Origin of the sequence: Cryobacterium suzukii, assembly GCF_004403185.1 — a bacterium.
Lineage (GTDB): Bacteria > Actinomycetota > Actinomycetes > Actinomycetales > Microbacteriaceae > Cryobacterium > Cryobacterium suzukii.
This window is the reverse complement of sequence record NZ_SOHJ01000009.1, coordinates 1-55,632: the sequence shown is the minus strand read 5'-3', so window position 1 is coordinate 55,632 and position 55,632 is coordinate 1. Positions and strand designations below refer to the sequence as shown.

The 55,632-nt window shown below is 63.2% G+C and carries 57 protein-coding genes and 1 pseudogene; 29 read left to right on the top strand and 29 right to left on the bottom strand.

Annotated features, from left to right (window positions below; translation table 11 throughout):
* Positions 1-52 precede the first annotated feature (52 nt).
* Entirely contained in the window at positions 53-226 is a 174-nt protein-coding gene (locus E3T39_RS08960; RefSeq protein ID WP_134514551.1) for a CsbD family protein, read from the top strand.
* 205 nt (positions 227-431) lie between these two features.
* Positions 432-1,490, top strand: a complete 1,059-nt coding sequence (locus E3T39_RS08955; protein WP_134514549.1) for a YihY/virulence factor BrkB family protein — start codon at positions 432-434, stop codon at positions 1,488-1,490.
* Between the two features lie 17 nt (positions 1,491-1,507).
* Here E3T39_RS08955 and E3T39_RS08950 read toward each other — a convergent pair whose 3' ends face one another.
* The gene (locus E3T39_RS08950; protein WP_134514547.1) at positions 1,508-1,777 is read right to left on the bottom strand and encodes a hypothetical protein; all 270 of its coding nucleotides are present in this window, start codon (positions 1,775-1,777) and stop codon (positions 1,508-1,510) included.
* 308 nt (positions 1,778-2,085) lie between these two features.
* Here E3T39_RS08950 and E3T39_RS08945 point away from each other — a divergent pair, with 308 nt between their 5' ends.
* Positions 2,086-3,405 carry a hypothetical protein gene (locus E3T39_RS08945; protein WP_166784094.1) on the top strand — a complete coding sequence of 440 codons (1,320 nt, stop codon included), beginning with the start codon at positions 2,086-2,088 and terminating at the stop codon, positions 3,403-3,405.
* Between the two features lie 138 nt (positions 3,406-3,543).
* Here E3T39_RS08945 and E3T39_RS08940 read toward each other — a convergent pair whose 3' ends face one another.
* From E3T39_RS08940 to E3T39_RS08880, 13 genes are all read right to left on the bottom strand, one after another.
* Positions 3,544-4,062, bottom strand: a complete 519-nt coding sequence (locus E3T39_RS08940; RefSeq protein ID WP_134463214.1) for a CarD family transcriptional regulator — start codon at positions 4,060-4,062, stop codon at positions 3,544-3,546.
* A gap of 11 nt (positions 4,063-4,073) precedes the next feature.
* Positions 4,074-4,745 carry a TetR/AcrR family transcriptional regulator gene (locus tag E3T39_RS08935; protein WP_134514543.1) on the bottom strand — a complete coding sequence of 224 codons (672 nt, stop codon included), beginning with the start codon at positions 4,743-4,745 and terminating at the stop codon, positions 4,074-4,076.
* A gap of 101 nt (positions 4,746-4,846) precedes the next feature.
* Entirely contained in the window at positions 4,847-7,204 is a 2,358-nt protein-coding gene (locus tag E3T39_RS08930) for a trehalase-like domain-containing protein (protein ID WP_134514541.1), read from the bottom strand.
* A 234-nt stretch (positions 7,205-7,438) separates the two neighbouring features.
* Positions 7,439-7,783, bottom strand: a complete 345-nt coding sequence (locus E3T39_RS08925; RefSeq protein WP_134514539.1) for an HPF/RaiA family ribosome-associated protein — start codon at positions 7,781-7,783, stop codon at positions 7,439-7,441.
* Between the two features lie 41 nt (positions 7,784-7,824).
* Positions 7,825-8,982: a serine hydrolase domain-containing protein gene (locus tag E3T39_RS08920; RefSeq protein WP_134514537.1), complete on the bottom strand. Its 1,158-nt coding sequence runs from the start codon at positions 8,980-8,982 to the stop codon at positions 7,825-7,827.
* 2 nt (positions 8,983-8,984) lie between these two features.
* Positions 8,985-10,649 carry an ATP-binding cassette domain-containing protein gene (locus tag E3T39_RS08915; protein WP_134514535.1) on the bottom strand — a complete coding sequence of 555 codons (1,665 nt, stop codon included), beginning with the start codon at positions 10,647-10,649 and terminating at the stop codon, positions 8,985-8,987.
* Complete coding sequence (locus tag E3T39_RS08910; RefSeq protein WP_134514533.1) at positions 10,646-11,518, bottom strand: ABC transporter permease; 873 nt, start codon at positions 11,516-11,518, stop codon at positions 10,646-10,648. Before E3T39_RS08910 ends, E3T39_RS08915 begins: the two co-directional genes overlap by 4 nt.
* Positions 11,515-12,471, bottom strand: a complete 957-nt coding sequence (locus E3T39_RS08905) for an ABC transporter permease (protein WP_134514531.1) — start codon at positions 12,469-12,471, stop codon at positions 11,515-11,517. The genes E3T39_RS08910 and E3T39_RS08905 overlap by 4 nt, the downstream gene beginning before the upstream one ends.
* A complete protein-coding gene (locus E3T39_RS08900; RefSeq protein WP_338145267.1) occupies positions 12,471-14,096 on the bottom strand; it encodes an ABC transporter substrate-binding protein in 1,626 nt (541 codons plus the stop codon). Before E3T39_RS08900 ends, E3T39_RS08905 begins: the two co-directional genes overlap by 1 nt.
* Positions 14,097-14,154: 58 nt before the next feature.
* Complete coding sequence (locus E3T39_RS08895) at positions 14,155-14,610, bottom strand: thioesterase family protein (protein WP_134514529.1); 456 nt, start codon at positions 14,608-14,610, stop codon at positions 14,155-14,157.
* A complete protein-coding gene (locus tag E3T39_RS08890; protein ID WP_134514528.1) occupies positions 14,607-15,584 on the bottom strand; it encodes a 3-hydroxyacyl-CoA dehydrogenase NAD-binding domain-containing protein in 978 nt (325 codons plus the stop codon). The genes E3T39_RS08895 and E3T39_RS08890 overlap by 4 nt, the downstream gene beginning before the upstream one ends.
* A 4-nt stretch (positions 15,585-15,588) precedes the next feature.
* Positions 15,589-16,476, bottom strand: coding sequence for a beta-keto acid cleavage family enzyme (locus tag E3T39_RS08885; RefSeq protein WP_134514526.1), 888 nt, complete (start codon positions 16,474-16,476; stop codon positions 15,589-15,591).
* 40 nt (positions 16,477-16,516) lie between these two features.
* Positions 16,517-17,404, bottom strand: a complete 888-nt coding sequence (locus E3T39_RS08880) for a TetR/AcrR family transcriptional regulator (RefSeq protein ID WP_134514524.1) — start codon at positions 17,402-17,404, stop codon at positions 16,517-16,519.
* Between the two features lie 41 nt (positions 17,405-17,445).
* Here E3T39_RS08880 and E3T39_RS16555 point away from each other — a divergent pair, with 41 nt between their 5' ends.
* The gene (locus E3T39_RS16555; protein WP_255455922.1) at positions 17,446-17,580 is read left to right on the top strand and encodes a hypothetical protein; all 135 of its coding nucleotides are present in this window, start codon (positions 17,446-17,448) and stop codon (positions 17,578-17,580) included.
* Positions 17,581-17,647: 67 nt separating this feature from the next.
* Complete coding sequence (locus E3T39_RS08875; RefSeq protein WP_134514522.1) at positions 17,648-18,658, top strand: heparan-alpha-glucosaminide N-acetyltransferase domain-containing protein; 1,011 nt, start codon at positions 17,648-17,650, stop codon at positions 18,656-18,658.
* A 95-nt stretch (positions 18,659-18,753) separates the two neighbouring features.
* Here E3T39_RS08875 and E3T39_RS08870 read toward each other — a convergent pair whose 3' ends face one another.
* The gene (locus E3T39_RS08870; protein ID WP_134514520.1) at positions 18,754-19,524 is read right to left on the bottom strand and encodes a hypothetical protein; all 771 of its coding nucleotides are present in this window, start codon (positions 19,522-19,524) and stop codon (positions 18,754-18,756) included.
* A gap of 182 nt (positions 19,525-19,706) precedes the next feature.
* On the opposite strand from E3T39_RS08870, the gene E3T39_RS08865 reads away from it, so the two are divergent.
* The 4 genes from E3T39_RS08865 to E3T39_RS08850 all read left to right on the top strand — a co-directional run bounded on the left by E3T39_RS08865 (position 19,707) and on the right by E3T39_RS08850 (position 22,956).
* Positions 19,707-19,925 (top strand): hypothetical protein, encoded by a 219-nt coding sequence (locus tag E3T39_RS08865; protein WP_134514518.1) that lies wholly within the window; start codon positions 19,707-19,709, stop codon positions 19,923-19,925.
* Positions 19,926-20,312: 387 nt separating this feature from the next.
* On the top strand, positions 20,313-21,101 hold the full coding sequence (locus tag E3T39_RS08860) for an ABC transporter ATP-binding protein (protein WP_134514516.1): 789 nt from the start codon (positions 20,313-20,315) through the stop codon (positions 21,099-21,101).
* Positions 21,098-21,961 (top strand): ABC transporter permease, encoded by an 864-nt coding sequence (locus tag E3T39_RS08855; RefSeq protein WP_134514514.1) that lies wholly within the window; start codon positions 21,098-21,100, stop codon positions 21,959-21,961. Before E3T39_RS08860 ends, E3T39_RS08855 begins: the two co-directional genes overlap by 4 nt.
* Positions 21,958-22,956: an ABC transporter substrate-binding protein gene (locus E3T39_RS08850; protein WP_134514512.1), complete on the top strand. Its 999-nt coding sequence runs from the start codon at positions 21,958-21,960 to the stop codon at positions 22,954-22,956. Before E3T39_RS08855 ends, E3T39_RS08850 begins: the two co-directional genes overlap by 4 nt.
* 80 nt (positions 22,957-23,036) lie before the next feature.
* Here the strand turns inward: E3T39_RS08850 and E3T39_RS08845 are convergent, their stop codons facing one another.
* From E3T39_RS08845 to E3T39_RS08835, 3 genes and pseudogenes are all read right to left on the bottom strand, one after another.
* On the bottom strand, positions 23,037-23,756 hold the full coding sequence (locus E3T39_RS08845; RefSeq protein WP_134514510.1) for a GntR family transcriptional regulator: 720 nt from the start codon (positions 23,754-23,756) through the stop codon (positions 23,037-23,039).
* 4 nt (positions 23,757-23,760) lie between these two features.
* Positions 23,761-24,246: a PTS sugar transporter subunit IIA gene (locus tag E3T39_RS08840; RefSeq protein WP_198416114.1), complete on the bottom strand. Its 486-nt coding sequence runs from the start codon at positions 24,244-24,246 to the stop codon at positions 23,761-23,763.
* Positions 24,243-24,479: pseudogene (locus E3T39_RS08835) on the bottom strand (PTS sugar transporter subunit IIB); the annotation flags it as partial. The gene E3T39_RS08840 and the pseudogene E3T39_RS08835, both read right to left, overlap by 4 nt.
* Before the next feature lie 183 nt (positions 24,480-24,662).
* Between E3T39_RS08835 and E3T39_RS08830 the strand changes: the two are divergent.
* From E3T39_RS08830 to E3T39_RS08795, 8 genes are all read left to right on the top strand, one after another.
* The gene (locus E3T39_RS08830) at positions 24,663-25,949 is read left to right on the top strand and encodes a PTS transporter subunit EIIC (protein WP_134514506.1); all 1,287 of its coding nucleotides are present in this window, start codon (positions 24,663-24,665) and stop codon (positions 25,947-25,949) included.
* Positions 25,939-27,192, top strand: coding sequence for an N-acetylglucosamine-6-phosphate deacetylase (locus E3T39_RS08825; protein ID WP_134514504.1), 1,254 nt, complete (start codon positions 25,939-25,941; stop codon positions 27,190-27,192). Before E3T39_RS08830 ends, E3T39_RS08825 begins: the two co-directional genes overlap by 11 nt.
* On the top strand, positions 27,173-27,940 hold the full coding sequence (gene nagB, locus E3T39_RS08820; protein WP_134514502.1) for a glucosamine-6-phosphate deaminase: 768 nt from the start codon (positions 27,173-27,175) through the stop codon (positions 27,938-27,940). Before E3T39_RS08825 ends, nagB begins: the two co-directional genes overlap by 20 nt.
* Positions 27,941-28,079: 139 nt before the next feature.
* On the top strand, positions 28,080-28,811 hold the full coding sequence (locus tag E3T39_RS08815; protein ID WP_134514500.1) for a mycothiol-dependent nitroreductase Rv2466c family protein: 732 nt from the start codon (positions 28,080-28,082) through the stop codon (positions 28,809-28,811).
* 22 nt (positions 28,812-28,833) lie between these two features.
* Positions 28,834-29,337 (top strand): SRPBCC family protein, encoded by a 504-nt coding sequence (locus E3T39_RS08810; RefSeq protein ID WP_134514499.1) that lies wholly within the window; start codon positions 28,834-28,836, stop codon positions 29,335-29,337.
* 111 nt (positions 29,338-29,448) lie between these two features.
* Positions 29,449-30,777, top strand: a complete 1,329-nt coding sequence (locus tag E3T39_RS08805) for a M20 family metallopeptidase (protein WP_134514497.1) — start codon at positions 29,449-29,451, stop codon at positions 30,775-30,777.
* 56 nt (positions 30,778-30,833) lie between these two features.
* Complete coding sequence (locus E3T39_RS08800; protein WP_134514495.1) at positions 30,834-32,408, top strand: AbgT family transporter; 1,575 nt, start codon at positions 30,834-30,836, stop codon at positions 32,406-32,408.
* Positions 32,409-32,480: 72 nt separating this feature from the next.
* Positions 32,481-33,443, top strand: coding sequence for an ATP-grasp domain-containing protein (locus E3T39_RS08795; RefSeq protein ID WP_134514493.1), 963 nt, complete (start codon positions 32,481-32,483; stop codon positions 33,441-33,443).
* Positions 33,444-33,460: 17 nt separating this feature from the next.
* Here the strand turns inward: E3T39_RS08795 and E3T39_RS08790 are convergent, their stop codons facing one another.
* Positions 33,461-34,381, bottom strand: coding sequence for a DMT family transporter (locus E3T39_RS08790; RefSeq protein WP_134514491.1), 921 nt, complete (start codon positions 34,379-34,381; stop codon positions 33,461-33,463).
* Positions 34,382-34,425: 44 nt separating this feature from the next.
* Here E3T39_RS08790 and E3T39_RS08785 point away from each other — a divergent pair, with 44 nt between their 5' ends.
* The gene (locus E3T39_RS08785; protein ID WP_134514489.1) at positions 34,426-34,914 is read left to right on the top strand and encodes a MarR family winged helix-turn-helix transcriptional regulator; all 489 of its coding nucleotides are present in this window, start codon (positions 34,426-34,428) and stop codon (positions 34,912-34,914) included.
* Positions 34,915-35,161: 247 nt separating this feature from the next.
* A complete protein-coding gene (locus E3T39_RS08780; RefSeq protein WP_134514487.1) occupies positions 35,162-36,526 on the top strand; it encodes an MFS transporter in 1,365 nt (454 codons plus the stop codon).
* Positions 36,527-36,701: 175 nt separating this feature from the next.
* On the opposite strand, the gene E3T39_RS08775 is transcribed toward E3T39_RS08780, so the two are convergent.
* Positions 36,702-38,573, bottom strand: coding sequence for a helix-turn-helix domain-containing protein (locus E3T39_RS08775; RefSeq protein ID WP_134514485.1), 1,872 nt, complete (start codon positions 38,571-38,573; stop codon positions 36,702-36,704).
* 233 nt (positions 38,574-38,806) lie between these two features.
* On the opposite strand from E3T39_RS08775, the gene E3T39_RS08770 reads away from it, so the two are divergent.
* From E3T39_RS08770 to E3T39_RS08755, 4 genes are all read left to right on the top strand, one after another.
* Entirely contained in the window at positions 38,807-39,946 is a 1,140-nt protein-coding gene (locus tag E3T39_RS08770) for an alcohol dehydrogenase catalytic domain-containing protein (protein ID WP_134514790.1), read from the top strand.
* Positions 39,943-41,442 (top strand): flavin-containing monooxygenase, encoded by a 1,500-nt coding sequence (locus E3T39_RS08765; RefSeq protein WP_134514483.1) that lies wholly within the window; start codon positions 39,943-39,945, stop codon positions 41,440-41,442. Before E3T39_RS08770 ends, E3T39_RS08765 begins: the two co-directional genes overlap by 4 nt.
* Positions 41,439-42,428: an alpha/beta hydrolase gene (locus E3T39_RS08760; RefSeq protein ID WP_198416113.1), complete on the top strand. Its 990-nt coding sequence runs from the start codon at positions 41,439-41,441 to the stop codon at positions 42,426-42,428. Before E3T39_RS08765 ends, E3T39_RS08760 begins: the two co-directional genes overlap by 4 nt.
* 78 nt (positions 42,429-42,506) lie before the next feature.
* Complete coding sequence (locus E3T39_RS08755) at positions 42,507-43,496, top strand: DMT family transporter (RefSeq protein ID WP_134514481.1); 990 nt, start codon at positions 42,507-42,509, stop codon at positions 43,494-43,496.
* 311 nt (positions 43,497-43,807) lie between these two features.
* Here the strand turns inward: E3T39_RS08755 and E3T39_RS08750 are convergent, their stop codons facing one another.
* Complete coding sequence (locus tag E3T39_RS08750) at positions 43,808-44,614, bottom strand: class I SAM-dependent methyltransferase (protein ID WP_174845111.1); 807 nt, start codon at positions 44,612-44,614, stop codon at positions 43,808-43,810.
* A 124-nt stretch (positions 44,615-44,738) separates the two neighbouring features.
* Between E3T39_RS08750 and E3T39_RS08745 the strand changes: the two genes are divergently transcribed.
* Positions 44,739-45,512 carry a helix-turn-helix transcriptional regulator gene (locus E3T39_RS08745; protein WP_134514479.1) on the top strand — a complete coding sequence of 258 codons (774 nt, stop codon included), beginning with the start codon at positions 44,739-44,741 and terminating at the stop codon, positions 45,510-45,512.
* A 285-nt stretch (positions 45,513-45,797) separates the two neighbouring features.
* On the opposite strand, the gene E3T39_RS08740 is transcribed toward E3T39_RS08745, so the two are convergent.
* The 8 genes from E3T39_RS08740 to E3T39_RS08705 all read right to left on the bottom strand — a co-directional run bounded on the left by E3T39_RS08740 (position 45,798) and on the right by E3T39_RS08705 (position 51,128).
* Entirely contained in the window at positions 45,798-46,349 is a 552-nt protein-coding gene (locus tag E3T39_RS08740) for a peroxiredoxin (protein ID WP_134514477.1), read from the bottom strand.
* Positions 46,350-46,412: 63 nt separating this feature from the next.
* Complete coding sequence (locus E3T39_RS08735) at positions 46,413-46,823, bottom strand: GNAT family acetyltransferase (protein WP_134514475.1); 411 nt, start codon at positions 46,821-46,823, stop codon at positions 46,413-46,415.
* 405 nt (positions 46,824-47,228) lie between these two features.
* Positions 47,229-47,753 carry a hypothetical protein gene (locus E3T39_RS08730; protein ID WP_134514474.1) on the bottom strand — a complete coding sequence of 175 codons (525 nt, stop codon included), beginning with the start codon at positions 47,751-47,753 and terminating at the stop codon, positions 47,229-47,231.
* Between the two features lie 287 nt (positions 47,754-48,040).
* The gene (locus E3T39_RS08725) at positions 48,041-48,634 is read right to left on the bottom strand and encodes an SGNH/GDSL hydrolase family protein (protein ID WP_134514472.1); all 594 of its coding nucleotides are present in this window, start codon (positions 48,632-48,634) and stop codon (positions 48,041-48,043) included.
* Position 48,635: 1 nt separating this feature from the next.
* Complete coding sequence (locus tag E3T39_RS08720) at positions 48,636-49,037, bottom strand: gamma-glutamylcyclotransferase family protein (protein ID WP_241979622.1); 402 nt, start codon at positions 49,035-49,037, stop codon at positions 48,636-48,638.
* Positions 49,038-49,266: 229 nt separating this feature from the next.
* Positions 49,267-49,623, bottom strand: a complete 357-nt coding sequence (locus tag E3T39_RS08715; protein ID WP_241979621.1) for a GNAT family N-acetyltransferase — start codon at positions 49,621-49,623, stop codon at positions 49,267-49,269.
* A 71-nt stretch (positions 49,624-49,694) separates the two neighbouring features.
* The gene (locus E3T39_RS08710; RefSeq protein WP_134514467.1) at positions 49,695-50,474 is read right to left on the bottom strand and encodes a CPBP family intramembrane glutamic endopeptidase; all 780 of its coding nucleotides are present in this window, start codon (positions 50,472-50,474) and stop codon (positions 49,695-49,697) included.
* A gap of 243 nt (positions 50,475-50,717) precedes the next feature.
* The gene (locus E3T39_RS08705) at positions 50,718-51,128 is read right to left on the bottom strand and encodes a hypothetical protein (RefSeq protein WP_198416112.1); all 411 of its coding nucleotides are present in this window, start codon (positions 51,126-51,128) and stop codon (positions 50,718-50,720) included.
* Between the two features lie 450 nt (positions 51,129-51,578).
* Between E3T39_RS08705 and E3T39_RS08700 the strand changes: the two genes are divergently transcribed.
* The 5 genes from E3T39_RS08700 to E3T39_RS08680 all read left to right on the top strand — a co-directional run bounded on the left by E3T39_RS08700 (position 51,579) and on the right by E3T39_RS08680 (position 55,448).
* Entirely contained in the window at positions 51,579-52,397 is an 819-nt protein-coding gene (locus E3T39_RS08700) for a VanW family protein (RefSeq protein WP_241979620.1), read from the top strand.
* Between the two features lie 209 nt (positions 52,398-52,606).
* A complete protein-coding gene (locus E3T39_RS08695) occupies positions 52,607-53,053 on the top strand; it encodes a GNAT family N-acetyltransferase (RefSeq protein WP_134514465.1) in 447 nt (148 codons plus the stop codon).
* Between the two features lie 223 nt (positions 53,054-53,276).
* On the top strand, positions 53,277-54,023 hold the full coding sequence (locus E3T39_RS08690) for a tyrosine-protein phosphatase (protein WP_134514463.1): 747 nt from the start codon (positions 53,277-53,279) through the stop codon (positions 54,021-54,023).
* Between the two features lie 103 nt (positions 54,024-54,126).
* The gene (locus E3T39_RS08685; RefSeq protein WP_198416111.1) at positions 54,127-54,639 is read left to right on the top strand and encodes a GNAT family N-acetyltransferase; all 513 of its coding nucleotides are present in this window, start codon (positions 54,127-54,129) and stop codon (positions 54,637-54,639) included.
* 200 nt (positions 54,640-54,839) lie between these two features.
* Positions 54,840-55,448, top strand: a complete 609-nt coding sequence (locus E3T39_RS08680; RefSeq protein ID WP_338145271.1) for a class I SAM-dependent methyltransferase — start codon at positions 54,840-54,842, stop codon at positions 55,446-55,448.
* Positions 55,449-55,632 lie beyond the last annotated feature (184 nt).

Sequence of the window (55,632 nt, the reverse complement as noted above, 5' to 3'; positions counted from 1 at the left end):
CGCTTCCGCGCCGAACAGCCCCCCAGAAACACCTCACGAAAGAGAGAACACCATGAGTGCAGCAGACAAGATGAAAAACGCCGCGCAGGACCTCAAGGGCAAGGCCACCGAGGCCGTGGGTAAGGCCACCAACGACGACTCCAAGGTTGCCGAAGGACGCGCCGACCAGACCGCGGCGAGCGCCAAGAAGGTCGGCGAAGACGTCAAGGACGTCTTCAAGAAGTAGTTCACCCCAGTGCGCGGTCGGCACGACAGCCGGCCGCGCACCTACCTCAGGTCCTGTGGCCGATTTTCGGAGAACGGACGCTGGCGAAACCAAGCGCTCGGCGCACCCTGAAAATGGTCAGAACGCAGTAGATTTTCACCGTCCGGAATCGTGATCGCCCTATCGAGAGCGACCCCGGCTTCACACACCCGAGCAGGAGACTTTCATGGCAGACACGGGCCAAAGCCAGGAACTCACCGACGCCCCTCCCCCCGATGACGACCGCAAGCCGAATACGCCGGCCGAGGTCACGAAGACCTCCTGGAAGTACGTCTTCAAACGCACACTCAGCGAATTCGGCACCGACCAGTGCACCGACATTGCTGCGACGCTCACCTACTATGCCGTGCTGTCGCTGTTTCCAATGCTCATCGCCCTGGTCTCACTGCTCGGCGTGTTCGGGCAGGGGCGGCAGTCCGCCGAGACCCTGCTGACGATTCTCGCCTCGGTCGCTCCCGGCGACGCCCTCGATGTTATTCGGGGGCCGATCGAACAGTTCAGCACGTCGCCCTCCGCCGGGTTCGCCCTGGTGGCGGGGATCGCGGTCGCGATCTGGTCGGCATCCGGTTACGTCGGAGCGTTCAGCCGCGCCATGAACCGCATCTACGAGATCGACGAGGGCCGGTCATTTCTGAGGCTCAAGCCCACTCAGTTGCTCGTCACCGTCATCGGCATCACCCTGCTGCTCGTCGTTGTGTTGATTCTGGCCATTTCCGGTCCCATAACGGATGCCGTCGGCGCCGCCCTCGGCCTCGGCCAGACCGTGCAGCTGGCCTGGTCCATTGCCAAGTGGCCGGTGCTTGCGGCCACCGTCGTGCTGCTGATCGCGGTGCTGTACTACTTCACGCCGAACGTGCGCCAGCCAAAGTTTCGCTGGCTGAGCCTCGGGGCGCTGGTCGCCCTCGTTGCGATCGTCGTCGCGTCCCTGGGATTCGGCTTCTACGTCACGACGTTCTCGAACTACGCTAAAACCTATGGTTCACTCGCTGGAATCGTCATTTTCCTGCTGTGGCTGTGGCTGACCAACCTGGCTTTGCTGCTCGGTGCGGAGTTCGACGCCGAACTCGAACGCGGCCGCCAGCTGCAGGCGGGCATCATTGCCGAGCAGAACATTCAGCTTCCGCCTCGCGGAACCAAGAAGAGCCAGAAAGCCGCCCTGAAGGAGATGCAGACCGTCGCTGAGGGCCGGCGCATCCGCAAGGCGAACGCTGGCCCGCGCGAATAAGAGGTGCGGGCGCCCCCCTAGAGACCCGCCCGCGCCTGCGCCGGGGACTGCTCGATGACCGTCCTGGTCGTCGTTGTGTTTCCCTCCTCCGACTTCGTCTGAAACGCCGGTGTGCCCAGGGTCGAACCGAGCGCGAGTACGGTCACCAGCGCTGTGCGGCACATCACCGGGGTGGCCCGACGCAGCAAGTCGGCGTAGCGCGGGCGCTGGCCGGCGGGGCGGGAGGCTGCCGGGGAGGGACTGCGAGGTTCGCGCACGCCTATTGTCGTTGGGCAGGTCACGCTCATGTGGAACCTCTCGCAGGGAGAGCACACCGACTATGGTCGGATGCTGCTGGGGGCTTTGTGACGACGGATACCGGCGCAGAGAAGTCGTCAATGCATCTGTGTGCGCGACTGGCCAGGGCGAACAATATCGCTGGTCTGTACAGTAGCAAGCACGTGTGCCACTGGATATACCCTTGTTATGGGCAGTATATCAACCCACTTCTACCACCGTATTGCGCGGGGTTACGCGGGAGCTATGTCCCGAACTCCCGCGCAGCGTCGCAGCTCCCGCGCATCATGAATGAGTGCGGACACTGGTTGGATAGGGGATGTGTCCGACCGTAGGCACGGTCAAACAGTTGGGGGCACGAGTGAGACTGCTCTATGCGCTGCTCCTGAGCGGCATCACCCTCGCCGTTGGCCTGTCGGTCCTGCTGCCCGATGCGACGCTCGTCGCCGGCGGATTCACCATCGCTACCGCGGCGGTCGGGCTGCTGCTGGTCAACCGCACCCAGCGCATTATTGCGGCGGTGCTGATCGGTGTGGGTATCGCATCCGTTGTGCTCGGCCTGGTTCTGGGCGGGCAGATCGTGGGTCGCGATCTGTTCCTGGTCAACCAGGACCTGATCGGTATGCTCGCCGCCGTGTCGTTTCTCCGACTCGTCACACCGACATCGCAGATCACACGCACCGGGCTGCACGGCCGCCTCGCCGTGGTGCGCACCGCCCTGGCCGCGCATGCGCTCGGCGCGGTCATCAACATCGGTGCGGTCGGCATCGTCGGTGATCACCTGCGCGGCCGGTCCAGTCTGCGGCTGGCCGATGCGGCGCTGATCTCTCGGGCCTACTCGACCGCCGCGTACTGGTCGCCGTTCTGGGCGGCCGCCGCGGCCGCCGCCACTCTCGTTCCCGGCGCGAATTCTCTCGTGCTGGTGCTCGTGGGGCTGGCCCTCGCCCTCGTTACCATCGGCCTGAGCGTCTGGGATATCTTTCACCTGTGGGGCCGCGAGCTGCCTGCCTATACCGGTTACACGCTGAGTTGGGAGCTCATTCGCGTGCCGCTGGCCCTCGTTGCCCTGGTGGTACTGGCGCACCAGTTGGTTCCCACGGTTCCGGTTCCGCGTATCGTGCTGCTCGCCGGCCTCGGCGTCACCCTCATCGGCCTGCTGATCATGAACGGTCGTGGCGCCCTGCGCGCGCTGGCCCGGCATGCCCGGCACGACCTGCCGCAGCTGCGCGGTGAGGTCACGCTGTTCGCCTCCGCCGGGGTACTCGCTGTCGGCCTGCGGATGCTGTTTCCCCTGTTCGACCTGCAGCTGCCGGTGACGGGGTTCACCGTGCCCGTGGCTTGGGCCATGATGCTCGCGATGATTTTGTGCGCGCTCATCGGCGTGCACCCGGTCGTGTCGGTCGCGATCGTTGCCGCGCTCGTGCAGCCGCTATCTCCAGACCCCACCCTGTTCGTGCTCGCCGCGTGCATCGGCTGGGGAGTTTCGACCGCGGTCGGCCCGCTCACCGGCCTGACGATGCTGCTCAGTGCGCGGTATGGCATAGACAGCATCACTCTCACCCGCCGCAACCTGATCTACCTCGCCGCCGCACTCGTCGCTTCGTGGCCGGCGCTGCTGCTCTGCGCCGCACTGGTGTAAAGGCGGTGCAGGAGCCCTCAGCCGATTCGCGCTGCGCGGGAGGTGCGCCAGTGCGCGGGAGTTGCGCCTCCCGCGCAGCGGCGCACCTCCCGCGCAGCAGGAAAACGTACGCGGACCGGGCCGATCGCAGGGGTTGGGCTAGACGGTCACCTCGACCGGTTCGTCGCTGACGACGTAGTTCTGAATTTCGATGAGCAGCAGGTCGCCGGCTTCCTGGTCGGTCAGGCCCTGGGCCAGAGCGAGTTCGGAGACGAGGATCTGTCGGGCCTTTTCGAGCATCCGCTTTTCGCCGGCGGAGACGCCCTTGTCCTGGTCGCGACGCCACAGGTCGCGCACGACCTCACTGACCCGGTACACGCTGCCGCTGGCCATTTTCTCCTGGTTGGCCTTGTAGCGGCGCGACCAGTTGCCCGGTTCCTCGGTGAAGGCGTTCTGCAGAATTTCGTACACAGCACTGACACCCGCGGCGTCGATGACGTCGCGCACGCCGACGAGCTCGACGTTGTCGACCGGCAGCTGAATGGTCAACGCGCTCGTGTGCACGTTGAGGGTCATGAACTGCTTCTCGACGCCCTTGATGGTGCGGGTCGCGAGGGCCGTGATGGTGACCGCTCCGTGGTGGGGATAGACCAGGGTTTCGCCGATTTCGATCTTCATAGAATGCGCCTTCAGTTTTGTGTGGGTGATGCAACGCGAACGGGCGTTGCGCGTGAGGTAACAGGTTCGAGCAGCCAGCCCGGCAGCAGCGCCACGAGCTGGTCGACGAGTTCGTCGTCGGAGACATCGAGGTGACCGCGCATCCACGCACCGATCAGGGTGAGCGCGCCGCCGGCGACGTAGGTGGTGACCAGCTTGGCGTCCACAGCGTCGTCAAAGACGAGCACCGACTGCAGCATGCGAGTGGCGTACGCCTCGATGATCTGGTCGTGCGCGCTGCGGGTCAGCGGCAGTTCAAGCACGCTCGCGTACAGGGGAAAATTCTCAACCATATGCGCGACGAGGCGCGCATAACCGAGCCGTGAGGCATTTTCACCGGTCCTCGGCCGCGGCAGGTCCAGCCCGGCCGAGCCGATGTCGACAAACTGCGCCCGCAGCAGTTCGGCGGCAAGCACGTCAAGGCTCGCAAAGTGCGCATAGAACGAGCTGCGGCTGATGCCCGCCAGGCGCACAATCTCGGCCACCGAAACGGATGCCGCCGGCTGGGCGATCAGCGTGCGAATCGCCGTGAGAATGAGCTGTCTGGTGCGCTCAGCCCGGGGATCGTGCGTGAGCTTCGACTCAAGTTGAACGTCTGACTGCACCTGACCCGCCTGCAGGCGGGGGTCAGTCAACGAAGTCATTAGACCATACTAACACTTTTCGGACATGTGTCCGAGATGACGCAATCTTTCACGGCTGACTCGCGGAAAGGGACGCCCTTTCGCGAGTCAGCCGCACACCCCTAGCGCCCGCGGTACTCGTCGAGCAGCTGCGCGCAGCGGATGAAACCCAGGTGCGAGTAGGCCTGCGGGTGGTTGCCGAGGTGCTTCTCGGTGGCGGGGTCGTATTCCTCCGACAGCAGCCCGGTCGGACCCACGAGACTGACCAGCTGGTTGAACAGTGCCTCAGCCTCGTCGAGGCGACCGGTGAGCACGTAGGCCTCGATCAGCCAGGTCGTGCAGATGTGGAAGCCACCCTCGAGCCCGGGCAGACCGTCGTCATAGCGGTAGCGGAACACCGTCGGGCCCACGCGTAGTTCGCGCTCCACCGCGCTCACGGTCAGCTGAAAGCGCTCGTCGGTCACGTCGAGCAGGCCCGACAGACCGATGTGCAGCACGGCGGCGTCCAGGTCGGGGCTGTCGTAAGCGACGGTATACGACTGGGCTTCCTCACTCCAACCTTCGCGCAGCACCTCCTCGCGAATTGTGGCGGCGAGCTGTTCCCAGCCCTCGCCCACGTCGCGCCCATGCCGCACGGCGATGCGAATGGCCCGGTCCACGGTCACCCAGCACATGGTCTTCGTGTAGGTGTGGTGCCGCGGCGAGCGCCGGGCCTCCCAGATGCCGTGGTCGGGTTCCTGCCAGCGACTCGTGACGGCGTCGACCATCTCGGTGAGCAGGTGCCACTGAAAGTCCGAGAGCGACCCCTGCCGGGCGCTGAGCGTGTCGATGAGCTCGGCGACCGGGCCAAACACGTCGATCTGCACCTGGTTGTCGGCGGCGTTTCCGATGCGCACCGGGCGTGATCCGGCGTACCCGGGCAGCGATTCGAGGCTCGCCTCGGTCGACAGCGAAGATCCTGTGACCGAATAGAGCGGATGCAGCCACTGCGCGCCAGGACTGTCCGCCACGACCCCGGCCAACCAGTGCAGAAACGACTCCGCCTCATCGGTGGACCCGAGATCGACGAGCGCCTTGACGGTCATCGAGCCGTCGCGGAGCCAGCAGTACCGGTAGTCCCAGTTGCGCGTGCCACCGATTCCTTCGGGCAGCGACGTCGTCGAGGCAGCGAGCACTGCTCCGGTCGGTTCATAGCAGAGCGCGCGCAAGACGAGGGCCGACCGCCCAACGAGCGAGGGCTTGACGCTCGGCAATGACAATGCGTTCACCCAGGAACGCGAGTCATTCATGACCGCACCGCGCCTGGTGGCCTCACCGGCAGCATCCGGAATGTACGGCTCGGTGTCACCGCAACGCAGATTGAGCACGACAGCGCCCTGCGAGAGGTTGACGATAGCGGTGGCCGTTTCGTTGCGGCCGTCGCTGGTGACGGTGAAGTCGACGCCCGCCGCCGAGAGCACGATCGGGTCGGGGGTGCCGGTGATGGTCACCATGCCATCGGTCGCGTGCATGTTGAAATAAGCGACGGCGTAGTCGGGCCGCGGCGCAAACACGATGCGAGCCAGCCCCGTACCGGTGAGCTTGCGCACGAGGTTGGTGATGCCGAGCGGTGAGGGCTCGATGTAGTCGGTGACGGTGACGTCGGCCCAGCGAGTTTCAACGATCATGGTGTTGTCGACGTAACGCTGGCCGAGCACGCGACTCTTCTTGACCGGTTCGATCGAGAAGTGTCCGGCCTCTTCGCTGCCGAGGATGCTCGCAAACAGTGAGCCGGAATCGGGCAGCGGATGCGTCATCCAACAGATGCGCGCTTCCGGCGTCACGAGGGCCGTCGAGGTGCCGTCGCCGAGCATCGAGTGGCGTTCAATGGCCACGACGTGCTGGCCGAACAACCAATCCTTGCGCAGCTCGAACAGCAGGGCCAGAATCTGGGCGAGCTTTTCGGGGCCGGTGATGCGATGAGCGGCGACGGATTCGTCGTCGCCGATGCGAATGCCGAGGTCGGGGCCGTGCAGGGTGTTCATGGCCATCTCGTCGCTTGCGGCGTCGCCGGCGAAGAAGGCGGCGCTGACGCCGAGACGGGTGCGCAGCCGGTCGAGCGCGATGCCGGAATCTTGGGACTCATCGGAGGGCTCGTGCGCGTCAAAGAATTCCGAGTCGAATTCGGCTCCGTTCGACCCGACCAGGTGCACCTCCCGGGGCAGCCGGGAATCCGCGGCCAGGTCGCGGAGCGGGCGGCCCGACATGACGGCCGTGTGGGTGTTGGGCAGGGCAGCGAGGGCCCGCAGTGCGGTCGCAGACTCGGCCAACAACACGGACGGCACGTCCGAGGCAACGTGATGGGACAGGGTGCCGCCGTAGTTGCAGGCCACGAGCAGCGACGGGGTGCGGGCGAGCTGTTGCAGATCCTGCAGGATCTCGCTTGACAAGCCCGTCAATGTGCGTGGCAGGTTCTTGGAAAGATTCATGCGATGGGGCATATGGAGGTTCCTTGCAGAAGTGCGTCGACCGTCAAACCAGCGGCTGGACCTAGGTGACGTTACCATCCGCAGAAGGCCGGTCTGCGGGCTACCCTCCTTCTGGCGGGGTGTTGCCAGAATCAAGCGCCCGCCGACCCGATATTGGCTCGTCTCTAAGAAGTTGGCCCTGGTTTGAACCGGTGCCGACTTATTGCACACGTGCCACGAAAAAAGCACGGTAACGAGCCCGTCGAGCTAGACGACCTCGCCCATCGGAAGGTTGCCCTTGCGGGCATCCAGCTTGCCGAAGTGGGTCTCGAGCAGGCTCTTCATCTTGTGCAGGGCGCCGGTCAAGGCTTCCTCCACGGTGTTGGCGTTTTCGGTGACGACGACGGGCGTTCCACCGGCTGGACGGGCCTCGAGCGTGCATTTGATGTCGTCGGCGCTGCTGCGGCCAGCACTGCCATCGGAGAGGTGAACCTCGACCCGGGTCAGGCGTTCGCCGTAACGCGCGAGGGACTCTTCGACGATGGTTTCGAGCGCTCCGGCGACCCGCTCGGTGCCGTCGACGTTGCTGTCGGTATTGACGATGACCTGCATAATCACTCCTATAATTGCTTACAATTTCAGGTTAGCCCTCACTAATCCAAACCCCCTGCGAGGACCAGGCCGGGAAGCACCGCCAGCAACTCTTTCACCCGGGTGTCGTGGTTCTCGGCGAGCATCTCGTTGGTCAGAAATGAAAAACCGAGTCCCTGTTCTGGCCAGGCTCCGTGCAGGCTGCCGCCCGCCCCGGAATGCCCGAAAGCCGACGCCTCCGGCCCGTAGGTACCGATCGGGTCGGCCAGTTCGAAACCGAGGCCGAAGCGCAGCTGCCGGTCGTTGATGGCATCGATGCCCTCAGACCAGGTCTGGGTCGCCGCCGCGAGCGTGCCCGACGACACGAGTGATCCCAGCCGGGAATACAGCGCGGCCATCGCGTCGGCCGTGGCAATTCCGCCGCCGGCCGCCAGCTCCCCGCGATGAAGTTCGGGGGTGTTGGCCCGCAGCGTTGTCCCCATCAACGATCTGGAATACATCCGCTCCACTATTTTGCGGCGTTCCGGGTCGGTCAGGTAGGTGCTGATCGCGTAGCCCTCGGCCCGAAACATCGGGGCGACGCGCGATTCCAACGCGTCAGGAAGCCCTAGATAAATGTCGAGTTCGAGCGGCCGCGCAACGAGCTCATCGATCAGCTGCCCGGCGCTCTGGCCGGTCACCCGCCGAAAGATCTCGCTCATCAGATAGCCGTAGGTGATCGCGTGATAAGCGACGCGGGTTCCGGGCGCCCACAGCGGTGCCTGCGCGGCGAGCGCGGCTGCGTTGGCAGCGTTGTCGAGGTCGGCCCACTCCCCCGGCGGTTCGGGGTCGACGTAGACCAGGCCGACCGTGTGACTAAGCACCTGCGCCACCGTAACGTCTGCTTTGCCGGCGGCGGCGAATTCGGGCCAGTAGTGCGCGACCGGGCGGCGCATATCAAGTAGCCCGCGGTCGACCAGCAACGCCGCCACGGCGGCCACGACGCCCTTGGTGCCCGAGAACATCACGGCCAGCGTCCGCGGGCTCCAGTCGTTGACGATCGCGTCGGTCGGTTCGGCGCGCTGTTCAACGCTGCCGCCATACAGGCGCACGAGCGGATGCCCGTTCCGATACACGCAGAACGCCATCCCGCCGCGGGACCGGTCGACCTGCTCGGTGAAGACCCGCACCAGCCGGTCAAAGCCGGGCAGATCGCCGTCGTTGTGCGCCTGAACCGACACGGTTACAGCGTTGGAACGTGGGTCAGCAGCTCCCGGGTGTAACTGTGCTGCGGGTTCTCGAGCACGTCGTCGGTCGGTCCGATGTCGACGATGCGGCCGGCGTGCAGCACTGCCAGACGCTGGGAAAGGTGGCGGGCGAGCGCAATATTGTGGGTGACGAACACCATCGCCATCCCGGTTTCCACCTGCAGGGTGCGCAGCAGGTCGATGATCGAGGCCTGCACCGATACGTCGAGCGCGCTCGTGACCTCGTCGCAGACCAGCACCGAGGGGGCATTCACCAGTGCGCGGGCGATCGCGGCGCGCTGACGTTCACCCCCGCTGAGCTGGCCCGGCCGCCGGTCGATGAATGACGCGGCGAGCTGCACTTGGTCGAGCGCCTCCAACACGAGGGCCCGACGTTCCTTGCGGCTGAAGGTTCCCGACATGTGCAGGGGCACCTCGACCGATTCGCCAATGGTGCGACGCGGGTTGAGCGAGGACATCGGCGACTGGAACACGTACTGAATACGGTGGCGTTCCTCGGCGCTGCGCTGCCGCGTTCCGGGTTGCAGGGTCGTTCCGGCGAGGCTGACCGAGCCGGTGTAGGTGTCGTTAAGCCCGGCGATGCAGCGGGCGGCCGTGGTCTTGCCCGAGCCGGATTCCCCGAGCAGCATGAGCGATTCACCCCGACCGAGCTCGAAGTCGATCCCGTTGAGAACTGCGTTCGTGCCGTAAGACAGCCGCAGGTCGGCGACCGACAGCAGGCTGGTGGGCTCAGCCACGACGGGCGTTGCGACGCGAGCGGATGCCGCCCGCTCCCGGCTGACGATCGGCATGGCCCCGGTCACCGCCTCAACCTCCCCAATGTGGTGGCGCCCGGCCAGGTCGGGCACGGCATTCAGCAGCTTGCGGGTATAGGCGTGCTGCGGATCGTGCAATACCTGGTCGCTCCGGCCCTGCTCCACGATGCGACCGGCGAGCATCACGGCGACCTCATCGGCCACTTCCGACACCACAGCGAGGTCGTGCGTGATGTAGAGCCCTGCGACGGCATGGGTCGTGACCAGCTGGTGGATCGTCTGCAGCACGAGGGCCTGCGTAGTGACGTCCAGCCCTGTCGTAGGTTCGTCCATCACCATGACTTCGGGGCGAAAGGCGAACGCCATGGCGATGCCCACGCGTTGCTGCTGCCCACCGGAGAGCTCGTGCGGCCAGCGCCGCTGGTAGGCGGCATCGTTCGGGAGTCCGACATCGGTGAGCACTTCGGCCAGCCGGTTGCGGCGGGCCTGTTCCGACGCGCCGTAGCCGTGCACGCGCAGCACCTCCATGATCTGGGTGCCGATGCGCATGGCCGGGTTCAGCGACAGGGCTGGGTCCTGCGGAACATAGGAGATGGAGCCGCCGCGCAAACCGCGCCGACCGGCATCCGTCAGCGCCAAGAGGTCGGTGCCATCGGAGAGTTCAACGGTGCCGCCGACGTGTTTGAGTCCGGTGCGAAAGTAGCCGAGGCAGGCAAGCCCGGCCGTGGTCTTGCCGGAGCCGGATTCGCCGACGAGGGCGAGCATCCGTCCCCGCTGCAGCGTGAAGGAGACGCCGTGCAGAATCTCCTTGCCGAGCGCGGTGGCCACGCGCAGGTCGGTGGCCTGCAATGCCACCTCGGTCTGCTGCTCGATCAGTGTTCTCATTTGTTCTCCTCCACGGTGGCCGAGGCGCGCGCGACGGCGTCGGTGATCAGGTTGCTGCCGACGGTCAGAATGGCGATGGCGAGCACCGGCAGAATAACGCCCCACGGCTGCACGGTCAGGGCGATGCGGTTCTCGTTGATCATCAGGCCCCAGTCCGCGGTCGGTGGCTGCATGCCCAGGCCGAGAAACGACAGCGACGCGATCGCGGCGATCGAATAGGTCATGCGCAGGCCGAGCTCGACCATCAGCGGGCCGGTAATGTTGGGCAGCACGTCCTTCAGCAGAATTTTCCAGCGCGGTACCGCATACATTTCCGAGGCCCGAATAAAGTCCTCAGTGATGACAGCGGATGCCGCCGAGCGAGTCACCCGAGCAATCCGCGGCGCGTGGGTAATGCCGATGACCAGCACCACCACCCAGCCCTGCGGGCCGAGCACGGTGATGGCGAGCAGGGCGAAGACCAGCTGAGGCAGGGCCAGCAGCACATCGTTGCCGCGCATGATGATGCCATCGAGCGCCCCGCCCTGGTAGGCGGCGAGCATGCCGGCGGCGGTTCCGAGCACCATACCAAGGGCGGTCGCGAGGGCAGCGAAGACCAGCAGAGTCAGGCCGCCGCCCAGGAAGCGGCTGAGAATGTCGCGACCGAGGTTGTCGGTGCCGAAGACTCCGTCGGGCTGAAACGGGCGGCCGGCAAATTCGGTGCTGGTGTACCCGGTGAGCCAGGGCAGCAGCAACGGCCCGACGACGGCGACGAGCACGACGATTCCGGTGAGTACGAGGCCGATCTTGGCCTGGCGCTGACGGATGATGCGGCGCAGCAGCCCGGGCGGCACAGCAATCGCCTCTGTGGCGGTGTCAATCGTGGTCATCGGATTCCTCCCGTGCGCAGTTTCGGATTGGTCACAATGCCGACGATGTCGGCGAGCAGGTTGACCACGACGTAGACAGCGGCGATCAGCATGGCCAGGGCCTGCACGACCTGCACGTCCCGGTTGGTCACCGCGTCGACGAGCGCCTGCCCAACGCCGGGATAGCGGAATAGAAACTCGACCACGACGATGCCGCCGGCGAGCCAGGCGAGTTGAATGGCCACGACCTGGGCGACCGGTGCGATCGCGTGCGGCAGGGCATGGCGCACGATCACCTGGCGTTCGGGAACGCCCTTGAGCCGGGCCATTTCGACGTAGCCGGAGTCGAGCACCTCGATCATCGTGGTGCGCATCATGCGAATGATGTATGGCATGACGACGAGCACGAGGGTCAGCACCGGCAGGATCAGCTGGCTCGGGTAGTCCCAGACCTGCTCCCCGGGCGGTGCCATCGTCACAGAGGGCAACACGGTGAACACGGTGGTGGAGAACAGGGTCACGAGCGCGATGCCGATCACGAAGTCGGGCAGCGCGGCGAGCACGAGCGAGATTCCGGTGGCGGCGTGGTCGCCCGCCCGGCCGCGGCGCAGGGCGCTGTAGGTGCCGACGAGGATTCCGACCGGAATGCTGATCGCGGCGGCTAAGGCCATCAGAACGAGTGAGGCGGCGATGCGATCGCCGAGCAGTGCGGCCACCGACCCGCCGGACGCGGCCGAGACGCCGAAATCGCCGACGAACAGTCCGCCGAGCCAGTGCAGATAACGCTGCGCAAACGGATCGTTGAGGTTCATCTGCTCGCGCAGGGCCTCCAGCCGTTCAGGAGTAGCCTGCTGGCCGAGAATGGCCTGGGCCGGGTCGCCTGGCAGCAGCAGGGTCGCCACGAAGACCAGCATCGAGACGATGAGCAGAATGACCGCGCTGATCGAGAGGCGGCGAAGGATGAGACCGAGCATTAGTTCTGCCCTCCCATCCACACACGACGAAATTCGAATCCGGACAGCGGCAGGCCGGTGCCGTTGGGCACGAGACCTCCTACGTAACGCTGGTAGGCATCCGCTTGGTTGGGGTGGCCCCAGATGATGTAACCGCCTTCGTCATATTCGATGGTCTGCGCCTCGCGGATCAGCTCGTTGCGTTGGGTCGGGTCAATGGTCGATTTCGCCTGCTCGACCAGTTCGAGGAAGCGGGGGTTGGCCCAGTGCGTCTCGTTGTAGGGCGAGGTCGGCAGCGAGCCGTTGTCAACCTGTGGCAGAAAGTTTCGGGTGTACCAGAAGTCCTGCGCGAAATCCCACTGCAGGTAGTCGTCACCGAAGAAGGTGGTCGTGTCGACCCGGCGAATGGTCACGGTGATACCCGCGGCGAGGGCCTGCTGGGCAAAGACCTGCGCCGCTTCGACGGCACCGGCCTGGATCGGCGCGGTGACCAGTTCAACCTCGAGCCCGTCGGGGTAGCCGGCCTCGGCCAGCAGCTCCTTGGCGCGATCGATGTCCTGCACGCGTTGCGGCAGGTTCTCGGCGTAGCCGGGGTCGTACAGACCGTACATGTCGTTGCCAATGGTGCCGTGGCCGCTGAGCACCTGTTCGACCATTTCTTCCCGGTCGACGACCAGCCGAAAGGCCTGGCGCACTCGCACGTCGTCGAACGGAGCACGGTCGACCCGCATGGTGAACGGCAGCCACATGCCGGTTTCCGAGTTGAGAATATCCACCCGTGGGTCGGTTTCGAGCACCTCGAGCAGGGCTAGGGGAACCTGTCCGATGGCGTCGACCTGGGTGGACAACAGTGCGTTGATCAGGGCGTTGTCGTCGCTGAAGTTAAGAATGCGCAACTCGTCGAGGTGCGGCTCGTTGTCCTGCCAATAGCTGTCGTTGCGGGTGAAGGTACTTCGGCGCCCGGCGGTGAACGACTCGTATCGGAACGGTCCGGTGCCCACCGGGTTCTGCGGATCATAGTCGTCCGGCACGATGCCGAGCGAATACTGCCCGAGCGAGTCGTCGAAGGTCGCAGTGGGCGTGTTGAGCCGAAATTCGAGGAGGTAGTCATCCAGCACGACGACCTCATCGAGAATGGTCAGGCTCGAGGCCCCTGACTTCGGATTCTCCGGGTCCGTGATCCGGGCGAAAGTCGCGGCCACGTCACGGCTGGTCATCAAGTGACCGTTGTGAAAGGTGACCCCCTGGCGCAGGCGCACGGTCCAGGTCTTGGCGTCCGCCGACGGCGTGGCCGAGAGCGCGAGCAAGGGCTTGAGATCGAAGTTCTCGTCGCGGTAGAGCAGCGCCTCGTACAGGTTGACGACCCGGGCGATGTCGGTGGTAGAGACCGGAACGTGCGCGTCGAGGGTGTCCGCCGCTCCGCCGCCGACCAGGCCGACTCGCAGAATGCCGCCGCGCTGGGGTGGTCCGGTGAGCGCGGGCAGCTGGGCGACCGCCGTGCCGCCACACGCGGTCAGCAGCGCGCCCACGCCGATCGCCATGCCGCCGCCGAGAACGTGGCGACGAGAGAAGAAACGGGCGGATGCCGCGGCGAGCGCCGAGCGAGCGGTGCCCGGCGAATTCGGATCGAGCGGTGAGATAGACATGGGACTCTTTTTCGGTTGCAAAACGTGAAACGGCAGCTGACGGCTGGCTGGCCAGGGGTTAGAGCGAAACGGTGCGACCGATCCAGTCCGGCGCGGCGGCGGAGCCGGGCAGGCTGTGGTCGCTGATCACGGTCGCCACGAGCGCGGGAAACGGCGCGGTGCGGCCGGTTCCGGCATCGACGTGCAGGGCGAGCAGCTCTTCGGTGGCGATCAGGGTGCCGCCCGAGCGCATCTCGTGCGCGAGGTGCAGCTTCTTCGCTCCGGCACCGACGATGGTGCTGGTGATCGTCAGGGCGGCACCCTCGCCCGTTTCGGCCAGATAGCGCACGTGAGCCTCGACCGTATAGAGGGAACACCCGCTTACTAAACGGTAGGCCGCGTCGAGGCCGAGGCCATCCATGACCTGGTCGGTGGCGAAGCCGAAGGCGAGCACGTAATACGCCTCGGAGAGGTGGCCGTTGTAGTCGATCCAGTCCGGCTGCACGGTGCAGTGGTAGGAGTCGAGCACGCTCATGCCCGGCGTCCCTTGATCTCGTCGATCACGTTCCGCACGGCGATGATGGCGGCGTCGCGTTCAATAATAAGGTCGTTGACCGAGCGCTCTTCGGCAGCGTCGACGCCCGCGATGACGGCTTCGCGCAGCTCGTCGGTGAGTTCGGGAGCCTCGAGCCGGGTCCACGGCGATTTCAGCGACGGGCCGAAGTGTTCCAGCATGTGGCGCATGCCGCCCTGGCCGCCGGCGAGGTGGAAGGTGGTCATCGGGCCGTGGATCGGCCAGCGCAGACCGGGGCCGTCGGTGATCGAACGGTCGATCTGCTCGACGGTCGCTTCGCCGTTGTCGATCATGTGCAGGGCCTCGCGCCAGAGCGCTTCCTGCAGGCGGTTGGCGATGAAGCCGGGCACCTCACGGTCCATCTTGATCACGGATTTGCCGATGTACTCGTAAAAGTCGGCGGCCCACTGCACTGCGGCGGCACTCGTGGCCTCGCCACCGACCACCTCGACCAGTGGAATCAAATAAGGCGGGTTGAACGGATGCCCGACCACCAGCCGGCTCGGGGTTGTGGCCCGTGTGGCCATATCGGTCATGCTGTAGCCCGAGGTGGAGGAGGCGATCACGACACCGTCGGCGGTGGCCGCGTCAATATCGGCCAGAAGGTTCTGCTTGAGCTCGAGCACCTCCGGAGCACTCTCCTGCACGAATCCCACGCCGGCGACGGCTTCGGCAATGTCGGTGTGCACGGTGAAGTTGTCGGGCGACGCGCCCTCGGCGAGGCCCAGCTGGGTCAGCGCCGGCCAGGCGGCGTCGATGAGCTGGCGCACCTTGGGGGCGGCGCCCGGAGCAGGGTCCCAGACCCGCACGTAGTAGCCCTTGGCCAGAAAATACGCGGCCCAGCCGGCACCGATGGTTCCGGCGCCGATGCAGGCGATGGTGCGCACGTCGGCGACGCGGCCGCGGGCATCCGTTTCACTGGTGAAGTCGGTCATGGTGTTAGGCCTTTCGGTCGAGCTGAAGAATGTCACGGGCTTCGTCGGGAGAGGCGACGCTTTTGCCGAGGTCGTGCACAATGGCAATAGCCCGTTCGGTCAGTTGCACATTGGTGGCCTTGACCCCCTTGGCGAGGTACAGGTTGTCCTCTAGGCCGACCCGCACGTGGCCGCCGAGCAGTACCGACTGGGCGACCCAGGGCAACTGATTGCGGCCGATTCCGAACGAAGTGAAGTTCGCGCCAGCTGGCAGCATGTTGACCATGGCCTGTAGCAGGCCGGGATCGGCAGGGGCGCCGTAGGGAATGCCCATGCACAGTTGGTACAGCGGCGGCGGGCTAATCAGGCCTTCCGCTACGAGCACGTTGGCGAACCAGAGGTTGCCCGTGTCGAAGATCTCCATTTCGGGCTTGACGCCGAGCTCCTGAATGCGGGCGGCACCCTCGCGCAGCATGTCGGGGGTGGATATGTAGACGTTGCTGCCTTCACCGAAGTTGAGCGTGCCCATGTCGATCGTGCAGATCTCCGGGCGCAACTCTTCGACGTGGGCGAGCCGTTCAAGGCCGCTGACCAGGTCGGTGCCCGGCAGCTGCCGGGTCGGATTCGACGGGTCGAGCACGAGGTCGCCGCCCATGCCGGCGGTCAGGTTGATGACCGGGTCAACGTCACTCGCCTTGATCAGGCGCACGACCTCGCGGTACAAGGCCACATCTCGTGAACTCTGCTTGGTCACTACGTCGCGAACGTGAATATGCACAACGGATGCTCCGGCGCGGGCCGCCGCTACAGCATCCGCTGCAATCTCGTCGGGAGTGACCGGAACGTGTTCGCTCTTGCCCGTGGTGTCACCGGCGCCGGTGACGGCGCAGGTGACGATGACCTTCTTGTTCATGTGGAGCTCATTTCTGTGGTGCTGTACGTGGCGAGGCGGTTCAGGAAATTGGGGTCACGACCGTGCGGTCGATGAATTTTTCGATGTGCGCATACATCTGATCCGAAGTCAGCATTCCGGTAAGCACCTTGATGATCAGGCCGTCGATGATTGCGGTGAGGTGCTGGGTGAGCTCGTCGGCGTCGGCCGCGATGAAGCATCCGCCGTGCTGACCGTCGACGATGATGTCATGCACGGTTTGCGACCAGCGGCGGTAGCTCTGCGCGTGCCCCTGGCGCCCGGCCGGGTCCACAGCGGCTTCGGCCCAGGTCTGCAGCCAGATCGACATCTCGGCGTGGCCACGCTCTCCGGCAGGCAGTTGCAGAAAGGCGAGGCGCTTGAGGCGGTCGATCGGGTTCGGAAACAGGTGCAGCTCGGCGATCTGGCGGTCGAAGGCGAGCTTGACCGAGTAGCGAAGTGTTTCGGCGAAGATCTCGCGCTTGGTGCGAAAGTAGTAGTGCACGGTACTGTCGCTCGTGCCGCTGGCAGCTGCAATATCGGCGATGCGCACCGAGGAATAGCCGCGCTCGGCGAACAACCACCACGCCTTTTCGACGATGTTCCGGCGCTTCTGGGCGTGGCCACTGTCTTCGCGGTGGCGGGTTGGCAGAATTATCGCGGCCGGCACGGCCGACACTCCCACGGCGTCGTCGGTGCCCGATAATAGCCAATTAACGGTCACACCGGCGGCGGTGGCGAGCTGGGTCAGCTCGTCCGGGCGAAACCGTCGGGTGCCCTTGAGCGCTTTGGACAGCTTCGTTTCGTCGATGCCGATATGGCGGGCGACGTCGCGCTGGGCGAGGCCGGAATCACGAATGGCGGTGCGCACCCGCACCAGGAGCGCCGCTCGGTAGTCGGCCTGAACGGCGCCTTCTTCTTGCGATTGCATTTGACCGACACTAACTCAAACTTGCGATTTACGCAATTCAGGTGGGCAATCAACTCGGCCGCTTTTTGCTGCGTGGCGCCACGGTGGAACGCGCCGTGAGCACCCTCTTCAGCCGTGAGCTGTTTCGGGTGGTGCTCGCCCGGCTGCACCCGACAATCACGCTGGCCCGGAAATGATCGGCACCGTGACCGAAAGCGCGAACCCTCCCGCGTGATTTGCCGCGGAAACCCGTAGCCTGTTTTCATGCACAACAGGGCCGATGCGAGCGAGCGGGTCGTCGCCATCGACATCGCCAGGGGCGTGGCGATCATCGGCATGTTCGTCGCGCATGCCATCCCGCGCGTGGGCGATGCCGAGCTGCTCGTCGACGGGCGTTCGTCGATTTTGTTCGCGACCCTGGCCGGGGTGTCGCTCGGAATCATGACCGGGTCGCAGCATCCGCTCTTGCGCGGCCAGCGCTCCGACCGGGTACGAGGCATCGTGGTGCGCGCGCTAATCCTGTTTCTGCTCGGCGTCGTGCTGGCCAGCCTGCACAGCGGCGTTGCCGTCATTCTGCACTTCTACGCCCTTATGTTTCTGCTGCTGATTCCGATGCTGTTTTTGCGCCGCTGGATGCTCGGCCTGATCGGCGTCGTCTTCCTGTTCGGCGCTCCGTGGCTCGGCGCCGCTCAGGGTGAAGTGGATGCCGCTGCACCGCCGGTCAGCTACTTCGTCGACTACTTCTTTCTGAACGGCACCTACCCGGTGCTCATCTGGATGCCGTTCCTGATCGCGGGCCTCATCATCGCGCGCTCCGATCTGGGCCGGGCGAAAACCCAGGTGACCCTCGTCGGTGTCGGAACAGCAGCGGCCGTCGCCGGCTACGGCGCGGCCATCGTGATCCCGGGGGTTAGCTCCGCGGCCCATTCCGGATCGATCGCCGAGGTGATCGGCTCCGGCGGGGTCGCGGTCGCGATCATTGGAGCGTTGCTCTGGCTCACCGCAGTTCAGCGGCGGTCCGTGGGGCGTGCGCTGCGCGTGATCTTCTGGCAGGTCGGGGCGACCGGATCGATGGCACTGACCGTCTACACCGTGCAGATTCTCGCCCTGGCCGTTATCGCCGGCGGCGCCGAAATCAACTATCCGGGCTGGCCACTGCTGATCGGAATGCTGCTGCTCACCTTCATCGGCGCCAGCCTGTGGCGGTATTTTCTGGGCAAGGGCCCCCTTGAACGTCTGCTCGCAGCGCTGGCCAGGGCACCGAGCTCGCGCTAACGGTGCACGGCTGCGTGGGACACAGAGGCCCGCCGCCAGCCCGACCGCCAGTGCGCCAGGTCGGGAATAACCAGCCGCAAACTATCAGAGCCGGCTTAGCGAATGCCACCGAGGCGTTCCAGCGCCGCCCGCATAATCTGCGCCTCGGGTGTCGGGGCCACGTGGTGGTTCGTGTAAATGCCGACGAGCCACTCCAGAACCTCGTCTTCGCTCATAGCGACGGCCTTCCAGTCCACCCCCGGCTCGGCGGCCGTTCGCGGCTCGCCGGTCTCCAGGTCGAGCCAGGCGCGGGCGATCGGCGTGTCGGGGTCGTCGTTGTTCATATTCCACAGCAGGGCGATCGGGTGGTTGTCCCCCTCGACATGCTCGTGGTCGACGCGCCCGGAGCCGAGCCACGGCAGTGTCAGTAGCTCGCCGATTATTCCGACTTCAATCAGTTCGAGCTGGGTCGGTTCAGTCTCCGGAACGTAGAGTGTGAACCCCTGCTCGAGCCACTCGGCGGCCTCAAAGATCGAGTCGAGCAGTTCATCGAGGGCGTCGATCTCCTGCACCAGAATGAGCGCCCACTCCAGTAATTTTTCGGTCTGATCGGCCGGCCACGGGCTCTCGGACGGGTCGTTCGTGCCGTGGTAGTGAAAGCTGGGCCCGGCCTCGTCGAGCAGCACGTGCAGTTGGCCACTGTCGAAGTCGATCGACAGGTTGAGCGCTCCGCCTTCATCGTCGCGGTCGGCGAACAGGTCCGGGTGTGCCAACTCCACCGGCAGGGTGACGGCTGCGGCGAGCCGTGGGCCCAGATCGAGAACGACGCGAAACTGGATGGTCGGCAGGCGCAGGGTTTCATCCTGCGCGAAGTGCTGGTCTGACATACCCAAAGTTTATCGACCACGGAATGCTCCTCCAGCAGCGTGCGCTCGGGTCGCCCTTCCATCGACAGGAGACACGCGTCGAACAGTCCGGCGCTTGCTTGGTAACGCGCCGCTCAATACTGATGGAGCGGATGCCACGCGAGCCGTCGCGCAGCAGCGGCAGGTATGGCAGAATGCGTCCTATGAATATTGAGTTGTGGTGGCCCAAGCTGACACCGTCGACTCGCCAGTGGCTGATACAAAACAACGGCGATACCGTGCCGCCGGAGCTCGTGGGCGAAATCACGCGGGCCGGCGGAGAAGTCGCCACCGACAGAGAGAGCGAACAATCCGGCGTCTACCTGTCCGACGACGACGTCGACTGGATTGAGACGGTCGCAAACGAGGAAGAGCCCACCTAACCTCAGGAGCAGACCGATCCGAGTGGGCACGCCTGCGCCGCGCTGCTGATGACGGGCACCTCCATCGCAACCGGCCGTGTGTGCCATCGGCTCGACGCCTGTCTGCAATTTCCCAACCCGGATTTTCGCACGATCTGAGGAGTTTCGGCGAACACCGGGGGTATCTCAACGCAGAGGGCGACGCTGCAATAGGCTTTAGGCCCGAGGACGATTCCGAACGTTTCGCCGAGCGGATGTTCGCTGCCAGTGACACAGACCCGTCGCTCCTGGCTTCCGACTGGGATCGCGCCTACATCGGCGGCATTTTCAGCTCGTCCCCAACCGCACGTTTCAGCGGCCATTCTCCACGCCGTTACATCGGGATTCGCTACACAGACAGGACCAGCAATGACCGACACCGTAGGCAAAGATGCCTTTGTCGTACGCCACCTCTCCAAAGTCTTCGGTGGCATCGGGCAGGTGCATGCCCTGAGCGATATCAACCTCAACCTCAAGAAAGGCTCGTTTACCTGCATTGTCGGGCCAAGCGGATGCGGCAAGTCCACGCTGTTGCGTATTCTGGGTGACCTCGAGACACCCACGTCGGGTGACGTGCAGATCAACTTCGAGCAGACCCGGGTGCCGCGCTCCGCCTTTGTGTTTCAGGAACACGGCGTATTTCCGTGGTTCAACGTGCTCGAAAACGTGGCATTTGGTCAGAAAATGGCGTCGGTATCGAAAAAGGAACGCGAAAGCGAAGCCCGCCGCTGGATCGCCGAAGTCGGCCTGACCGGCTTCGAACGCTCCTACCCGCACCAGCTCTCCGGCGGGATGCGCCAGCGCATCGCCATCGCTCGGGCGTTCGCGACCGGTTCGCCGTCATTACTGATGGACGAACCGCTCGGCGCGCTCGATGCCCAAACCCGCATTTTGATGCAGGAGCAGCTCGTGCGGCTGTGGGAGGTCGAGCGTAAGACCGTGGTGCTGGTCACTCACTCGATTGAGGAAGCGCTGCTGCTCGGCGACCAGATCGTCGTCATGTCCGCGCGGCCGGGCAGAGTGAAGGAAATCATCGACGTGCCGTTCGGTCGCCCGCGCAGCGTCGCCATGGAAGCGAGCCGGGAGTTTTCCCGTATGAAGCAAGACATCTGGGAATCGCTGCGCGATGAGGTCCAAGCCTCGATGAGCTTCAAATGACCGTCACAGAGGGTATTTCTGGCCGCGTCACGGAACTCGACCAGGCGATCGATCAGGAATTTAAGCGGGAACAGCGGCTTCGAGCCCGCGATCTCGGGTTGGCCGTCATTACGCCGATCGTGCTGCTCGCCCTGTGGGAACTCGCCGCAGCAACGGGAGTGCTCGACGCGCGCCTGTTCAGCCCACCCAGCGCGATCGGCGAACGTGGCGCCGAGATGGTGGCGGATGGTTCCCTTGCCGTGCACATCTGGGCGACGGTCGGTCGCCTCGCCTTCGGTTTCATAGCCGGCTCGATTCTAGGCGTGTTTGCCGGGCTCATCATGGGCGTCGTGCGGCCGATTCGTGCAGCGCTCGGCCCGACCTTCACCGCTCTATACGCGCTGCCGAAGATCGCCATCCTGCCGCTGTTGCTGCTCATTTTCGGCCTCACCGAAACCCCGAAAATTCTCGCCGTAGCCATCTCGGTGTTTTTCGTGGTGCAGATCAACACCCTGGCCGGCATTATGCAGATCGACTCCCGCATTCTGGAAACGGCCCGCGCCTACAAAGCCACCGGGGTGCGCCTGTTTGTCAACGTGCTGCTGCCAGCCGCGGCACCAGCAATCATGACAGGTCTGCGCGTCGCCGCCGGCATGTCCGTGATCGTCGTCACCGCGGTGGAATTCGTCGCATCGAACAACGGTCTCGGCTACCTCATCTGGAACTCGTGGCAGCTGTTTCAGCCAGCCACGATGTTCGTCGGCCTGATCGTCGTCTCGGTGATTGGCGCGGTCGTCACCGGGCTCATTATTTTGCTGGAACGGGCGCTCCTGCCCTGGCGCAACTCGAACAGCCCCAAGAAAAAGGAAACGAAAAAGTGAAGAAACTGAAAATCGTCGCAGCAGTGTCGCTGGTCGGGTTGGTCCTGTCGGGATGCGCTGCAACGGATGCCCCGGCAGCGTCAGGTGAACTGCAAACTGTGAACGTTGGGCATGTTCAGCTGGCGATCTTCTCGCCGCTCTACGTGGCCGACGCCAAGGGGTACTTCGAAGACGAGGGAATCTCGCTCAAGCTCGAGGCGATCAAGTCGGGTCAGGACGCCGTACCGCTCGCCGCGAGCGGCAAGCTCGACGTCGTCGTCTCCGGCTTCTCAGCCGGACTGTTTAGCGCGGTCGAAACCGGTCTCAACGTCAAGGTCGTCGGCTCCATGGGAGTCTCGGCCGGAGACGAAGAAGTACCGCCTTCGGCCCTGATCGCGTCGAAGGCGCTCGTTGATGACGGGACGATCACCAACGTCGCTGATCTGGAAGGACGCAAGGTCGCCGTCGCGGGCGGCGCCGGGGGAACCGGAGCGTTCTACGTGGGGATGGCGCTCGAAGAAGCCGGACTCTCGATCACCGATGTGGAATTGGTCACACTCGGCAACCCGGACATGCCGACGGCGCTGGCCAACGGCAGCATCGACGCCGCATTCGCTTCGGCACCGTTCTGGAATATGCCCGTTGAAGACGGAACCGCGGTGAGCCTGTGGACCACGCCCACTGGGACATCCGGTACCGGGGTCGTCTACGGCGGAGACTTCGCCGCAACGGATCTCGCGCAGAAGTTCTTCACCGCGCTGACCCGCGGCGCGCAGGACCTGCAGGGCGACGACCGTTACACCGACGAGAATCTTGCCATCATTGGTGCCGCGACCGGTCAGACCGCCGAGCAGGTGGCCGCTGTGCCGCTGTACCGTTGGCTGCCCGACCTCGCGCCGCTGCCGGAACAGCTCGCCGCGATGGAACGCATGTGGATGGAACTCGGTGCGATCGTCTACGCCGACCCGATCCCAGAGGCCGACTACGTAGACGCCACGTTCGCCCAGAACTCCTGACCGGTCACACCGTCGCGGGCGCAGTACTCGTTGGTCCACAGGAACGCCGGCGCATCGACGGCTGCACGGTTATTTCCGCATTACCCCGCTCGAAGTGGCGCCTCCAACTGCATGGATATTTGATATCGGTCTGCGCGGTAGGTGGAAATTGAATATTCGATGGGCGTGCCGGGTCCAGTGAAGGAACGGCGACGGAAGAGGAGAACGGGGGCGCCTGCTTCGATGTCCAGTAGCGCAGCGATTGTTTCCGATGCTGGAGCGGCTTCGACTGTTTGTTCCACCCGTTGGACAGGGTGGCCGCTGACGGAAAGGATTCGGTATAAAGATCCGTCGAGGTTTTCCGACAGCAAATCGGGTAGGAGCCGGATGGGCAGCCACGATTCGTCCACGCTGACCGGCGCGCCATTGCCCAGGCGCAATCTGCAGATGTGGTGGGCTGTGCTTTCTGGTGTCAAACCCAGATGTTCGGCGGCTGCCTCTGGAGGGATCGCCGTGGTGGCGGAAATAACGCGGGTGCTGGGCTCAAAACCAGCGGCCCTCATATCTTCGTTGAACGAGGCGAGGTGCAAAGTGGAGCGGACCATTCCGTGGGAAACAAACGTTCCTTTTCCTCTGACTCGCACCAAAACTCCGTCGTGCACGAGGTCGGAAATTGCGCGACGTACCGTGATGCGCGAAACTCCGAATTGTTCCTCAAGTTGCCGTTCACCTACTAGAGCGTCTCCTGGTCGCAGGCCGGCCACCAATTCCTGTAGTTGCCGGCGCACCCAGACATGTTTGAGCTCGTTGTGTGTGTCCATCGATTCAACTCTCCACCAGTTCGAAGAGAAGTTCACCTGCTTCAACCCGCGAACCGATGCTGTCAGTGAGCACAGCGCCCGGCTTGGTGTCCAGGGCCACGACAGGGCAGCACGGACTGAGGTTCTTCGCGCGTATCAAAGCGACATCGACGCTCACCATGCGGTCGCCGACTTCCACCTGGGCACCCTTTTGGACGTGCACGATGAAGCCTTCGCCCTTGAGGTGCACCGTGTCGATCCCGACATGGACCAGGACAGCTGGCCCGGAGGCGTGCTGCACGATGTAGGCGTGCGGCATCACTTTGACCACCCGACCGGTCATCGGCGCGACGGCGGTGAGCATGCCGGCATCGCTGTCCGGCACGACAGCAACTCCATGGCCAACCAATCCGTTAGCGAAAACCGGGTCGGGTATGTCGGCTGCCGCGATCACCCGACCGGGCAACGGCGAGACCACGCGAATAATGCTGTTCTGTGTCGCCGAGCTCACATCAGGTCCTGAATGTCCTCAGCCAGGTTTTCGGCCTCGGGCCCGACTACTACTTGCACGATAGTGCCCACCACCATCACGCCGTGGGCGCCGGCTGCTTTCAGAGCAGCTTGATCGACCAGTGCGGCGTCCACTACTTCGGTGCGCAAACGCGTGATACACCCTTCGATTTCTTCCACGTTACCCGCGCCGCCCAGCGCTGCCAGGATGATTTCTGCTTTGGACATGTCCTGCTCCGAACTTTCGTTTGATGTGGTGTTTCACTGTGCCGCACTTCTTCTGCACGAGCTCTGGGAGCCTGTCCGGTTGACAAAAACCCCGCCTAGCCCCCACAGTGATTACAGCCACTGGTTATAACCAGCTAGTTCGACCGTACAGAGTCCGCCCGATCCACACAAGCACTGCACCTTTTCGAGATGGGAAACACCGTGTCAACGGATAACACCGCCAAGCCTCAGGATGCCGGCGTAGCAGTCGCACCCGACTCCGGCAAGGTCAAGGGCACCGGCAAAGGGCTGCAGAACCTGCAGCGTTTCGGGCGCAGTCTCATGCTGCCCATCGCCGCACTTCCGGCCGCAGCCCTTTTACTTCGGCTCGGCCAAGACGACCTGCTGGGTCGGTTTGAGTCCCTGACCACGGCTGCCCAGGTCATCGGCGCAGCGGGTGGAGCGCTATTCGAGAACCTTCCATTGCTCTTCGCCATCGGCATTGCCTTCGGGTTTGCCCGCAAGGGCGACGGCTCAACGGCGCTTGCCGCCGCCGTCGGGTATTTGGTCATGATCAACGTGTTCGAGGTCATGGCACCGCTTGTCCTCGGTGCCGCACCAGAGGGTGGCGAAGAGCCCGTCATCAACTACGGCGTCCTGGCGGGCATCATCATCGGCCTCACCACAGCGTTGTTGTGGCAGCGCTTCCACCGCACCAAACTGCCCGACTGGCTGGGCTTCTTCGCCGGCCGACGTCTGGTCCCGATTCTGACGGCCCTCGCCGGCATCGTCATCGGCGTCGTCATGGCACTGATTTACCCGGTCTTCGACCGCGGCCTGAACAGCGTGGGAAACGCCGTTGCGGAGAACACAGTGATCGGCAGCGGTGTCTACGGCACCCTCAACCGGCTACTCATCCCCCTAGGACTGCACCACATTCTTAACTCGATCGTCTGGTTCATCATCGGTGACTACGAAGGCACCAATGGAGACCTGAACCGGTTCTTCGCGGGAGATCCCTCCGCGGGCGTCTTCATGACTGGATTCTTCCCCATCATGATGTTCGCCTTGCCCGCAGCCGCCCTGGCGATCTGGCAGGAGGCAAGGCCCTCCCAGCGCAAGATCGTGGGTGGTGTCATGCTCTCTACCGGTCTGACGGCCTTCCTCACCGGTATCACCGAACCACTCGAGTTTTCCTTCATGTTCGTCGCCTGGCCGCTATACGTCGTGCACGCCATTTTGACCGGCACGTCGTTTCTGGTGGTGAACCTCCTCGGCATCCATCACGGTTTCGGCTTTTCGGCGGGAGCGATCGATTACCTGCTGAACTTCGGCATTGCCGAGAAACCGTTGTGGCTGATACCGATCGGGCTCATCTACGCGGCCATCTATTACGTACTCTTCCGCTTCGTCATCCGCCGCTGGAACCTCCGCACCCTCGGCCGCGAGGACGAGACCGAAGGAACCCCGTCCATGGCTACGCCTGATGCAAGCTGATTCCGCAGCGGGGTTCCCCGACGCACCCGTCCGCGTCTTGAGGGGCCGCCTCATCACCGGGCGGCTTGGTGAAGACGCCATCGAGGATGGCGCGGTCTGGTTAGAGGGCGGACGTATCCGCTGGTGCGGTCGGGCCGTTGACTTACCTGCCGGAATCAATAGTCCGGTCGAGCGGGTACCCCTGATCTTGCCCGGTCTGGTGGACGTACACTGCCACGGCGGAAGGGGCCACACCTTCGCCTCGGATCTTGACGGCGCATATGTTGCCGCAAATTATCATGCCGCCCACGGAACCACATCAATACTCGCCTCACTCGTCGCGGCGCCGTCACCCGTATTACTGAAACAAATTACGGTACTGCGCGCACTGGTGCAGGACGGCACCCTGGCCGGGTTGCACTTGGAGGGACCGTTCCTCGCAGAGAGCATGTGCGGTGCGCAGGACCCAGCCGCGATCATCGACGGCAACCCAGCACTGCTGGAGCAATGGCTCCAAGCCGGACAAGGCGCGGTGACATCCATCACCCTCGCCCCAGAGACCCCCCACTTCGCGGAGTTAGTGTCCCTGTGCCGAGACTACGACGTCGTTCCCTCTCTGGGGCATACTGCCGCCACAGCAGCCCAAACACGCAACGCCCTGGCAAGCATGCCTCCGGAAGACACCCGGGCTTGGTCGGCCACGCACTTGTTCAATCGCATGCCACCGCTAGGTCATCGTGTGCCCGGGCCGGTCGCGGTCCTGCTGCAGGCCGCTCAGCGCACGCCTGACCGAATGATTCTGGAGTTGATCGCCGACGGTGTGCATCTCGACCCAGAAATCGTTCGCATGGTCTTCGCTCTGGTCGGTCCGCAATCAATCGCCCTAATTTCCGACGCGATGGCGGCCACGGGGATGAACGACGGGGCATACTCCCTCGGAAGTCTGGACGTGATCGTTCACGGTGGCATTGCCCGGCTGATTCCGGCCGACCGAAATACGCGCGGGGCGATCGCTGGCGGGACAAGCACGCTGCTGGAAAACGTGCGCCACTGCGTGGAGTGGGGAATTCCCCTGATCGACGCCGTCGCGGCTGCATCATCCACGCCCGCGCGGCTGATGGGTTTTACCGGGCGGGGCAGCATCACCGCGGGCTATCGTGCCGACCTGTTGGTAACAACGGAAAACCTCGAACTGCTGCAGGCCTACCGCGCCGGCATCCCCCTAAAGATTGAAAGGACGGATCGTGCAGATTATCCTGTGTGACTCACCCGAACAGGTCGGAGCCCGGGCCGCTGATGTCGTGGAAGCGCGACTCCGGCAAGGCCCAACAGTTCTGGGATTGGCAACGGGCAGTTCCCCCGCCGGCACCTATCGGGAACTCATCCGGCGTCATCGTGAGGAGTCGTTGAGTTTTAGCCAGGTCACGGCGTTCACCCTGGACGAATACGCCGGGTTGAAACCGGACCATGAGCAGTCTTATCACTCGACCATCCGGCGTGAATTCGTGGATCACATCGACCTGCCCTTGGGGCAATTGCACACCCCCCGCGGGGACGCAGCAGATCTAGTCGCAGAAGCTGACTGGTACGACGCGGCGATCGTATCCGCTGGCGGAATAGATATCCAGATCCTCGGGATCGGAGCCAACGGGCACATCGGGTTCAACGAACCGACCTCGTCCCTGGCCTCACGTACCCGGGTCAAAACCCTGTCTGGGGTGACACGGGCGGACAACGCCGGATTCTTCCCTGAAGGCGAGGTTCCTAGGCTGTGCCTGACCCAGGGCCTGGGAACAATTCGAGACGCCAAACAAGCAGTACTCGTAGCACTGGGCGAAAATAAGGCAGCCGCCGTCCGCTCGATGGTCGAAGGACCCGTGAGCGCCTACTGCCCGGCATCGGTACTGCAACTGCACCGCAGGGCCGTCGTTATCCTGGATCCGGAAGCCGCGTCGAAACTAACGCTCCTAAATTATTACCGAGAAGCCCAAGAACTCAACGATCAACTGTGACCTGTACAGGAAAGCGGTCTCGCCACCCGTCCGCCGTCTGGATCCAACGCGAGCTCTGATCGATTGAGAGGGCGCTCGCTAGGCCCACCTCGCGAGGTCGATCTCGGTCGTGTTTGCGGCGCTGACCTAGGGTAGACGTATGGACGCCGACATCAACTTTTACTTCGACCCGGTCTGCCCCTTCGCCTGGATGACCAGCAAGTGGGTGCGACAAGTGCAAAAGCAGCGCGACTACACCGTGGACTGGCGGTTCATCTCCTTGCGCCTGATCAACGCCCAGGTCGACTACGACGCGCACTTCCCTCCCGAGTACGAAGCCGGTCACACCGCCGGGCTCCGGCTGTTGCGCGTAGCCGCCCGGGCTCGAGCGGAGCACGGCCGCGAAGCGGTGGCGCCGCTGTACGCCGCATTCGGAACCCACATCTTCGACACCGTCCCGGACAACCATCGAACCGAGGGCGAGGTGCGTGAGCTCCGCGGGACGCGCAAGTTCGTGGAGCCGATCCTCGCCGAGGCTGGCCTGCCGCTCGAGCTGGCCGAAGCTCTCGACGACGAGTCATGGGACATGGAGATCCAGCAGGAGACAGACGAGGCGCTCTCGCTGACGGGAAAAGACGTGGGCACGCCCATCATCCACTTCGAGCCGCCCGCCGGTGTGGCCTTCTTTGGGCCGGTGATCAGCCGATTGCCACACGAAGACTCGGCGGTCGAGTTATGGGACCACGTGGTCGCCCTGGCACGTTTCCCGGGCTTTGCCGAGCTCAAACGCAGCCTGCGCGAGCAGCCGCAGCTGGCCGCGTTCGGAATCGACGCGGACGCGGTCGGAAAGCAGGAGGACTGGCATGGCGGCAGTCGGCGGCAGAAGAAGTGACCACCTCCGTTAGGGTAAACGCATGAGTGACACACGCATCCTCAGCCACCAAGAGTCCGTTATCGTCGAGGCGTCAGCCGCGTTTCTCTACGACCTGCTCTCCGACATCACCCGCACCGGCGAGTGGAGCCCGGTCTGTGCGTCCTGCTGGTGGGACGACGAGGCCGAGGCCGGTCGGGTCGGTGCCTGGTTCACCGGGCGCAACCAGCTCCCCCACCGGACCTGGGAGACCCGGTCTGAGGTGGTGACGGCAGAGCGCGGTCGCGAGTTCGCCTGGGTGGTGGGCGGCAGCTTCGTGCGCTGGGGCTTCAGCTTCGACGCCGCAGAGACCGGGACGAGGGTCACAGAGTCTTGGGATTTCCTGCCCGACGGGATCGCCATGTTCGAGGAAAAATTCGGCGAAGACGCGCACGCGCAGATCACCGACCGCACCCAGCAGGCCCTCGACGGAATCCCAAAAACCCTCGCCGCGATCAAGCGGATCGCCGAGGTCACCATCGGCTCAGGGGAGCAGGCGCTGGCCTGACCTGGTCGTTCGTCCCCGGTCAGGCTGGGTGTGCTACCAGCACAGGTTCTGAAGATGACGGCGTAGGTCAAGACGGCCCTACGAGGCAATCTCCCTGTCTAGGGTGGATATATGAGCCATTCGATAGTGCCGAGCACCACGTATCTGCAGAAGCTTCAGGCCGAAACAGCCCGCAGGGTAGAGACCTCTGAGTCCGTGCCGTCACCGTTCTCCGGGGCCCCTGAGGAACTCGCAACCGCCGTTGAAGTCCAGGTGGAGGCGCTCGCCCGGGACCTGAACGACGTCGTTCACACCCTGCACGCCGACCCGGAGACCGCCTTCGCCGAGCGTCGAAGCGCCGCCTACCTGGTGGAGCTGCTCGGTCGCCATGGGATAGCCGCGCAGCTCGGCGTTCACGGACTCGACACCGCGATCCGCGCCGAGATCGGCTCAGACGACGGCCCGGCCATCGCGATTCTCAGCGAGTACGACGCCCTGCCCGACGTCGGACACGGCTGCGGGCACAACGTGATTGCCGCCACCGGAGTGGGCGCTTTCCTCGCACTGGCCAACACACTCAAGGCGAATCCCAACGCATTCACGGGCCGGGTGGTTTTCCTTGGCACTCCCGCCGAGGAAGGCTTTTCCGGCAAAGAAGTGATGGCCAGGCACGGCGCCTTCGACGGCGTCGACGCCGCGATTATGGTGCACCCCTACGGCTACGACCTCGCCGACCAGGTGTGGCTCGGCCGCCGCGTGCTCACCGTGACGTTCACGGGCGTCGCGGCGCACGCATCCGCTCAACCCTTTATGGGTCGCAACGCCCTCGACGCCGCAACCCTGGCGTACCAGGCCGTTGGCCTGCTGCGCCAACAGCTACCGCCGGTCGACCGCGTGCACGCTGTAATCAGTGAGGGGGGAACCCGGCCGAGCATCATTCCCGAGCGTGCAGTGCTCAAGCTCTACGCCCGTTCCAAATTCGCGGACACGCTCAAAGACCTCAGCGTGCGACTGGACGATATCGCGCGCGGAGCGGCATTGATGACGGGAACGAGTGTTGAGATCGACTGGGACGAGCACGCCCCCTCACTTCCCGTGCGCACGAACAGCGCGCTCACCGGTCGATGGGTCGCCGCCCAGCAGCGCCGTGGGCGCCAGCCACTCCCGCTTGGCGTGGTGTCAGAAACCATCGCAGCGTCCACCGACTTCGGCAACGTAAGCCATCGCATCCCCGGCATCCACCCCCTGATCAAAATTGCGGCGCCCGACGTTGCCCTGCACACCCGTGAATTCGCGGCCGCCGCCGCAACGGATGCCGCAGAGTCGGGCGCCCTCGATGGCGCCTGCGGTCTCGCCTTGACCGCCCTGGATTTTCTCTGCGACGCCGAATTGCGCCGCAGCGTGGCGAATGAGTTTGCAGAGCAGGGCGGCGCCATCGATGTGCCGCACTTCTTCGACTGACTATCTAGCTCCTGTCACCCCGATCGTTTCGTTCCATCCGACGCAAGGTAGGCCCCATGTCTTCAGCACAGACCCTCACCCGGCGCACCGTCGTGATCGATCGTGTTCTGGGCGGAATCGAACGCGTCGGCAACAAGCTGCCCGACCCCTTCATGCTCTTCCTCCTGCTGTTCGCAATCACGGCGGTGGCATCGACTGCTATGGCCTGGGCCAACGTCACGGTGCAGTTGCCCGGGACCGACGAGATCACCGTGATCAAGGGCTTCTTCACCGCCGAGGGGCTCACCTGGTTCACTCAAAACATCGGGGTCAACTACGTGGGCTTCCCGCCGCTGGCGACGGTACTACCCATCCTGCTCGCGGTCGGTGTGGCGGAGAAGTCCGGCCTGCTCGCCGCGCTTATCCGGAAGGCTTTCGGCTCGGCGCCGCGCTGGTCACTGCCCTACGCCGTGGCGTTCGTGGGGGTCGTGGGGTCGATCATGTCGGATGCGGCATTCGTGGTCATCCCGCCGCTCGCCGCCCTGGTATTCAAGGCCGCCGGCCGACATCCCGTCGCCGGACTACTCGGCGGGTTTGCCGCCGTGGGTGCCGGCTACTCGACCTCGCTGTTCGTGACAAGTCTCGACGCCCTGTTCGCCGGGATCACCACGTCGGTCACACAGAACCTACCCAACGCCGGTTCCATTGTGACCCCGGTATCGAACTACTTCTTCAATGTGGTCTCCGCGCTCGTTCTCATCGCCCTGGCCGGCTTCATCATCGACAAAATCCTCGAACCGCGTCTGGGCCGGCAGGGCATCGCGCGCGAGGAAATCATCGACGACGACGACGTATCGGTTTCCACCGTGATGAATCCGCGGCTCACGGACACCGAGAATCGCGGCCTGTTCTGGGCGTTCGTGGCCGGCGTCGTCGTCGCTGGAGTGATCGTCGTCGGCGTGCTCCTGCCGGACTCCCCCTGGCGAAACGAAGACGGCGGGTTCTTGCCGCGTTCGCCCCTGTTGAGTTCGATCGTGTTCATCGTTTTCGCCACATTCGTGATTCCGGGGCTGGTGTACGGCAAGATCACCGGAACCATCGCCACGGGCAGCGACGTGCCCCGGGTGATGGGGCACGCCATCAAGGACATGAGCGGATTCCTCGTGCTCGCATTCATCCTGGGCCAGTTCGTCGCCCTGTTTAATTTCTCCGGAATCGGAAGCTGGCTGGCTGTTGCAGGAGCCGCGGGCCTTGAGTCCATTGGCCTCACCGGATTTTCGGCCGTCGTAGCCTTCGTATTGCTCGCCTCACTGCTGAACCTTTTCATCATTTCCGGTTCGGCCATGTGGACGCTGATGGCCGCCGTGTTCGTGCCGCTGTTCGTACTACTTGGCTATGAACCCGCGTTCATCCAGGGTGCTTTCCGGGTCGGAGATTCGGCCACCCAGGTACTCACACCCCTCAATCCGTACATGATCGTGCTCCTGACGATGCTGCGCAAGTACGAGCCCCAAGCGGGGCTCGGCACGGTAATTGCCCGCATGCTGCCCTTCGCGGTCACGTTCTGGCTCGCCTGGGTCGCCGTGCTGAGTGTCTTCTTCTTTTTCGACCTGCCAATGGGCCCGGGCAACGGCATCATGATCCCGCAGTAGTAACGACGTAAGACCCAAGGAATACCCCACCCCGGGGCCTCCTTAAGTTCAGTGCAACCCGAAAGGATTTCTATGACTTCCAGCCAGCCCACGATCTATGCCCTGCACGAGAATCCGGAATGGTTTCCGCCGTTTGCGCGGGCCTTTGAAGCAGAGGGTATGGAGGTGAAGGAATGGCTGCTCACCGACGGCGTTCTCGACCTGGATTCGGTACCACCGGAGGGAATCTTCTGGTCGCGCATCAGCGCATCCGCTCACACGCGTGACCACGGAAAGTCGAAAGACTACGCTCGCGCCGTGTTGGCCTGGCTCGAGGCCCACGGCCGCCGCACGGTAAATGGCCGACGTGTGCTGGAGCTTGAGATGAGCAAGGTCGAGCAGTTGGTCGCGCTCAAGGCCGCCGGCATCGACACCCCGCGCACCGTGGCGGCGGTGGGTCGCGAGCAAATTCTCGCCGCCGCCCGCGACTTTCCCACCCCGTTCATGACCAAGCACAACCAGGGCGGCAAGGGTCTGGGCGTGCGCAAGTTCACAAGCCACGAAGAGCTCGCCGCGTACGTAGCCTCCGACGAGTTCGAGGAGCCGCAAGATGGCATCACACTGATTCAGGAATACATCCAGGCTGCGGAACCGTTCATCACCCGGGCCGAGATCGTGGGAGGCGAGTTCATCTACGCCGTCAAGGCCGACACCGCGCGCGGCGGCTTTCAGCTGTGCCCAGCGGATGCGTGCGCCATCGACCCGGTCACGCGCGAGCTGATCATGCCTCCCGGCGCCACCATCGCACCCGTAGCCGGTCAGCAACTGTTCAGTCTGCGCGAAGACTTCGACCATTCGATTATCGAGAAATACCTCGAGTTCGCGCGCCGCAACGGGTTGGAAGTGTGCGGCATCGAGTTCATCGAAGCCGAAGACGGCCGAGTGCTCACCTACGACGTGAACACCAATACGAATTACAACGCGGTTGTTGAGGCTGAAGCCCCTCGTTCGGCTCCACTCGCCCTGGCTCGGTACCTCAAAAAGCTCGCGGCCTGAATTACTGGGCGGCGGTTTCAGTGGATCAGCTTACGAAACGGATCTCGCCGAGAGTGGGTCTCTGACCGCAGCACGTCGGCGGTTGCGGGTCTGGAAATGATGGCGGCGCAAATTGAACCCAGCACGATGACGATCCCGGCTATCTGCATTGGAGTGAGGTCCTCGCCGGCGATTATCCAACCGAGGAAGATGGCCACGACGGGGCTCAGTAAGCCAAGGAAAGCCGTGGTGCTTGCGGCAAGCCGTGCGATTCCACGAAACCACATGACGTAGGCAAACGCGGTGCCGATGACCGAAAGGTAGGTGTATCCAATGATGTTCGCCGGTGTCAGCGGAACGCCGGGAAGGCCCTCGATCACGAGCATAAAAATCAGGAGGGAGAGGCCGCCTGTGATGAGCTGCCATGCGGTAGTCGTTAGCGGGGACGCGGGCTGCCCCCACTTTTTGGTCAGTACGACCCCGGATGCCATGGAGAGTGTTCCGCCGATAGCGGCCAGGAGCCCAATGGCGTCGAGGCGGGCTTGGGCCTGGAGCACAATGAGGCACACGCCGAATAAGCCCATAGCGCCGGCGATGACCACCCGGCCTGTCAATCGCTCGTGCAGAACACGGCTGGCAAGAAGCGCGATGACGAGCGGCTGAATCCCGCCCATGATTGCGGCCACACCACCAGGGAGCCGGTAGGCCGCGATGAAGAGCAACGCAAAGAACCCTGCGATATTGAGGACGCCCAGGACCCAGGATTTCCACCACCAGGCGCCGCGTGGCAACCTTCGGCCGAGCATGAGCAGGAGGATTCCCGCAGGAAGTGCGCGCAACGTAGCCGCCAGCAGCGGCCGATCCTCGGGCAGCAGCATCGTGGTTGTCAGGTAGGTCGTGCCCCAAAGCGCCGGGGCCAAAGCCGTTGTCACCAACAAGAAAGTTCGATTGCTAAGCACTTAGCCATTATACCTAAGTGCTTAGCAATTGATAGTATGGCCGGATGCCGGACCGCGTTGATCGAATCATTGAACAGTGGAATACAGAAAAGCCCAGCCTTGATGTCTCACCCATGGCCGTCATCGGTCGATTAAGTCGCACCGCTCTCGTCGTGGAATCGCGACTTGCCAGAACGTTCGCCCAGCACGGCTTGGATGCTGCCTCCTTCGACGTCCTCGCGACACTTCTGAGAAGCGGCGCCCCCTATCGGATCACTCCGCTGGGGTTGGCCCACGAGGCCATGATTTCAACGAGCGCGGTGGCTCAGCGACTGAACAAGCTGGAGAGTCGGGGGTTTGTCGTGCGCCGCGCCAACCCTGACGACGGTCGCGGCACACTCGTCGCGCTCACCGATGCTGGAAAAGATCTTATCGAGACGGCATTGCCAGATCACCTCGAGACCGAGCGCGCCATCAGCGCCGCGCTCAGTAGTGAGGAGCAGGCAGTGCTCGCGGAACTCCTCCAACGGCTCAGCGCCGCCGCCAGTATTTGATCATTTCCTGTCCGGATAGGCAGGGTTTGACCACCGTGGCCCGCTTGGCGAGCCCGACCGAGGCTCAGTATCCCCGGGAAGCCGATGGAGACTTCCTGCCGAGATCACCGAAACCATCGAATTCCTCGGTGGTTGATCATACATAGGGAAATCGAATGTATGTGTATACATCCATGGTTTTACATGTCTGCAGCAGAGAGGCTGACTGAGAGTGATCGTCATCACCGAAAAGCAAGGAGGCTTTACGATGACCCAAGCCCTGAGTCAGTCGCCAGTCAACGCCCCACTGAAGTCCCCAAAATCACGGATCAAGCGCGTTGTTGCCGCGTCCATGGCCGGCACAGTCGCCGAGTGGTACGAGTTCTTTATTTACGGCACAGCCGCGACTTTGGTTTTCGGTTCCCTGTTTTTTCCTAAAACAGGGAATCCATTGGACGGGATCATTGCGGCCTTTGCTACGTACGCGGTTGGTTTCCTGGCCCGGCCTCTCGGAGGCATGGTTTTCGGTCATTTTGGTGACAGGTATGGACGGAAGAAGCTGCTGCAGTTCAGCCTCCTCCTGGTCGGCGCAGCGACGTTCCTCATGGGCTGCCTGCCTGGGTTTCAGGAGATCGGCTACTGGGCGCCCGCGCTGCTGGTGCTCTTGCGGTTCCTTCAAGGTTTCGCCGTCGGCGGCGAGTGGGGCGGCGCCGTGCTGTTGGTCAGCGAGCACAGTCCGCAAAATCAGCGCGGATTCTGGGCCAGCTTTCCCCAGGCTGCCGCACCGGTCGGCAACGTGCTGGCGACCGTCGTCATGCTCGGGCTTTCCTGGACCTTGGACCAGTCCTCGTTCATGGCATGGGGTTGGCGGATCGCATTCTGGCTCTCAGCCCTGATCATCTTCGTGGGTTACATGATTCGCCGTACGGTCGAAGATGCACCGGTCTTTATCGAAGCGATGCGCAAGCAGCGGGAAGCCCAACGCGAAGCAGCAACCCTGCGGGAGGTCCTGCGCACCTACCCGGCCCAGATCGCCAAGGCGCTGATCATGCGCATCGGGGAGAACTCCTCGTACTACCTCATGATCGTCTTCGCTATCACGTACCTGACCGTCCACGTCAAGGTTGAATACTCGATTGTCCTGTTGGTGCTGTTCGTGGCCAACATCGTTCAATTCTTCGCAATGCTCGGAGGCGGATGGCTCTCGGACAAGATCGGTCGCAAGCGCACCATCGGTATCGGGTACGCGGGCCTATTGGTCTGGGCATTGACGTTCTTTCCGGCCTTGGACAGCGGCAATTTCTGGGCCATCCTCGCCAGCACTACCTTTGGACTGACCGTCCAGGCTGCTGCGTATGCACCGCAGGCAGCCCTGATGTCCGAGATCTTCCCGACACGCATGCGTTACTCGGGATCCTCATTTACCTACCAGATCGCCACCATCTTCGCGGGCTCCGTGGCTCCGATGGTCGCCACGCTGCTGCTGAACCAGTTCAACAGCACTCTTCCGATCGTGATCTACGTCGTCGGAATCCTCATCATTTCCACCGTGGCCTTGTCTATGCTCAAGGAAACACGTGGACTGGATCTCTCCTCCCTCGACCGGATACACGAGAACGAATTGGCCCGCTAACCGACCGCACCGCGGGCCGTGGACCCGCTGCTACAGCGGGTCCACGGCCGTTTTCAGGGGAGATTCCGACCACCATGTCTACGAACGAAGAGCTCACGGAGAGCACCCTCGTTGACGATGGAGGATTGACGATCGACGGAGCCTGGTACGAATAGCCCTTGACGCGCAGCGGCCGTTAGTGTTTTGCCGGGGAACCGGCCAGGAGCCTGGCGACTACCAACAGGACGTGGTGGTCGAGCGCCCGGCGGCCATTGTTCCAGTCCGGTCCCAGCAAGGATTCGATGCGTTCGAGACGCTGGCGGACCGTATTGGGGTGCACGACCAACTCCTGAGCCGTTCGGGCAATGTTGCGCCCCTCGTCGAGATAACACAATGCCGTATCGCAGAGCTGCGTGCCATTCGACCCGTCGTAGTCAAGCAAAGGACCCAGGCTTCCGCGCAGGGCACTTTGAGTGACCTGTGAATCCGCGTTGGCGAGGAAAATGCCGATGGTTCCCAGGGACTGCCACCCGACGACGTTGCCGGCTTGGGGCAGTGAACGTGCCGCCGTCAGCACGCGTTCGGCGAGGGCGAATCCCGCTCCGATTTCACTGAGCGCGGCGAGTGGCTCTGAGTGGGCCATGCGTACGCCGCCCCAACGCCGGGCTCCGGGCTTGCAGAGAAAATCGGCGATCCATGCAAAAACCTGCTCCGGAGCAGCCAGATACAGGCGGTCATCGAAGTGGCCCCGCAGCAGCTGTTCTCCCAGGTCCACCTCCAATGCCTCCTCAAAGTCCATCAGCGGCCGCAGCGCTCCGTCAACGATGGCGACCCGGAACGGCGAGCCGTCCTCAAGGCCGTAGGCAGCGGCGGCCGTTGCTGTGTGTTGCCGCAGTCCTTCCGCTGGCGGGCTGATCAGCGTGGCCAGAAGTTCCACACGTCGGCGCTGCCGGTCGTGCCGCGACGCGTTGGAGTGTGAAATGAACGTTCCCAAAACCAGCGCAGCGCGCCGGAGAATCGCTTCGTCGTCGGCCGCCGTTTCACCCTCCACGAGCACGCCACCCAGCGCTTCCCCTTCGATGACCGAGGCCATGACCACCACCGTGGTGCCGTCCTCCAGCGTTGCGGTGACGGGAGCGTTGTTGTGCCGGGACGCGGGGATCAGGGCCCGTGCCGCGTGCAGCCTTTCACCTCCCACATCACCGGCATCGATGCGGACGGTTAGATCGAGCAGCCGTGCCGGGCGCCCGAGGACCTGGCTGATCCGGGCGGCCAGTCCGGGCAGGCCCTCCGAGGAACTCAGGGCTGCAAAAAGCTCATCATCTGTGGCCGCCAACCGTTTGAGCCTGGCGATGGAGCTCTCTTTGTCCCGGTTCGCGGTTTCGAGCGATCCCATCGACTCGGTCAGTTCAGCCAGACGTTCCAGGTTGTCCAGGGCGACGGCGGCCTGGTTAGCCAAGGCCTCCACGGCAAAGATCTGTTCCTGGCTGAAGTCATGGGCCCAACGATCTGCCACCATGAGCGCCCCGATGATGTCCCCGCCGATGCGCATGGGCGCGCCCAGGAGCGCTTTGACCCCCTCCTCGGCGACCGCATCGTCAATGTGTTCCAGATGTGCGAGTGAGACAGTCTGCAAGTAATCCGAAACCTGGATGGGGCCATCGGCCCGTGCCACGTTGCCAAGGACACCGGTGCCAAAAGGCATGCGGATGTCCCGGTAGGCCTGGGTCCACACGCCGTCAGTCTCCGTAATTCGCGTTTCCCGCTTTTCGGGATCATTGAGGCTGATGTAGGCCATGTCCGTACCGACGATGGCCCGGGTACGGGTGACGATCTCGCGAAGCACATTTCCGCCCTCCCGCAAGGACGAGATAGCAGCGGCGGTCTCGGACAGGGCCAAGGTGAGCATCCGCTGCCCGCGTGCGTTGGAGGCCAGCGTGTGCACGGACCGGAGGCTCTCGCGCAGCCGTTGCCCTTGGGCATCCGCCGGGAGACGGTCCAACCCCGAAAGGAAATCGGAGGATGCCGGGTCCAGGGCCTGCTGCAGGAGGTCAGCCAGCAAGTGCATGGAACCCTCCCTGGAATTATCCACATAAAGCAGGTATCAGTATGTCATGAAGCTCCATGGCTGCCCGAGAGCTCTCCTGCGAGACTGAACCAGAAACGTTCGCGACATCACACTGATTACCAAAAAGGACAGCAGATGACTCAGCAGCTCAGGGTCACCTGCAGGCAGGGGACGACATGAGCACCACAGTGACAGAACTTCACGGCGTGAGGGTCACAGCGGCCCCGACCGCAATGAGAATCCGCGGCGCCGTCTTGAATTCCACCGGGGCGCAGCCCCCCTACGCGCAGAGCCGGCCCATCACCGTGGACGAACTGACCCTCAGCGGACCGGCACGGGGCGAGGTGTTGGTGCGGATCGAGGCAGCCGGACTGTGCCACTCGGACCTGTCAGTGGTCAACGGTTCACGTCCGCGGCCGCTGCCGCTGCCAATGCTGCTGGGCCACGAGGCGGCAGGAATTGTCGAAGCGGTGGGCCCGGACGTTGACTCCAACCTCATCGGCCAGCGGGTGGTAATGACATTCCTGCCACGGTGCGGCCAGTGCGAGGCCTGCCTGACCAACGGAAAGCTGCCCTGCTCCGCGGGCAGCAAGAGTAACGAACAGGGAATACTGCTCAGCGGTTCTTCCCACCTGACGCGTCGCGGCGAAACGGTGGCCCATCACTTGGGCGTTTCCGGCTTCGCCACCCATGCGGTGGTCGATCACCGATCCGTCGTGCCCGTCGGGGCTGACGTTCCACCAGCGGTCGCTGCGCTTCTGGGTTGCGCCGTACTCACCGGGGGCGGGGCCCTTTTGAACGCTGGACGCATCACCCCTGAGTCAACCGTCGCCATCGTCGGCCTTGGCGGAGTGGGCATGGCCGGGCTCCTGACTGCCCTTGCCACTGGCTGCAGGCGCGTCATTGCCGTCGACGCCCAGTCCTCCAAGCTCGACCTTGCCCGGCAGTGGGGCGCGAGTGCGGCCTACACCCCGGAAGAAGCCTTGGAACGATCCGTGGCCGTTGACGTCGTGCTCGAAGCAGCGGGCCACCCCCGCGCCTTCGAAACCGCCTACCAACTGCTAGGCCTAGGCGGAACACTGGTAACCGTCGGCCTTCCCGCACCAGGTGCCATGTCCTCAATCGAACCGCTACAGCTGACGGCAAAGGCACAATCAATCGTGGGGAGCTACCTCGGATCAGCCGTACCGAAGCGCGACATCCCCGTTTTTGAACAACTCTGGCGCGAAGGAAAACTGCCGCTCGAACGGCTTGTCTCCCGGGAGATCAGCCTCGACGACATAAACGAGGGCATGGACGCCCTCGCCTCGGGCAGCGGGATCCGGCAGATCATCAACTTTGAAACAACGCACGAAGAACGGAACAACCGATGAGCATCCAGACAACCGACCACGATGTAGTGATCCTCGGCGCAGGATTCGGCGGCCTGGGCATGGGCGCCCAGCTGAAGGAGGCGGGTATCGAGAACTTCGCCATCTTCGACAAAGGCCCCAGCCTAGGTGGCGTCTGGCGCGAAAACAGCTACCCGGGTGCCGCCTGCGACACCGAAGCCCACCTCTACTGCTACAGCTTCTTCCCTCACTTGCGAGTAAGCCGGATGTACGCGGACCGCAACGAGCTGATGGGCTACCTGGAGCGTCTAGCCACCCGATACACACTGGGCCCACACCTGAACTTCAACACCGAAGTCACTTCGGCCGTATGGGATGGGGCAGACGCGCTCTGGCGCCTGCAGGTTAATGGCTCAGGTGAACACACCGCCCGCGTCTTCATCCCCGCCTGGGGACAGCTGAACACTCCGCTTATCCCGGAATTTCCCGGCCTGGCCGATTTCCAAGGCGCCGCATTCCACTCGGCGCGCTGGGATCACACCGTCGACTTGACCGGGAAGAAAATCATCAGCATCGGCTCGGCAGCCAGTGCCGTCCAGTACGTGCCCGAAGTAGCCAAGGTCGCCGGATCGCTGGAAGTCTTCCAGCGCAGCGCCAATTGGATCATGCCCCGCAACCAAGTTATCTTCAGCAAGGAACAGCTTGATGCCTTCGAAGAAAATCCGGACACCTTTGAGCAAAGCCGCCGCAACCTGCACGATTTCCGGGAGAACGGCTTCGAACGCACACGCCGTGCCACCGACGCCCAACGCGCCGGCGTCGCCCAGGCCGTAGCCCATCTCGAGGCGCAGGTGCCGGACCCAGAACTGCGGCGAAAACTGACCCCCGACTACGAGTTCGGATGCAAGCGGATCCTCCGCACCGACGACTACTACCCGGCCCTGATGGGTGAGAACGTCGAACTCGTCACCCAGGGCATCGACGCCATCGTTCCAGAAGGAATCCGCACCAGTGACGGGCAGATCCATGAAGCGGACGTCATCATTTTCGGCACCGGATTCAGCAGCCAGGCCTTCCAAGGCGATCTGCAGGTCATCGGTGCTTCCGGCGAGGACCTGAAGGACCGCTGGGCTGACGGCGCGGAGGCCCACCTGGGTATGAGCGTCGACGGCTTCCCCAACATGTTCATGATCTACGGGCCCAACACCAACCTGAACCACAATTCGATCATCACCATGCTGGAAATCCAGCAGGCATACATCCTAGAAATCCTGATGCACCTGCTCACCGCCCCGCAGGCCTCAGTGGAAGTGCGCGGAAGGGTCCTGACCTCCTACAACGCAACCCTGCAGAACGAGATGGAAGGATCCGCCTTTTCGGCCGACTGCTCCAGCTGGTACAAGAACGCCGCAGGCAAGGTCATCAACAACTGGTCCGGGACCGTAGAGGAATACCGTAGCCTCGCTGGGCACTGGAACCCGGGCGACTACATGCTCTCCGGCGCCGTACTGCCAGTTCAGGAAATGGCGAGAGCATGAACTCGAAACTCTTGCCGGCAGTCCCGCTGGACGACGTAGCTGTCGACGCGGTGGACCTGATCCGGGCGTTCCGCGACGCCGGCGCTGTCAGTTTCCAAGACCAGCCCCTGGACCAGTCACGGGCCGCCTACGAGGCGGGCTGTGCCGCGAACGGAGTTCCAGTTGAGGACCTGGAACGGGTCGAGGACCTTGACTGCCAAGTCGACGGCGGGTCCATCCGGCTGCGGCACTACCGTCCCTTTGGTAGCGATTCGGGGACCGCACGTGCTGTCGTGGTGTACCTCCATGGTGGCGGGTGGGTGATCGGCTCACTGGAAACGCACGACCGTCTGTGCCGCTATCTGGCCGCGGTCAGCGGACTTGACGTTGTATCCGTCGACTACCGACTGGCTCCTGAGTACCCGTTCCCGACCCCGCTCGAGGATTGCGTAGCAGCCCTGAGCTTTGTCAGTGACCGGGCCGGAGAATATGGCTGGGATCCGCACCGGATCATCGTGGCCGGTGACAGCGCCGGCGGTAATCTTGCCGCCGTCTTGGCTTCGGACCCTGGCTGTACCGTAGGCGGAAGCACCATCATCGGCCAGCTGCTGCTCTATCCTGTGGCGAACCTGCTGCACGAGTCGGATTCCTACGCCCGCATCACCGACGGTTTTCCCCTGACCGCAGGCTCAATGCGATGGTTCCGAAGCCTGTACCTGGCAGATCCGCTATTTGCACGCGACCTCCGCGTTTCGCCTGGACTCCGTCAACCCGCTGAACTGGCCGAACGCGGTGCTCCGTCAGCATTCGTGGTGACCGTCGGACTGGATCCGCTGGCCGACGAAGGAGTCGAATACGCAGGTCTGCTGGCGCGCGCCGGAGCACCGGTGGAGCACCACCATCTTCCGCGCCACTCCCATGGACTGTTCACCTCAGCCGGAGTAATTCCCACCGGTGCAAGATTGTTGAACCGGGCCGCCAACTGGCTGGTCGAGCTCACCAGGTAGGGAGGGAAGACTAGCGAGGAGGACCAGTACGCTTACCGCTGCGGCCGACGGCTCGAGGTGCGGAAATAGACTGCGAGCATGGTCAAAACCGCACTTCGTCGACGCCTTCCTTTAGTGGCCGTCGGAATCGCCGTGTTGCTGTGGTCGACGAGCTTCGGAATCAGCGGCGAGGTATTGAAAACGGCGTCACCAGCCGTGCTCTCGGTCGGCCGGTTCGCGATCGGCCTGATCGTCCTCGTGCCCCTCGCCGCACGTCGGCCGCTGTTCGCGCGTACCGTCCGAGACCCGCGCACGATTGTGCTCGGGCTCCTCGGGGTGGCGATATATTACGCGTTGACCAACATCGGTCTTGAGTTCACTTCTCCCGGCACGGCCGCTCTCAGCAATGCGGCGCTCCCCGCGCTTACCGCCCTGCTCGGTCTATTTATCCTGAAGGAGCGCATAGCTCCCCGCACGATCGTCGGGCTAGTGCTCGCGACCGCCGGCGTCGTCATCGTGGCGGGTGCTGGCCTCACTTTGGACATCGGCGTGCTGCTCTGCCTCATCGGCTTGGCCAGCTACGCACTCTATACGGTGCTTCTCCGCAAGGGTGCACTCGCCGAGGACCAGCAACCGGCGGCCGTTGGTCTACGGCCGGCCGGGGCCGTTGATCCACTCGTGCTGGCGACAGCGACCGCCGTGTGGGGTACGGCAATCATGCTCCCCTGGCTCGTCGCTGAGATGGCGGCCGGCGCGGCGGCCCTCCCGAGCGGATGGGGAGGTCTTGGGGGTCTGCTGCTCCTCGGTGTCGTAATCACCGCGCCGACTCTCGTGCTCTTTAACTACGGAGCCGAACGCCTCCCTGCTGCGGCAACCGGCGTGGTCACCGCAGCAATTCCGGCGCTCGGCTACCTCTTCGCCCTTGTACTTGGCGAACCATTCGACGCGATCACCGCACTCGGCGGCGCAGTCGCGCTCGTCGGCGTCGCCATCGCCTCGGTCACAGCTCCCTCGACCGACTCGAGTCCGGCCGGGTCGGGCTTACCCCCACACGTGGATGTGGCCGCCGGCCCTTTTGAACGCGACTGATCAGAGAACAGGGCACTCGGCAGGAGCGCAGTGCGACACCGAGCAGTCACGAACGCCGCCACAAAGCGATGGCAGGACGACGTCACTTAGCGATCAGCTCCAGAGCAATGCCCTCGCGTTAACGAAACCCCCTACTCCCCAGTGAAACACGGGGATGTAGGGGGGTTATCGTGGCGGTACCGGTGGGATTTGAAACCTAAGGCGCCCTCAATGAGAAGGCGGAACCAGCCTGAGATCCGTATGATTACGCGGTTTTTCAATCATTTGGCCATGTTAGAAAACGGAGCAATCTCGTTCAAACGTGCGAGGGCTCAGTATGCGGTGGGGATCACGCGGTAGATCAGTTCGCCGTGGAGGATGGAGATCCAGCCGTCTTTGCTCGCGGCCCACTCTTTCCACGCGTCGCTGATCTCCTGGAGATCTTCTGATGTCGCTAGTCCCGATTCGATGAGTTGCCCTGCAATCGCCGAGTTGAGGATGCGGTCGGCCCACATGCCTCCCCACCAGGCTCGCTCTGCGGGAGTGGAATAGCACCAGGTGCTCGAGGTAGCGGTGACTTCCTCGAGCCCAGCGGCGTGAGCCCACGAAAGTAAGCGGCGTCCAGCGTCTGGCTCACCACCGTTGGCTAGCGCGGCGGCGCGATACAGCTCAAGCCACCTATCGAGAGCCGGGATCTGCGGCCACCAGCAGAAGCCGGCGTAATCGCTGTCGCGCACCGCCACGATGCCGCCGGGCTTGGTCACCCGCGCCATCTCGCGCAATGCTTGCACGGGGTCGGCGACGTGCTGCAGCACTTGATGCGCGTGGGCTACGTCGAAGGTGGCGTTGTCGAACTCAAGAGCGTGGATGTTTGCAGGCGAAAAATCGATATTGGTCACGCCTCGCTCGTTCGCTGTCGCCCGGGTCAGATCGAGCTCGTCGGTGCCGATCTCGGTCGCGGTGACGCGAGCGACCAGGCCGGCGAGATCGGCCGTGATCGTTCCGGCCCCGGCGCCGATGTCAAGCAGATGGTCCGTGGGCTTCAGCAGCGGGAGCAGGTAAGCGGCGGAGTTCTCTGCCGTGCGAGAACGGTGCGATCGGAGAACGGAATCATGGTAACCGTGCGTGTAGATCGTCATGGAAGCTCCTTCAGCTCGTCGGGTCTCATCAGTCTCAGCTTGGCGAGCCAACCGGCGAGAGAGAAGGCCGTAATCTTCCTAGGAGCGCCGCACCCTTGTTGGCGGATGCAGAGGAGACCGACTGATGCACAATGAGCTTGGCGAATTCCTTCGGGCACGGCGAAGCGACGCAGTACTGGAGCCTGTGACGAACGCCGGTGCGAACCGCCGCCGGGTAGCTGGATTGCGCCGCGAAGAAGTGGCGGCCGCGTCGGGCATCAGCGTCGACTATTACACGCGCCTTGAACAGGGACGAGAAACACATCCCAGTGACGCGGTGCTAGATGCGCTCGCTCGCGCGCTCCAGCTAGGCGTCGATGCCAGCGAGCATCTCTACCGTCTCCGCGCGGCTACCTCGTCGCCCCGGATCGCGCGCGGAGATGAGTTCATACTCGGCCAACGCATGGCAGCTCTGGTCGAGGCCGTCCGGCCGAACCCCGCCTACGCACTCGACCGGCTGAGCAACATGGTCGCGGCGAATCCTGAGGGCCTGGCGCTCTACGACGGATTTGCCGATCTCCCGTCCGGGGAGCGAAATACGTGTCGTTACCTCATGACTGAAGGTCGGGCGCACGAGATCTTCGTCGAGTGGGAGGAAGTTGCGCGCGGAGCCGTCGCCCACCTCCGCGCGGCCAACGCCGACAACCTTCACGACACCGAGTTGCAGGCGCTTGTCGCTGAGCTGCGCGAGCAGAGCCCCCTGTTCGGGGAGTGGTGGGACGAGCACATCGTCGAGCGCCGACGAGCCTCACTCAAGCACCTACGCACCCAAGACGGCGAGACCATTGCCCGCCGCTACGAAGTACTGCGCCTCCCCGACGAAGGAATACGCGTAACCATTTGGCTTCCAGAAATCTGACGGGGTCGGAAAGCCTCTGGGCCCTTGTCGCGCCACAGGCAACCGCTTCGCTCCGTCTCGGACCCTGACCTGTGACGTTCGGTATTATGTGGCGGCATTCGGTGATCGCTATTTGGCGCATCGACCTGATTGCCGCGTTGCTCAGAGCGGGTAGCCAGCGTCTTGCATCGCAACGGCACATGTCGTGGCCGCCGTGCCACCGACAGCGTCAGTCGCTCTGGTGCGCTGGAGGTCCGGCTTGCGCGCATCCGAAGATGGTGACCCGAGGCGCTCAGTTTGAGACGATCAGTCCGCGGGATTGGCGCGTAACCAGTCACGAACTTGGTCTGCATGACCTTCGGCCGGGAAAACGGGATAGAACACGTGCCTGACGGTTTCTCCGTCAATAACAAGAGTCATGCGTTTTAGAAGCGTCAAGCCGTCGGCTGTGAAGGTGGGGAGTTTGAGCGCTTCCGTCAATCGTCCCTCCTCATCCGAGAGGAGTGGGTACGGTAAGTGAAGCCGCTCGACGGCCTCGCGTTGATAGGCCGAGCTCTGCACCGAAAGCCCGATCACGTTTTGGGCGCCAGCCTCATTGAGTTCGACCAAGCTGTCACGAAAGCTGCATGCTTCGGCGGTGCAGCCTTTTGCTCCGGGAATGTCTGCCCATCCGATTGGCTCGGCCTGGCCAGGCACGCCCGTTCGTGGATAGATAAACAAGATCCAGCGCCCGGTCGAGAATTTTATAATGCTCACCTCGCCGCCCGATGTCGATGCGAGGTCGACGTCAGGCAGGTGCAATCCGATCAGGTGCTCAGCGGCACCGTCATCGATGAACGTCGGAGGGGTTTTCGTCATGTGGCTTCATTTCGTGGTGTGGTCGAGGTCAGACTTGCGAAAGATGGGCTCACCCCGATCTATTCATGTCAGTCGCTTTGATCGAACCTGAACATCAGCGTCTTCGTAGCCGAGATGCTCATAGAAACCAAGTACTGCCTCATTGGTCGAGCGGATCATGAGTTGAATCTTCACGGCACCATGTTTGCGCAGCCAGTTCTCCGCCGCCGACATCAGCTGCCGTCCTAAACCGGTTCCACGCTGACTCTCATCAACGGCCAGGTAATACACCCAGCCGCGGTGACCGTCATACCCGACCATCACGGTGCCGATCAATCGGTCATTGTTGAAGGCCCCCAGTACGGTCGATGTCAGGCCGTCGAGTGCGCGCTGCAGGTCAATTTCAGGCGGATTCCACGGGCGGGTCAGCCCTGACCGGCGCCAGAGTGATATCGCTGCCCCAATGTTTACCGAAGTAAGGTCCCGAATGTGCATGACTCTAGTGTGCCGTCTCATCCCAGATTCAGTGCCGCACGACATTCAGCTCGGCGCGGTGCGGGAAGTAGTGATTCTCACTGGACTCAGTCGTAGGACGAAGCGATGGCGTGCGGGCTGAGCCAAGCGAAAACCCTGCCCCTACAGCAGTGCGATTGACCACTCTGCCGACGCAAGTGCCGCCTGCGCTCCCGATGGCCGGATATGTCCCATCACCGAGCCGGTCGGGCATGGAGATCGGGGCGACGAGGTCCACAACGCGGGCATTCCGGATTGACTCTCCCGTCCAAAACCCTTGAACAGGTGTGGGCAGCTCCGTCCCGCAGGCGAGTTGGATATACGGCGGGTAGATTATGAAACCGCACCTGCGGCTATGGCGTTGCCGTCGGATGCCGCAGCGATGTCTTAAAGGTTCTCACTCGCGGAAGTGATCGTGGGGCTTTCGACTTCGTTTGGCACCCGCCGATCAAGAGACGCTGCCGCGGCCAATGTCCCAAAAGCGACAGCGACGGCCGAGAGGCTACCCGGCTGGATAAGCACCGCTGCGACGAATAATGCCGTTGCCACGCAGAACCCGACCCTGCGGATTCGAGGCTCAGAAAAAAGCCCGGCAGCCACGATGACGACAACGGCAGTGGCAAGAACTGCCGTCACGGCGAGAAGGGGCTGGACCCAGTAATTGACACCCGGTGCCCGATCAAGAGGACGGGCGCTTGTCGCGTACCAGGTGGACCAGCTGAACATGGCAATGGGCAGAATCGAGATGCCTGCCATGAGCCGCGACTGCATCCCCGCGCGTTTCGGGCCGGCAATGGCGACAGCGAGAGCGATCAGCAGAATCACGCCGTACACACCGTACGTGACCACCCCAACGCCGATGTAGCCGATGCCGTCTGCGCAATAGAACGAGCCGGGATCGTCGCTGCCCATCTGGAGGAAACTGCATTGGAAGTGCAGGTCGTCACGCACAAGGCTCAGCAGGAAACCGCTCCCCGCGAGCACGGATACAACGAAGCCGACACTCAAACTCAGTATCGCGCTACCCCTCGGGCTCAAGGCGTCCTGCTCATGAGGCCCGGCCCACTCCACCACGGTTCATCCGCCCACCCTATTGTGCGGTTGGCATGACCTGCAAAAGCGCTGCGTCCCGTAGAGGGTTCCCCTTGCTGTCCTTGCTTTAAGAGTGGGTGGGGAGTCTCCACGACCGCAGATTGTGCTTAGACCAGTTTCTGGCGAACGGCATTGTAGATCGCTTGATGGCCGGTGGTGTCGGGGTGTAACCCATCAACGAGCCGGTCGGGGTGGCCGTCAAACAGGCTCCACAGGTCTACCCGCGGTACTGCCAATTGTTTGCAGATGTCCGCAAGTCGCTTTTCAAGGTCCAGTGCCGGACCGGTGTCGAAAAAGTTCCCAAAGATGGGCATGGTGCGGGAAGTGTCGGGCTTGATTAGACCGACGGCGAGAACCTCGCTTCCGAGCGATCTGATGTCCTCAATATTGGAAGCGAGGAGATCGGCAGAGTGCTCTAGCGTCAACGGGTAGGGCCCGGACGGTGACCCTATGCGTCGTGCATCATTGATGCCATAGGCCAATACGACAAGGTCGGGGCTTCGAAACGGAACCTCCGACTGTACGATCCGGCGCACTTCAGCTGACCCAATGCCCGGTATCGACAGATTGAAGTAGCGGTTGCTCTCTGGATCCTGCGCGACATGCTCCCGCTGTAACAGTCCACTCCAACCGATGCCGTGCTGGTCTCCCCGTCCGTAAGCAATGCTGTCGCCGACGAGTACGATCCGATGGGCACGCACGTTAGCGGATGTCGTCCATCAGCTTGGTTAAACTGCCGGACGTTGAGGGCGAATCTTTGTTTGGACCTTGGGCGTCCGCGTAAACCCACGCCTGCGTTCCTGACTCGAGGGTCAGCATCACGCGTGCATACTCTCCGACCTCGTACGCATCGGCGGCAGAGAGTTCCTCGTCCGAGAGTTCAAACACTTCACCCGCCACGAACGCGCACGACTCTCCAGAGAACCGGAGGATCGGATGAGAATCCGTGCCGCTTATTGCAATTACGGCAGGATCAGTGATCTGCAGGTTTGCCAGCTCGAATCCGGGAAGCCGGTCGTACGTGCCGGTGAACGTCCGACCGAAATTTGAGAGCTGTACTTCCGCAAGCTGAAGGGTTCCATACGAAAAAAGCCGGTGCGCCACGATTAGACCCCTGACGATATTGGTTGACTTGCGATGTCCAAATCACGCTATCAGCTAGCCAACGCAGTGACGGGTGACTTTCAAGAGGCCCCGAAACAGAGGCCCAAAAATTGAGGCGCATCGGCGAAGCGGCGGCGGGCCGCGAGCATCCGAGCGAGACGGCAGCGTCCTCCCAGTCGCACTCGGTCATGCGTTTTGCAGAGTCGAGGAAGACAGTGATGGCGCGCTGTCATAGTGACCCTGGCGCAAGATCATACGTAACCCACTTTGTAGACGTGGCGGTCAAATCATAGAGACGGCGGGCCGGAGCGTTGTCTTCTGCCGTGATCCAGCGAACGACTGAGCGTCCTTCGCGTTCGGCCAGCGCGGAGAGCTCGCTCAGTAGCGCGCGCCCGACGCCGGCTCCCCGAGCTGTCGAGTCCGTGAAAAGATCGTCGAGGTAGATACCCACGCTTCCCGTTGACGGACGAGAAAATCGACGATAGTGCGCGAGCCCCACGAGTCGATCCCCGGAGGTGGCGACGAAGGCATTGACTTCATTCGAGTCATCATTGATCCAGGTCCAGACGCGCCAAGTGAAGCGCACCGCCCCGTGTCCGTAGGGCGGTCCCCTTGCGTCCGACTTGCTCAGCGAATTGACTTGAGCGGAATCACGCTTCAACGCGCCCGTTGGTCGTCCGGCTTGCGGGCGCTCCCGTTTCGTCCCTCCGAGCTCGCTCGGGCGCGTGTTGCGCGCCGGGCGAGGGGCCGCAGTACGACAAGCCCGTAGATCAGGAATATCACACACGTGACGGCCACGACGAGATCGCCGTAAGAAGTGCGCGCGAGGATAGACGTGAAATCAGCGAGTCCGTGAATGACTATCAGCGGCCAGATCCACGAGAAGCGGTATTGAAACGCGGCGAGAGCGAAGCCGTAGGTCGCTGACGCGAGCACGTTCGTCAGGACGTCGTACGTTCCCCTGTCCGTGGTGGCGAAGGCGGACAGGTGTTGCAACCCGAATAGCGCTGCTGTTACCGCGACGGCAGGAATGGCGGTGAAGCTTCGGCTCAACCGACTTAGCACGACTCCCCGGCTGATGAGTTCTTCATTGAATCCGACCAAGAGGAGCGTGAGAGTCCAGAGGCCGAAACCTGGTGGCTGATCCGTGAGACCGTTCGGCACTACCCGGAACACCGCCTCGGCAAACGGGACTGCGAGGAGAAGCAGCGAAGAACGCCCACGCCAGAGCGTCAGGAACCCGATACTTTTCCACAGTTTGAGATAGGTGACGAGCACAACGGCGTAGACGGCGCACAGTACGTTGACGAAGAGGCCCAAATACCAGCCGGTGACGCCCAAAAGCGGCGCCAACCATAATCCGAACAGGATGACTGCAAAGCGAGCCACGTGCACGATCAAACCGAACGAAACGTCCCGCATCTGTAGTCCAGTCACATAGGGGACTCTATCCCCCTCAAGGAAACGGTCAACACGGTCTGGGCGGACGAGACATTCGGGACATTTGGGGCTTTCACCGTCACAGATAGCGGTGTGATGAAATTGTCTTTCTCGACGGCGTTACATCTGGCTTCTACCCACAATCGCGTGCCCGGCCACTGGGCCAATCAGGACTCCTCAGCGCAGACGCGTCCCGCTGAACGTTCCCCTATCGGCCGCGAGGACGAGCACGTCCTTGGGTTAAGAGACTAGAAGTGTGGCTTTGCCGCGCCGAATGAAGTAGGCGACGGTGACCACGGCGAGAAGCGGCCCCCAGGCGAGAATAGGTGCATAGGACGGCCCCATTAAAGGAAGGCTGGTGCTGTCGACTTTGTCCCACATGGAGAGCTGGCTGAAGGTAATCATGGTGATCAGAGCGGCGCCGATTCCAGCCGGAATGACCGCCGCTATTCGAGGGACGGACTTTCCACCGATGAAGGGAATCCAACGAGGTACGACCTCCCCCCATGGGTAGACGAGGCCCAGAGTGAGGAGAGCAAGACCCTCGAGGGCTACCGCGAGGCCAATCGTGTAGACGGCACCCCAGCCAGGCAAGTCGTAGTCTTCGCGCAGCACGGAATCGCTGAAGCCAACGGGGATTCCAATACTCATTGCGAGTCGCCAAAGTCCCGAAGGCAAAACGCAGAGGGGAACGGCGTGAGCAACCCACAGCGCCCAGCGCGGCACCTTTGTGGCGTGGTCTACTCGTGGCATTCGGTCCGCAGTCGTCGTCATGCGTCCAGTCTGTCGCTTCTGCTGTTCTCGCCACGTTTATCTGGAGCTGCCGACAGGTCCTCCACGATCACTGGCGGGAATCCTTAGTGCGGTTGAGTCCACAGGCGACGTGCTGGGGAGCATCACCGTAGGGGTTCCTCCTGCGGGACGGGCGCAACTCGGCTGCTCGCGTAGCCCGGTCTCCAGGCCTTGTGCGGACGGCCGTGCTGCCCGTCCTGGACGAACGAACGAACGAACGAGGTCTTGCGCTGCCGTTCGGTCGTCCCGGTTGCACTATTCCTTCGCGGCTGCGACGATCGGCATGGGGGAATGAACACAATGGCACGAATGCTTTTTGGTGATATCTCGCCGTTCACCTATCGAATCTCGCTGCGCAGGATGATTGTGTTCCGCCACATTCGCAACTTGGCGCACCGCGTGCGATTCGCCATTCAGCGGGCCGAGCCACTCCCAATTCTGCTCTACAGCCACAATTCCCTAATTCGCCGCAAACTCGGAAACGTCGACCTCCAGCTGCAGGAGAACAAGGCAGTAAACCTGTCGTTGGCAGCCCCACACATCAACGGCGTCCTCATTCGCCCGGGTGAGACCTTCTCGTTCTGGCACCTCATCGGGGCTACGACCGCCGGCCGCGGATACCGAGATGGCCTCACCATCAGCTCGGGACGGGCCACCTCGGGCCTGGGCGGCGGAATCTGCCAATTCACCAACTTGCTTCATTGGATGGTGCTGCACAGCCCACTCACCATCACGGAGCACCACCACCATGAAAGCCTGGACCTGTTTCCCGACTTCAACCGGCAGATCCCGTTCGGCACGGGGACGTCGGTGATGTTCAACTATCTCGACTACCGAGTGCGAAACGACACCGACCAGGATTTTCAGTTCGTTGTGACGACCACACCGGAGTATCTGGTGGGCGAACTGCGCACCACGACGGCACTCGACGTGAAGTTCCACATCCACGAGACCGACGCCTACTTCTATGAGAACGACGGCGAGGTCTACCGGCACAACTGCATTTATCGCAGCACGCGGTCGAAGGTCACCGGCAATGAGCTCGAGCGCGTGCTTCTGATCGAGAGCGATGCGCGAGTGGCCTACGACCGGACCCTGATCACGGCCGACATTCGGCGAAACTTTTAGCACTACGGGAGCAGCAGGCATGACTGTGATCCGGCATTCGGCGTAGCCCTCGTGAGCGGGGCGGCCGGCGCTGCCTCCTGGCCACAGCCCTCTTGTCCGTGCAGGTTCAAGCGAGAGCGCGCCGACACCCGACTTTTCATCGTCCCGTAGGGGGTTCCGCTGTGGCACCCGGCTTCGGCGGTCTGACTCGGCACAGGTAGCCTCTCCCTATGGAAGATCAGTTGACCATTTCGATCGCCACCCACGCCGACGACGCTGTCGCGGAAGAGATTCGCCGATTGCTTCCGCAGCTCTCACAGACAGCTATATTCGACAGGGAAATTCTTAATCGGATGATGGAGAACGAGTCAGTCGATCTCTTCCTAGCGCGGCTCGCTGGTCGGGTTGTCGGAATGGCCACCCTCGTAGCGTTTCCCATCCCGACTGGGGTCCGGGGTCACATCGATGACGTAGTGGTGGACGAACTCACCCGTGGCCGAGGGATCGCTCGCGAATTACTGACCGCGATGCTTGCCAGAGCGCAGACGTTGGGAGTGCGGAGCCTAGACCTGACGTCGCGCCCATCAAGAGACTCCGCGATCCGGCTTTACGAGGCCTCCGGATTCGTGCGCCGTGATTCCGTTTTGTTTCGATACCAGCCCATCGATTCTCGATGAGAGATTCCCTTAAATGCGGATCGCTACCCCCGCACTGGTGGCCCGACCACTTCGCCGCGTATCTCGAAAATGAAGCCGGCTTCTAGGTCGACGTTGTGGGCGAAATCTGAGCGCCACCGCATTCCCGCTCAGGGTTCCCCGGAACGGCGCCCCCGTGTGGCTTCGGGACCTCGACCTCAGGCGCACCGCAAAGGGTGCCGGTGACTGCTCCTATGCTTGGCCAATGGTGAACGCGTTGAGATTTGGAGGGCGGGCTCTGCGTGTGGACGGTTTGGTGAACGCACGTGATCTCGGTGATCTCCCACGACGAAATGGAACTTTGACGCCCCAGGGCGTCTTTTTCCGTTCGGAAAACGTCGACTGGGTCACCCGGGCGGGGTGGGGCCAAATGTACGAAGCCGGCATTCGCACCATCGTCGATCTCCGTCAGACAGGAGAACGGGCGCAGGACTCCCAGCCCCGACCGGGTTGGCTGACTACGCTCAATGTCGATCTGGACGGTCTCGATGATGCCGTTTTTTGGAAGGACTTCTGGAGCAACGGTCTCGTCGGAACGGCAATGTATTTCTTGCCGCACCTCGACGCAATGCCCGAGCGCAGCGTCGCGGTCCTGTCTGCTCTAGCCAGCGCGCCAGAAGGCGGAGTTCTATTTCATTGCATGGGCGGACGAGACAGAACGGGACTCATCGCGCTGCTGCTGCTTGCTGCGATCGATGCGGAACCAGACGCGATCGTCGACGATTATCTCGAAACGATCAGACTGGCGGATCTGCGGGCAGCAACATCGAACCGGAACAACGCCGAACCCGAGATTGAGGCGCTGTGCCAGACATACGGCACGACGACGGAGGGCGCCTTTCGCACAGCCCTCCTCGGCCTTGACCTTGCAGCGCTCTTCGCATCGCCCGGGCTCAGCGACACCAACAGGGCTGCAATCACTAGCTGGCGCGGCAGCGTCCAGCCCGTGTAAACGATATGACGCACTGAGCATCCGACTTTCGGGCCCTGCTGTCGCGTGTTCGCCACGATACGCAACGTGATCGATATGGAGTGAGCGTAAGTATCGTTGAGCCATGACGATCAACTTTGAAGTGCGCCGCGCTGAGCCCGCGGACGCGTCAAGCATGGCGAGAGTTCACGTGGACACCTGGCGCGAGACATACCGCGGCTTAATGAGCGACGCAGTGCTCGACGATCCCGGGCTCCTGAGTCGGCGCGAGCGATTCTGGGCCGCGGCCCTGACCGATCCGCAGTACAGCCAGAACATCGCCGCCGTTGCTTCGCGGGACGGCACGCTGATCGGCATTGCAATGTCAGGCCCTTCTCTCGACGACGCCGACGAGCTGCAGCAGTTGTACGTCCTCTACGCATATGCAGGGTTCCACGGTTCGGGGGTCGGTGCGGCGCTTCTCAACGCAGTCATCGACAAGGCCGCGCCTGCTGCGCTCTGGGTCGCTGACCCTAACCCGCGCGCACAAGCCTTCTACCGAAAGCACGGCTTTCTCTCCGACGGTGCCGTAAAAACCGACGACGACGTTCGAGAGCTTCGAATGGTCCGAGCGATCAACGCAGCAGACGCCCGCTAGAGATTCCCCTTACGGGCGGTGCCGCGCTTCCCGTCCATGACGGTGATAGGGCACTGATAGCCTCAAGGCCCGGCTCGGTTGCTCCGAGAGCTGGCGAAGGTGGAGGCACAGTGCAGGCCAACGATTACGACAGTTTCGCCGAGGCTTACTCGGCGGACAATGAGACCAATCTCGTGAATGGTCATTACGAAAGACCAGCGATGTTGGCTCTTGCGGGAGACGTCCACGGGCGCCAAATTTTGGACGCTGGCTGTGGCTCCGGGCCTCTGGCTATGGCCCTCCGGACTCGGGGCGCCACTGTGACGGGCTTCGACTCCAGCGCGGCGATGGTTGAGCTGGCACGGCAGAGGCTTGGCGAGGAGGCGGAACTTCATGTAGCTGACCTTGGTCAGCCGCTTCCGTTCGCCGATGGTGCGTTCGACGACGTGGTCGCCTCGCTAGTCCTGCATTATCTGCAGGACTGGACCGGACCACTCGCTGAGCTACGGCGAGTGCTGAGGCCAGGTGGCCGACTCATCCTGTCGGTGCACCATCCCCTTATCTTCAAGCTGATGAACCCCGAGGCCGACTACTTCGCTCTAACCGAGTGGTCGGACGCTTATACCTTCAGTGGCCAGCCTGCCGTCCTCTCCTACTGGCACCGACCGTTGCACGCGATGACGGATGCCTTCACCGAAGCGGGATTCCGGGTCGCCGTCGTCAGCGAGCCGCCCGTCTCAGCCGAAACTCCGCGAGAGCTGCTCCCACCGCACCTCAAGGGCCGAAGATCATTCATAAGCTTCATCTTCTTCGTGTTGGACGCGAACTAAGTCCGCTCATCTCCAACCGCCCTCAAAGCACCAATGAAGATCCCCTGCCGTCAGGAGTGCTCGGATCGTGATTGTCCCGCAAGACGTTCGGCGGATTCAACCGGTCGTCGCAACACTCCCATTTGTGAGGTGTTGTACGTGTGGTCGAAGTATGAGTTGGTGGAGAAGCAGGCGCGGTTCTGGG

Bases quoted from the DNA above. Each gene is read 5' to 3' on its own strand.
- E3T39_RS08765 (WP_134514483.1), top strand. From the start codon at position 39,943: ATGAGCATCCAGACAACCGACCACGATGTAGTGATCCTCGGCGCAGGA.
- E3T39_RS08730 (WP_134514474.1), bottom strand. From the start codon at position 47,753: ATGGGCAGCGACGATCCCGGCTCGTTCTATTGCGCAGACGGCATCGGC.
- E3T39_RS08775 (WP_134514485.1), bottom strand. From the start codon at position 38,573: ATGCACTTGCTGGCTGACCTCCTGCAGCAGGCCCTGGACCCGGCATCC.
- E3T39_RS08905 (WP_134514531.1), bottom strand. From the start codon at position 12,471: ATGCTCGGTCTCATCCTTCGCCGCCTCTCGATCAGCGCGGTCATTCTG.
- E3T39_RS08870 (WP_134514520.1), bottom strand. From the start codon at position 19,524: ATGTCAGACCAGCACTTCGCGCAGGATGAAACCCTGCGCCTGCCGACC.
- E3T39_RS08860 (WP_134514516.1), top strand. From the start codon at position 20,313: ATGACCGACACCGTAGGCAAAGATGCCTTTGTCGTACGCCACCTCTCC.
- E3T39_RS08925 (WP_134514539.1), bottom strand. From the start codon at position 7,783: ATGCAGGTCATCGTCAATACCGACAGCAACGTCGACGGCACCGAGCGG.
- E3T39_RS08945 (WP_166784094.1), top strand. From the start codon at position 2,086: ATGTGTCCGACCGTAGGCACGGTCAAACAGTTGGGGGCACGAGTGAGA.
- E3T39_RS08795 (WP_134514493.1), top strand. From the start codon at position 32,481: ATGACTTCCAGCCAGCCCACGATCTATGCCCTGCACGAGAATCCGGAA.
- E3T39_RS08875 (WP_134514522.1), top strand. From the start codon at position 17,648: ATGCACAACAGGGCCGATGCGAGCGAGCGGGTCGTCGCCATCGACATC.
- E3T39_RS08735 (WP_134514475.1), bottom strand. From the start codon at position 46,823: ATGCACATTCGGGACCTTACTTCGGTAAACATTGGGGCAGCGATATCA.
- E3T39_RS08825 (WP_134514504.1), top strand. From the start codon at position 25,939: ATGCAAGCTGATTCCGCAGCGGGGTTCCCCGACGCACCCGTCCGCGTC.
- E3T39_RS08695 (WP_134514465.1), top strand. From the start codon at position 52,607: ATGGAAGATCAGTTGACCATTTCGATCGCCACCCACGCCGACGACGCT.
- E3T39_RS08745 (WP_134514479.1), top strand. From the start codon at position 44,739: ATGCACAATGAGCTTGGCGAATTCCTTCGGGCACGGCGAAGCGACGCA.
- E3T39_RS08940 (WP_134463214.1), bottom strand. From the start codon at position 4,062: ATGAAGATCGAAATCGGCGAAACCCTGGTCTATCCCCACCACGGAGCG.
- E3T39_RS08760 (WP_198416113.1), top strand. From the start codon at position 41,439: ATGAACTCGAAACTCTTGCCGGCAGTCCCGCTGGACGACGTAGCTGTC.
- E3T39_RS08930 (WP_134514541.1), bottom strand. From the start codon at position 7,204: ATGCCCCATCGCATGAATCTTTCCAAGAACCTGCCACGCACATTGACG.
- E3T39_RS08780 (WP_134514487.1), top strand. From the start codon at position 35,162: ATGACCCAAGCCCTGAGTCAGTCGCCAGTCAACGCCCCACTGAAGTCC.
- E3T39_RS08685 (WP_198416111.1), top strand. From the start codon at position 54,127: ATGACGATCAACTTTGAAGTGCGCCGCGCTGAGCCCGCGGACGCGTCA.
- E3T39_RS08810 (WP_134514499.1), top strand. From the start codon at position 28,834: ATGAGTGACACACGCATCCTCAGCCACCAAGAGTCCGTTATCGTCGAG.
- E3T39_RS08690 (WP_134514463.1), top strand. From the start codon at position 53,277: ATGGTGAACGCGTTGAGATTTGGAGGGCGGGCTCTGCGTGTGGACGGT.
- E3T39_RS08830 (WP_134514506.1), top strand. From the start codon at position 24,663: ATGGGAAACACCGTGTCAACGGATAACACCGCCAAGCCTCAGGATGCC.
- E3T39_RS08805 (WP_134514497.1), top strand. From the start codon at position 29,449: ATGAGCCATTCGATAGTGCCGAGCACCACGTATCTGCAGAAGCTTCAG.
- E3T39_RS08770 (WP_134514790.1), top strand. From the start codon at position 38,807: ATGAGAATCCGCGGCGCCGTCTTGAATTCCACCGGGGCGCAGCCCCCC.
- E3T39_RS08815 (WP_134514500.1), top strand. From the start codon at position 28,080: ATGGACGCCGACATCAACTTTTACTTCGACCCGGTCTGCCCCTTCGCC.
- E3T39_RS08800 (WP_134514495.1), top strand. From the start codon at position 30,834: ATGTCTTCAGCACAGACCCTCACCCGGCGCACCGTCGTGATCGATCGT.
- E3T39_RS08705 (WP_198416112.1), bottom strand. From the start codon at position 51,128: ATGAGTATTGGAATCCCCGTTGGCTTCAGCGATTCCGTGCTGCGCGAA.
- E3T39_RS08885 (WP_134514526.1), bottom strand. From the start codon at position 16,476: ATGAACAAGAAGGTCATCGTCACCTGCGCCGTCACCGGCGCCGGTGAC.
- E3T39_RS08855 (WP_134514514.1), top strand. From the start codon at position 21,098: ATGACCGTCACAGAGGGTATTTCTGGCCGCGTCACGGAACTCGACCAG.
- E3T39_RS08700 (WP_241979620.1), top strand. From the start codon at position 51,579: ATGCTTTTTGGTGATATCTCGCCGTTCACCTATCGAATCTCGCTGCGC.
- E3T39_RS08740 (WP_134514477.1), bottom strand. From the start codon at position 46,349: ATGACGAAAACCCCTCCGACGTTCATCGATGACGGTGCCGCTGAGCAC.
- E3T39_RS08915 (WP_134514535.1), bottom strand. From the start codon at position 10,649: ATGAGAACACTGATCGAGCAGCAGACCGAGGTGGCATTGCAGGCCACC.
- E3T39_RS08960 (WP_134514551.1), top strand. From the start codon at position 53: ATGAGTGCAGCAGACAAGATGAAAAACGCCGCGCAGGACCTCAAGGGC.
- E3T39_RS08895 (WP_134514529.1), bottom strand. From the start codon at position 14,610: ATGAGCGTGCTCGACTCCTACCACTGCACCGTGCAGCCGGACTGGATC.
- E3T39_RS08755 (WP_134514481.1), top strand. From the start codon at position 42,507: ATGGTCAAAACCGCACTTCGTCGACGCCTTCCTTTAGTGGCCGTCGGA.
- E3T39_RS08880 (WP_134514524.1), bottom strand. From the start codon at position 17,404: ATGCAATCGCAAGAAGAAGGCGCCGTTCAGGCCGACTACCGAGCGGCG.
- E3T39_RS08910 (WP_134514533.1), bottom strand. From the start codon at position 11,518: ATGACCACGATTGACACCGCCACAGAGGCGATTGCTGTGCCGCCCGGG.
- E3T39_RS08785 (WP_134514489.1), top strand. From the start codon at position 34,426: ATGCCGGACCGCGTTGATCGAATCATTGAACAGTGGAATACAGAAAAG.
- E3T39_RS08955 (WP_134514549.1), top strand. From the start codon at position 432: ATGGCAGACACGGGCCAAAGCCAGGAACTCACCGACGCCCCTCCCCCC.
- E3T39_RS08750 (WP_174845111.1), bottom strand. From the start codon at position 44,614: ATGACGATCTACACGCACGGTTACCATGATTCCGTTCTCCGATCGCAC.
- E3T39_RS08935 (WP_134514543.1), bottom strand. From the start codon at position 4,745: ATGACTTCGTTGACTGACCCCCGCCTGCAGGCGGGTCAGGTGCAGTCA.
- E3T39_RS08845 (WP_134514510.1), bottom strand. From the start codon at position 23,756: ATGGACACACACAACGAGCTCAAACATGTCTGGGTGCGCCGGCAACTA.
- E3T39_RS08865 (WP_134514518.1), top strand. From the start codon at position 19,707: ATGAATATTGAGTTGTGGTGGCCCAAGCTGACACCGTCGACTCGCCAG.
- E3T39_RS08950 (WP_134514547.1), bottom strand. From the start codon at position 1,777: ATGAGCGTGACCTGCCCAACGACAATAGGCGTGCGCGAACCTCGCAGT.
- E3T39_RS08680 (WP_338145271.1), top strand. From the start codon at position 54,840: ATGTTGGCTCTTGCGGGAGACGTCCACGGGCGCCAAATTTTGGACGCT.
- E3T39_RS08890 (WP_134514528.1), bottom strand. From the start codon at position 15,584: ATGACCGACTTCACCAGTGAAACGGATGCCCGCGGCCGCGTCGCCGAC.
- E3T39_RS08900 (WP_338145267.1), bottom strand. From the start codon at position 14,096: ATGTCTATCTCACCGCTCGATCCGAATTCGCCGGGCACCGCTCGCTCG.